The organism is Caballeronia calidae (assembly GCF_900044055.2).
Lineage (GTDB): Bacteria > Pseudomonadota > Gammaproteobacteria > Burkholderiales > Burkholderiaceae > Caballeronia > Caballeronia calidae.
The window spans coordinates 1-49,782 of record NZ_FCOX02000054.1; the positions used below are offsets into that span (position 1 = coordinate 1).

The 49,782-nt window shown below is 61.4% G+C and carries 42 protein-coding genes and 8 pseudogenes; 25 read left to right on the plus strand and 25 right to left on the minus strand.

Going from position 1 to position 49,782, the window contains the following annotated elements:
• Window positions 1-138: 138 nt before the first annotated feature.
• Window positions 139-564 (minus strand): annotated as a pseudogene (locus AWB78_RS32285) (ATP-binding cassette domain-containing protein); the annotation flags it as partial.
• Window positions 565-871: 307 nt separating this feature from the next.
• Window positions 872-1,813: a LysR substrate-binding domain-containing protein gene (locus AWB78_RS32290; RefSeq protein ID WP_062610690.1), complete on the minus strand. Its 942-nt coding sequence runs from the start codon at window positions 1,811-1,813 to the stop codon at window positions 872-874.
• A gap of 197 nt (window positions 1,814-2,010) precedes the next feature.
• Here AWB78_RS32290 and AWB78_RS32295 point away from each other — a divergent pair, with 197 nt between their 5' ends.
• Both AWB78_RS32295 and AWB78_RS32300 read left to right on the plus strand, forming a co-directional pair.
• Window positions 2,011-3,453 carry an N-acyl-D-amino-acid deacylase family protein gene (locus AWB78_RS32295; protein ID WP_062610691.1) on the plus strand — a complete coding sequence of 481 codons (1,443 nt, stop codon included), beginning with the start codon at window positions 2,011-2,013 and terminating at the stop codon, window positions 3,451-3,453.
• 60 nt (window positions 3,454-3,513) lie between these two features.
• Window positions 3,514-4,281 (plus strand): ABC transporter substrate-binding protein, encoded by a 768-nt coding sequence (locus AWB78_RS32300; protein ID WP_062610692.1) that lies wholly within the window; start codon window positions 3,514-3,516, stop codon window positions 4,279-4,281.
• A 171-nt stretch (window positions 4,282-4,452) separates the two neighbouring features.
• Here the strand turns inward: AWB78_RS32300 and AWB78_RS32305 are convergent, their stop codons facing one another.
• The gene (locus tag AWB78_RS32305) at window positions 4,453-5,118 is read right to left on the minus strand and encodes a helix-turn-helix transcriptional regulator (protein WP_232477966.1); all 666 of its coding nucleotides are present in this window, start codon (window positions 5,116-5,118) and stop codon (window positions 4,453-4,455) included.
• Window positions 5,119-5,149: 31 nt separating this feature from the next.
• The gene (locus AWB78_RS32310) at window positions 5,150-6,151 is read right to left on the minus strand and encodes an ornithine cyclodeaminase family protein (RefSeq protein ID WP_062610694.1); all 1,002 of its coding nucleotides are present in this window, start codon (window positions 6,149-6,151) and stop codon (window positions 5,150-5,152) included.
• Window positions 6,152-6,312: 161 nt separating this feature from the next.
• On the opposite strand from AWB78_RS32310, the gene AWB78_RS32315 reads away from it, so the two are divergent.
• Both AWB78_RS32315 and AWB78_RS32320 read left to right on the plus strand, forming a co-directional pair.
• The gene (locus tag AWB78_RS32315; RefSeq protein WP_062610695.1) at window positions 6,313-7,095 is read left to right on the plus strand and encodes an ABC transporter substrate-binding protein; all 783 of its coding nucleotides are present in this window, start codon (window positions 6,313-6,315) and stop codon (window positions 7,093-7,095) included.
• A gap of 21 nt (window positions 7,096-7,116) precedes the next feature.
• Window positions 7,117-8,364, plus strand: coding sequence for an NAD(P)/FAD-dependent oxidoreductase (locus tag AWB78_RS32320; RefSeq protein ID WP_062610696.1), 1,248 nt, complete (start codon window positions 7,117-7,119; stop codon window positions 8,362-8,364).
• A 1,073-nt stretch (window positions 8,365-9,437) separates the two neighbouring features.
• On the opposite strand, the gene AWB78_RS32325 is transcribed toward AWB78_RS32320, so the two are convergent.
• On the minus strand, window positions 9,438-10,349 hold the full coding sequence (locus AWB78_RS32325; protein WP_062610697.1) for a LysR family transcriptional regulator: 912 nt from the start codon (window positions 10,347-10,349) through the stop codon (window positions 9,438-9,440).
• A 65-nt stretch (window positions 10,350-10,414) separates the two neighbouring features.
• Between AWB78_RS32325 and AWB78_RS32330 the strand changes: the two genes are divergently transcribed.
• From AWB78_RS32330 to AWB78_RS32345, 5 genes and pseudogenes are all read left to right on the plus strand, one after another.
• On the plus strand, window positions 10,415-11,716 hold the full coding sequence (locus AWB78_RS32330) for a CaiB/BaiF CoA transferase family protein (protein ID WP_082883503.1): 1,302 nt from the start codon (window positions 10,415-10,417) through the stop codon (window positions 11,714-11,716).
• Window positions 11,709-12,848, plus strand: coding sequence for an acyl-CoA dehydrogenase family protein (locus AWB78_RS32335; protein WP_082883504.1), 1,140 nt, complete (start codon window positions 11,709-11,711; stop codon window positions 12,846-12,848). Before AWB78_RS32330 ends, AWB78_RS32335 begins: the two co-directional genes overlap by 8 nt.
• 129 nt (window positions 12,849-12,977) lie before the next feature.
• A pseudogene (locus AWB78_RS48620) lies at window positions 12,978-13,430 on the plus strand (electron transfer flavoprotein subunit beta/FixA family protein); the annotation flags it as partial.
• A gap of 9 nt (window positions 13,431-13,439) precedes the next feature.
• A pseudogene (locus AWB78_RS44070) lies at window positions 13,440-14,306 on the plus strand (electron transfer flavoprotein subunit alpha/FixB family protein); the annotation flags it as partial.
• Between the two features lie 66 nt (window positions 14,307-14,372).
• Complete coding sequence (locus AWB78_RS32345; protein WP_062610700.1) at window positions 14,373-15,806, plus strand: purine-cytosine permease family protein; 1,434 nt, start codon at window positions 14,373-14,375, stop codon at window positions 15,804-15,806.
• A gap of 162 nt (window positions 15,807-15,968) precedes the next feature.
• Here the strand turns inward: AWB78_RS32345 and AWB78_RS32350 are convergent, their stop codons facing one another.
• The 12 genes and pseudogenes from AWB78_RS32350 to AWB78_RS32400 all read right to left on the minus strand — a co-directional run bounded on the left by AWB78_RS32350 (window position 15,969) and on the right by AWB78_RS32400 (window position 24,786).
• Window positions 15,969-16,295 (minus strand): type II toxin-antitoxin system PemK/MazF family toxin, encoded by a 327-nt coding sequence (locus AWB78_RS32350; RefSeq protein WP_062610701.1) that lies wholly within the window; start codon window positions 16,293-16,295, stop codon window positions 15,969-15,971.
• On the minus strand, window positions 16,292-16,504 hold the full coding sequence (locus AWB78_RS32355) for an antitoxin MazE family protein (RefSeq protein WP_062610702.1): 213 nt from the start codon (window positions 16,502-16,504) through the stop codon (window positions 16,292-16,294). The genes AWB78_RS32350 and AWB78_RS32355 overlap by 4 nt, the downstream gene beginning before the upstream one ends.
• A 162-nt stretch (window positions 16,505-16,666) precedes the next feature.
• Window positions 16,667-16,827 (minus strand): annotated as a pseudogene (locus AWB78_RS50160) (TAXI family TRAP transporter solute-binding subunit); the annotation flags it as partial.
• A 125-nt stretch (window positions 16,828-16,952) separates the two neighbouring features.
• A complete protein-coding gene (locus AWB78_RS32360; protein ID WP_062610703.1) occupies window positions 16,953-17,177 on the minus strand; it encodes a hypothetical protein in 225 nt (74 codons plus the stop codon).
• Between the two features lie 275 nt (window positions 17,178-17,452).
• A complete protein-coding gene (locus AWB78_RS32365) occupies window positions 17,453-18,367 on the minus strand; it encodes a LysR family transcriptional regulator (RefSeq protein WP_062610704.1) in 915 nt (304 codons plus the stop codon).
• Window positions 18,368-18,376: 9 nt separating this feature from the next.
• Window positions 18,377-18,727, minus strand: coding sequence for a ferredoxin (gene fdxA / locus AWB78_RS32370; RefSeq protein WP_445344269.1), 351 nt, complete (start codon window positions 18,725-18,727; stop codon window positions 18,377-18,379).
• Window positions 18,712-19,485, minus strand: a complete 774-nt coding sequence (locus AWB78_RS32375) for an enoyl-CoA hydratase-related protein (protein WP_062610705.1) — start codon at window positions 19,483-19,485, stop codon at window positions 18,712-18,714. The genes fdxA and AWB78_RS32375 overlap by 16 nt, the downstream gene beginning before the upstream one ends.
• Window positions 19,482-20,642: a CaiB/BaiF CoA transferase family protein gene (locus AWB78_RS32380; protein ID WP_062610730.1), complete on the minus strand. Its 1,161-nt coding sequence runs from the start codon at window positions 20,640-20,642 to the stop codon at window positions 19,482-19,484. The genes AWB78_RS32375 and AWB78_RS32380 overlap by 4 nt, the downstream gene beginning before the upstream one ends.
• A gap of 17 nt (window positions 20,643-20,659) precedes the next feature.
• On the minus strand, window positions 20,660-22,045 hold the full coding sequence (locus AWB78_RS32385; RefSeq protein ID WP_062610706.1) for an FAD-dependent oxidoreductase: 1,386 nt from the start codon (window positions 22,043-22,045) through the stop codon (window positions 20,660-20,662).
• 37 nt (window positions 22,046-22,082) lie between these two features.
• Window positions 22,083-22,922 carry an ABC transporter permease gene (locus AWB78_RS32390; RefSeq protein WP_062610707.1) on the minus strand — a complete coding sequence of 280 codons (840 nt, stop codon included), beginning with the start codon at window positions 22,920-22,922 and terminating at the stop codon, window positions 22,083-22,085.
• Window positions 22,922-23,755: an ABC transporter ATP-binding protein gene (locus tag AWB78_RS32395; RefSeq protein WP_062610708.1), complete on the minus strand. Its 834-nt coding sequence runs from the start codon at window positions 23,753-23,755 to the stop codon at window positions 22,922-22,924. Before AWB78_RS32395 ends, AWB78_RS32390 begins: the two co-directional genes overlap by 1 nt.
• 2 nt (window positions 23,756-23,757) lie before the next feature.
• Window positions 23,758-24,786 carry an ABC transporter substrate-binding protein gene (locus AWB78_RS32400; RefSeq protein WP_062610709.1) on the minus strand — a complete coding sequence of 343 codons (1,029 nt, stop codon included), beginning with the start codon at window positions 24,784-24,786 and terminating at the stop codon, window positions 23,758-23,760.
• A 432-nt stretch (window positions 24,787-25,218) separates the two neighbouring features.
• Between AWB78_RS32400 and AWB78_RS32405 the strand changes: the two genes are divergently transcribed.
• On the plus strand, window positions 25,219-26,346 hold the full coding sequence (locus tag AWB78_RS32405) for a porin (RefSeq protein WP_062610710.1): 1,128 nt from the start codon (window positions 25,219-25,221) through the stop codon (window positions 26,344-26,346).
• A 185-nt stretch (window positions 26,347-26,531) separates the two neighbouring features.
• On the opposite strand, the gene AWB78_RS32410 is transcribed toward AWB78_RS32405, so the two are convergent.
• The 4 genes from AWB78_RS32410 to AWB78_RS32425 form a co-directional block, all read right to left on the minus strand.
• Window positions 26,532-27,551, minus strand: a complete 1,020-nt coding sequence (locus AWB78_RS32410) for a zinc-dependent alcohol dehydrogenase family protein (RefSeq protein WP_062610711.1) — start codon at window positions 27,549-27,551, stop codon at window positions 26,532-26,534.
• Window positions 27,552-27,680: 129 nt separating this feature from the next.
• Window positions 27,681-28,112 carry a tautomerase family protein gene (locus tag AWB78_RS32415; RefSeq protein WP_062610712.1) on the minus strand — a complete coding sequence of 144 codons (432 nt, stop codon included), beginning with the start codon at window positions 28,110-28,112 and terminating at the stop codon, window positions 27,681-27,683.
• A 177-nt stretch (window positions 28,113-28,289) separates the two neighbouring features.
• Window positions 28,290-29,174 (minus strand): beta-keto acid cleavage family enzyme, encoded by an 885-nt coding sequence (locus tag AWB78_RS32420; RefSeq protein ID WP_062610713.1) that lies wholly within the window; start codon window positions 29,172-29,174, stop codon window positions 28,290-28,292.
• A 116-nt stretch (window positions 29,175-29,290) separates the two neighbouring features.
• On the minus strand, window positions 29,291-30,697 hold the full coding sequence (locus tag AWB78_RS32425; protein WP_062610714.1) for an NAD-dependent succinate-semialdehyde dehydrogenase: 1,407 nt from the start codon (window positions 30,695-30,697) through the stop codon (window positions 29,291-29,293).
• 161 nt (window positions 30,698-30,858) lie between these two features.
• On the opposite strand from AWB78_RS32425, the gene AWB78_RS32430 reads away from it, so the two are divergent.
• From AWB78_RS32430 to AWB78_RS32455, 6 genes are all read left to right on the plus strand, one after another.
• On the plus strand, window positions 30,859-31,155 hold the full coding sequence (locus AWB78_RS32430) for a DUF1330 domain-containing protein (RefSeq protein ID WP_062610715.1): 297 nt from the start codon (window positions 30,859-30,861) through the stop codon (window positions 31,153-31,155).
• A 184-nt stretch (window positions 31,156-31,339) separates the two neighbouring features.
• Window positions 31,340-32,116: an enoyl-CoA hydratase/isomerase family protein gene (locus AWB78_RS32435; RefSeq protein ID WP_062610716.1), complete on the plus strand. Its 777-nt coding sequence runs from the start codon at window positions 31,340-31,342 to the stop codon at window positions 32,114-32,116.
• Window position 32,117: 1 nt separating this feature from the next.
• On the plus strand, window positions 32,118-33,380 hold the full coding sequence (locus tag AWB78_RS32440; RefSeq protein ID WP_062610717.1) for a CaiB/BaiF CoA transferase family protein: 1,263 nt from the start codon (window positions 32,118-32,120) through the stop codon (window positions 33,378-33,380).
• 63 nt (window positions 33,381-33,443) lie between these two features.
• Complete coding sequence (locus AWB78_RS32445) at window positions 33,444-34,805, plus strand: MFS transporter (RefSeq protein WP_062610718.1); 1,362 nt, start codon at window positions 33,444-33,446, stop codon at window positions 34,803-34,805.
• A 28-nt stretch (window positions 34,806-34,833) separates the two neighbouring features.
• On the plus strand, window positions 34,834-35,622 hold the full coding sequence (locus AWB78_RS32450; RefSeq protein ID WP_232477967.1) for a TetR/AcrR family transcriptional regulator: 789 nt from the start codon (window positions 34,834-34,836) through the stop codon (window positions 35,620-35,622).
• A 205-nt stretch (window positions 35,623-35,827) separates the two neighbouring features.
• The gene (locus tag AWB78_RS32455; RefSeq protein WP_062610720.1) at window positions 35,828-36,997 is read left to right on the plus strand and encodes an MFS transporter; all 1,170 of its coding nucleotides are present in this window, start codon (window positions 35,828-35,830) and stop codon (window positions 36,995-36,997) included.
• Window positions 36,998-37,096: 99 nt separating this feature from the next.
• On the opposite strand, the pseudogene AWB78_RS44075 reads toward AWB78_RS32455, so the two are convergent.
• Window positions 37,097-37,396 (minus strand): annotated as a pseudogene (locus AWB78_RS44075) (helix-turn-helix domain-containing protein); the annotation flags it as partial.
• An 87-nt stretch (window positions 37,397-37,483) separates the two neighbouring features.
• On the opposite strand from AWB78_RS44075, the gene tnpA reads away from it, so the two are divergent.
• From tnpA to tnpC, 3 genes and pseudogenes are all read left to right on the plus strand, one after another.
• Window positions 37,484-37,903 carry an IS66-like element accessory protein TnpA gene (gene tnpA, locus AWB78_RS49410; RefSeq protein ID WP_374729504.1) on the plus strand — a complete coding sequence of 140 codons (420 nt, stop codon included), beginning with the start codon at window positions 37,484-37,486 and terminating at the stop codon, window positions 37,901-37,903.
• Entirely contained in the window at window positions 37,900-38,244 is a 345-nt protein-coding gene (tnpB, locus tag AWB78_RS32465) for an IS66 family insertion sequence element accessory protein TnpB (protein ID WP_053572846.1), read from the plus strand. The genes tnpA and tnpB overlap by 4 nt, the downstream gene beginning before the upstream one ends.
• A 30-nt stretch (window positions 38,245-38,274) precedes the next feature.
• Window positions 38,275-39,865 (plus strand): annotated as a pseudogene (gene tnpC / locus AWB78_RS32470) (IS66 family transposase).
• 75 nt (window positions 39,866-39,940) lie between these two features.
• Here the strand turns inward: tnpC and AWB78_RS32475 are convergent.
• Entirely contained in the window at window positions 39,941-40,648 is a 708-nt protein-coding gene (locus AWB78_RS32475; RefSeq protein WP_082883506.1) for a GlxA family transcriptional regulator, read from the minus strand.
• Window positions 40,649-40,845: 197 nt separating this feature from the next.
• Between AWB78_RS32475 and AWB78_RS32480 the strand changes: the two genes are divergently transcribed.
• Together AWB78_RS32480 and AWB78_RS32485 are read left to right on the plus strand one after the other, a co-directional pair.
• Window positions 40,846-42,129: an epoxide hydrolase family protein gene (locus tag AWB78_RS32480; RefSeq protein WP_062610722.1), complete on the plus strand. Its 1,284-nt coding sequence runs from the start codon at window positions 40,846-40,848 to the stop codon at window positions 42,127-42,129.
• 70 nt (window positions 42,130-42,199) lie between these two features.
• Window positions 42,200-42,712, plus strand: a complete 513-nt coding sequence (locus tag AWB78_RS32485; protein WP_062610723.1) for an alpha/beta fold hydrolase — start codon at window positions 42,200-42,202, stop codon at window positions 42,710-42,712.
• Window positions 42,713-42,944: 232 nt separating this feature from the next.
• Here the strand turns inward: AWB78_RS32485 and AWB78_RS48635 are convergent.
• Window positions 42,945-43,121: pseudogene (locus AWB78_RS48635) on the minus strand (DUF3562 domain-containing protein); the annotation flags it as partial.
• A 1,270-nt stretch (window positions 43,122-44,391) separates the two neighbouring features.
• Here AWB78_RS48635 and AWB78_RS48640 point away from each other — a divergent pair.
• The 4 genes and pseudogenes from AWB78_RS48640 to AWB78_RS48650 all read left to right on the plus strand — a co-directional run.
• Window positions 44,392-44,598 carry a hypothetical protein gene (locus AWB78_RS48640; RefSeq protein WP_074173584.1) on the plus strand — a complete coding sequence of 69 codons (207 nt, stop codon included), beginning with the start codon at window positions 44,392-44,394 and terminating at the stop codon, window positions 44,596-44,598.
• 192 nt (window positions 44,599-44,790) lie between these two features.
• Window positions 44,791-45,012, plus strand: coding sequence for a hypothetical protein (locus AWB78_RS32500; RefSeq protein WP_082883508.1), 222 nt, complete (start codon window positions 44,791-44,793; stop codon window positions 45,010-45,012).
• Window positions 45,013-45,920: 908 nt separating this feature from the next.
• On the plus strand, window positions 45,921-47,462 hold the full coding sequence (locus tag AWB78_RS32505) for a CYTH and CHAD domain-containing protein (protein ID WP_062610732.1): 1,542 nt from the start codon (window positions 45,921-45,923) through the stop codon (window positions 47,460-47,462).
• A 983-nt stretch (window positions 47,463-48,445) separates the two neighbouring features.
• Window positions 48,446-48,644: pseudogene (locus AWB78_RS48650) on the plus strand (epoxide hydrolase); the annotation flags it as partial.
• A gap of 31 nt (window positions 48,645-48,675) precedes the next feature.
• Here AWB78_RS48650 and AWB78_RS32515 read toward each other — a convergent pair.
• The gene (locus AWB78_RS32515; RefSeq protein WP_062610728.1) at window positions 48,676-49,608 is read right to left on the minus strand and encodes a CHAD domain-containing protein; all 933 of its coding nucleotides are present in this window, start codon (window positions 49,606-49,608) and stop codon (window positions 48,676-48,678) included.
• Between the last annotated feature and the right edge of the window lie 174 nt (window positions 49,609-49,782).

The window sequence follows — 49,782 nt, forward strand, 5'->3', positions numbered from 1 at the left end:
CAGCTTGGACTCTTTCACGCCACGAGCGGCGGCGAGGCAGCGCTGGCTGTCCACCACCGGCGTATTGCCATCCGGTCATCGGGCCCGTCTGCAGCGTGATATCGTTGATAATGGCATCCAGTTTTCCTGAGAGACTACCTATTTTCTGATCTGAGCCTGCTCGCGCATGCGACGGGCTTCGTCGCGCAGGAACTCCTGGTAATCGTCCAGATCACCGTCGAAGGGCACGACGCTACCCTTGGTGACGAGCCAAAACTCGTCACATACCGCGCGCAGCAGGGACCGGTCGTGACTGACCAGCATCACGGTGCCTTCGAATTCGTTGAGTGCCATACCCAGCGCTTCGCGTGTGGCCAGGTCAAGGTGGTTGGTAGGTTCGTCGAGCAGGAGCAGGTTGGGTCGCTGCCACACGATCATGCACAACACGAGCCGCGCCTTTTCGCCGCCGCTCATCGTGCCGACCGCCTGGTGGACCATGTCACCACTGAAGTTGAAGCTGCCAAGGAAAGTGCGGAGCGATTGATCGGTGCCACTCTGGCCGGGGGCACGCAGGTGCGCCGGCGTTGGTTGCTTCCGGCTGGAGCGGTTGCCGGGCGGGGCTTGCACCCGCTGGAAAACGCCACCTTTTCACGGCGCACACCCGTTGCCGTCGTTCACGCACACGCGGTTGCATCGACCGGTTGAATCCGCCAGATAAAGCGGTCATCCCTATCTCAGCGGTGCGAGCAAGGTCCTCGGGCGCATTGAATTGCCTCCTACGGGGGTTTTCCCGCTCGTCTTCGCCGGCTGCTCCGACGGTTACTCCAAACCAGCCGCTTCCGGGTTAGGCGAACCATAGTGCGGAGTCAACGACACGACCGCCCGCGACCGGCTACGACTCAGCGCGGCGATTCAAAGAGTCCTCGGCCATTCGATGCTCTATCCGCTGCGATTTACGCATCGTTGAAAACAACCAGTCGCGCAGCAGTACCATCGGCGCGCTGGGTTGAGTGTCAGGCGCCGAGACAAGGTAGTAACCCTTCCCGGTTCTGATGCTCAGATCGCACGGAGCAAGGAGCGTCCCTTCAGCAAGGTCGGACGCCGCGAGTAACGGATCGCTGATCGTCACTCCCATCCCGCGCTTGGCCGCGGCCAATGCCATATAGTCGGTATCGAACTTCTGCGCTCTTCCAGAATCTCGGGGCGCGACTCTGGCGGCCTTCCACCATCGGGGCCAATCACCGCAGTCAGTCGTGGGGTGAATCATCATCATGGAGGCGAGGTCGTCCGGCTTCATCGAGCCACTACCCCCTGGACACAACGCGGGACTGCAAAGCGGCGTCAGCAGCTCCTCATGCAGCAGCTCGGCGTTGAGACCGCAATCTTCGCCATTACCGTACTCGATCGTGTAGTCGTATTCATCCCACCTGGTGATGGGCGATTCGGTCGAGACTGTCGTCAGGCTGACCTTGATACCTGGGTGGACAAGATAAAAGTCACACAGGTGAGGCATGAGCCACAGGAATCCGATTGAAGGATAGGTCTTCATACGGATCTGGTTCTGGTTGGTGTCTCGCATCTGCGCGACCGTTCGAGCGATGACCTCTAGCGCCGCCTGCGCACCAGCGAACAATTCCTCGCCCGCGGTGTTCGGTACTGGCGTGCGCTTGCGACGATCGAGCAGTGAAAAACCGAAAAACTCTTCGAGATTGCTGATCTGATGGCTAACCGCGCTTTGGGTCAGGTTCAGTTCGGCGGCGGCGGCAGTAAAGCTGCGAAGGCGGGTCACCGCCTCGAAAACCCGCAATGCGTGCAACGGCGGCAGTCGGTTCATTTCCATGGTCCGAGAAGACTAGACCGCATTACAGCGAGCCACTTCCGCTTTGTCAAACGACCTTCGTGAGCCGATTGTCATGAAGCAAATCGATTGAGGCATGAGGAAGTTTCATTTCTTCTTGTCTTTCGTCCCGTGCAAGATTCGCCAGACAACGCCGTCTATCGCCTCACCAACGGTCGCTCATACGGGAATTGATGAACACATTTGACACAATTATTCGCGGTGCACGCATCGTCGACGGCACCGGCGCCGAGCCTTATGTGGCGGATCTATGTGTCTGGGACGGAAAAATTGCTGCGATCGAGGCGTGCGCTGACGCCAGCGCGAGCGAAGAAATTCAGGCGCATGGTCTTTTCCTCGCCCCGGGTTTCATCGATGCCCATACACACGATGACCTCCATGTCATCAACCACCCGGCGATGGTGCCGAAGTTATCGCAAGGCGTGACCACCGTGGTGGTCGGCAACTGCGGTATCAGCGGTTCGCCGTTACGACTAAGCGGGGAACCGCCGGATCCCATCAACCTGCTGGGCGACACGCCGGATTTCCAGTATCCGTCATTCACAGACTACGTTGACGCCGTCAATCGCGCGATGCCCGCAGTCAACGTCGCGGCACTGGTCGGCCACACATCGCTGCGCAGCAATCACATGTCCGATCTTCGACGCGCGGCAACCGCAGTCGAAATCGCCGGGATGAAAAAAGAATTGACGGACGCATTGCGTGCGGGTGCGATTGGGCTGAGCACAGGCCTCGCGTATCGCAACGCACATTGCGCACCGACGAGTGAAGTCGAGGCGCTCGCTACGGCATTAGAAGACGTGGGTGGACTGTATGTCAGTCATATCCGCTCGGAAGATGACGAGATTCTCGAAGCGCTCGACGAGGCAGTCGGAATTGGCCAGTCGGCAAACGTCGACGTCGTGATTTCGCATCTGAAATGTGCGGGCCGCCGGAACTGGAGGCGAAGCGGCGAGGTGCTGGAGCGCATCGGCAGCTTGCAAGCCGCACGCGGTCTCGGTTGCGACTGTTATCCCTATGCGGCGAGCTCCACCACGCTGGACCCCAATCTCGTCGACGAAGCGATCGAAATCCGCATTACCTGGTCGACCGCCAGTCCTGAAATGGCGGGGCGCACGTTGGCTGAAATCGCCGACCTTTGGAACGTGCCTCAGGTGGAGGCGGCGCGGCGTCTCGAACCTGCCGGTGCAATCTATCACGAGATGCTGGAATCGGACGTCCAGCGCATCCTTGCTCATCCGGCGACGATGATCGGCTCGGATGGCCTGCCAAACGATCCCCGGCCACACCCAAGACTGTGGGGTACATTCGCACGGGTACTTGGCCACTATAGCCGCGAATTGAATCTGTTCTCCATCCAGGAAGCCGTGCGAAAAATGACTGGCCTGACCGCGCAACGTTTTGGTCTTGAAGGCCGTGGGGAACTCAAGCCCGGCAATTTCGCGGACCTGGTGCTTTTCGACGCACACCGGATCGAGGACCGCGCGACGTTCGAGGCGCCGACGCGCGCCGCCCGCGGTATAGAGGCCGTGTGGGTAAACGGAACGTTATCGTGGCGGGAGAACGCAACCACTGGAAGGCGTGCAGGACGCTTCATCGCTCGCCGCTCTTCATGACGCTGCAAACCACATGCACCTTGCATTCAAGCTGACAATTCAATACCTAGAGGAGCAACGATGAAAAAACTGATGACCACGATCCTGCTAGGTTTGCTAGCGTCGCCGGGGTTTGCCGCCGACACGCTGCGATTCGGCATCGAAGCGGACTATCCCCCATTCGAGTACAAGCTCCCAAGTGGTGAACTGGCCGGCCTGGATATCGATATCGGCAATGCCGTCTGCGCGAAGTTGCAACTCAAATGCACGTGGGTCGAAGGCTCGTTCGACGGGCTTATTCCGGCTCTGGTCGCGCGCAAGTTCGACGCGATCAATTCGGCCATGTGGGCCACGGAGCAACGCGAGAAGGAAATCAACTTCACGTCGCCGATCTACGTTCCACCGATTCGACTGGTCGCGCGAGCCGACAGTCATCTTCTGCCGACCAGCGAGTCGCTCAAGGGTAAGCGAGTTGGCGTGTTGCAAGGCGGAACCCAGCAGTTCTATGCAGAGGCCAAATGGGCGCCGGCCGGTGTCGTGGTCGTCACCTATCCGTCTCAGGGGCAGGTATTCGCAGACTTGGCCGCGGGGCGCCTCGATGCCGCTTTGCAAACGCAGAAAACCGCCGAAGACAGCTTCCTGAATAAACCTGAAGGGAAAGGCTTCGCGCTTGTCGGCGTTCCGCTGCGGGACGAGAAGATCTTTGGAACAGGCGTGGCCTTTGGCGTGCGCAAACAGAATCAGGCGCTGCTGGGCCGCCTCAATGAGGCAATTGCCGCATTGAAGCAGGACGGCACGTTCAACAAGATCGCGCAGAAATATTTTTCTTACCCGATTGTTGCACCTTGAGTTTATCGCCTGCTCGGATCTGCTGCCCCGATCCGGCTACGGTTCTCCTCGATGCTCTGGGCCGGCGAATGCATGGCCCAGACAGCCTCCCCAACGCCTTATGACTGCCTGCTCGCGCACGTCGGTTCGTGCAACGCAGCGCAGGCGACCGAACGTAGCGCGGCGCCCCCGTCAGGCGCCGTCCTTCATCTCGCGCAGATGTTTGTAGACCGTCGCGCGTCCCATGCCGAGCACCTTGGCGACATAGTTGGCCGAACTCTTGCCCTTGAACGCGCCCTGCGCGTGCAGCGCCTCGACGAGTTCGCGCCGGTGATCGCGCGAGAGCGAGTTGAGCGCGATCTGTCGCTCGCGCAGCCAGCCGTGCAGGAAGGTGTTGATGCGCTCTTGCCAGTCGTCCTTGAAAAGCTCGACAGGTTGCGCGACGACACCGGCGCCGCGCAGGAAAAGATCGAGCGTCGAGCGTATATCCTCGAAGGCGGCGATGTTGAAGTTGATGCACATCACGCCTGCGACTTTGCCTGCATCGTCGAAGAGCGCCGTGCTCACGCAGCGCAGGCGGCGTCCGTCCCAGTTGAGCTTCTCGTAGGGACCGACGAGGCGATCGCGCGCGGTCTCCTCGATATCCTCCAGCGCCGAATCGTCGCCGATCTCGCGCTTGGACAGATTGTTCGACAGATACGCGATCGTCTGGTCCGAGAGATCGTGGATCACGACTTCCGCGTACGGAAAAAAGAGCGTCGTGATGCTGTCCGCGATATGCGCATAGCGCTCGCGCAGCGCTTCGCGCGCGGAGTCATCGGGCTTCGGCGTCTTGCGTCGTGGCATGGATATGGACATGGATTCGGAGCGGCGTTGGGCGATGATACCGCTACGCCGAAACGCGCTGTTTCGCGAGATGGACATGCAGCGCGTTCGCGACCGCGATGTCTTCGAGGCCGAGACCGATCGAGCGGAAGAACACCGAACGCGCATGTGAGGGCGCGGCGCACGCGCCGCGCACGAGTTCCGCAAGGTCGCCGCGAATCGCATCGGGCGACCAGCCGTGACGCTCCCGCGCGATCACCATTTCGCCCGCGCTCGACGGCGTCGTCTGCCGATAATCGCAGTAGACATCGAGCGCATTCAGCGCCGCCGGGTCGATCTCGTGCGCGCGCGCGACGTTCGTGCTGATCGACGTGATGAGCGCGGGTTTCGTGAGCGCATCGAGCGCGAGCACGGGCGTGCCTGAGGACGTACACAGCATCACGACATCGGCGTCGCGCACGCACTCGGCCACCGACGCCGCGACGCGCACGCGAGGATCGAGCGCCTGCATGGCGCTCGCGCGCTCGCGCTCACTTGCGAGGCGCGGCGAATGAATGCGGATCTCCGACCATGCGCGCAACGGCGCGACGTGCCGCAGATGCGCGAGTGCGACGCTCCCCGAGCCGATGATCGCGAGACGCTCGCTCGACGCGCGGGCGAGCCGGTCGACCGCGAGCGCCGTCGTGCCCGCGGTGCGCTCGGTGGTGAGCAGCGCGGAATCGCACCACATCAGTGGCGCACCGGTGCGCATCGACATGAGCGCGGTCCACGCGGTGACGATAGGCGCGCCAGGCTGTGCGACATACGGCGAGAGCTTCGCACCGAACACGTCGTGCTTCGCGAGCACGCCGAGGTACGTGATGAAATCGCCCGCGCCGTGCGGAAAGAGCGTGAGCGTCTGCGGCGGCTGCACGGCCTCCGCGCCGCCGAGCGAGACGAACATGTCTTCGAGCGCGCCGCCGATATTGAGCGCGGGCAGCGCTTGCCGCACTTCCTCTTCGTGAACGATGAAAGGCGTCTGGTCGACGCGTGCGCCGTTGCGCGCTTCTTCGGACGAGAAAATCATTCGAAAGCCTCCGATTCGTGACCCGTACACCATGGACATTTTTGTCTATTCTAGACTTTTATTTTATTTCTGGTCTATATTTCGGATGAGCGCGCGGCGACACGCGCGCGCCCGGCGCAAGACGGACGGTGCGGGATCACAAACGACCTTTGGTGACGACAATGAACTGGAAGATCATTTGCTTCGCGGGCGCCGCGGGCCTCGCATTCACATTCGGCGCGGCGCATGCGCAGTCGCAAACCTTGCGATTCGGCGTCGAGGCGTCGTATCCGCCGTTCGAGAGCAAGACGCCGACGGGCCAGCTCGAGGGCTTCGACATCGACATCGGCAACGCCGTGTGCCAGCGCATCAAGATGAAGTGCGTATGGGTGGAGAACAGCTTCGACGGGCTGATCCCCGCGTTGCAGGCGCGCAAGTTCGACGCGATCAATTCGGCGATGAACATCACGGGTAAGCGCAGGCAGGCGATCGACTTCACGCCGCCCATCTATGTGATGCCTATCCAGATGGTCGCGAAACGCGGCTCGAACCTGCAGCCGACACCTGCGAGCCTGAAGGGCAAGTCCGTGGGCGTGCTGCAGGGTTCGACGCAGGAGGACTACGTGCGCAAGCACTGGGCGAGCGCGGGCGTGCAGGTCGTCACGTATCAGAGCCAGGACCAGATCTTCGCGGATCTGTCGGCCGGGCGGCTCGACGGCGCGGTGCAGGAAGTGCAGACCGCGATCGACGGCTTCTTCGCGAAGCCCGAAGGCAAGGACTTCGACTTCGCGGGCGGCGCGCTCACCGACCCTTCGACGCTCGGCGAAGGCACCGGCATCGGCTTGCGCAAGGGCGACGCGGCGTTGAAGGCGAAGGTGGACGCCGCGCTCGATTCACTGAAGAAGGACGGCACACTGAGCCAGTTGTCGCAGAAATACTTCAAACGCGACATCATTGCGAAATAACCACTTCAACGGCATCGGAACATGGCTCAGGACGTGATCGTGCTCGGCGCGGGCATCGTGGGAGTATGCGTTGCGCTGCATCTGCAACAACGCGGATGGCAGGTGACGCTCGTCGACCGACACGCGCCCGGCGAGGCGACGAGCTTCGGCAATGCGGGCCTGATCGAGGCGTCGTCGGTCGTGCCCTATGCGTTTCCGCGCGACTGGCGCACCGTGCTGAAGTTCGCGATGAACCGCTCGACCGCGCTGCGCTACGACCTGCGCTCGCTGCCGGCGTATGCGCCGTGGCTCGCGCGGTTCTGGTGGGAGTCGGCGCCCGAGCGTCTCGCCGCCGCCGCGCGCGACATGCTGCCGCTCATTCGACGCAGCGTCGCGGAGCACGAGGCGCTCATCTCGCGGGCGGGTCTCGACGACCTCGTGCGGCCCACGGGCTGGCTCGAAGCGTATCGCTCGCGCGAACAGTTCGACCATGAGGTGAGCGCCGCCGAACGAATCGCGCGCGAGCACGGGCTCGGCATGAAAGTGCTCGATGCTGGAGCGCTGCATCGGCTGGAGGCATCGCTCGACGGCGCATACGCGGGTGCGATCCACTGGACGGACCCGCGCAGCGTGATCGATCCGGGAGCGCTGACGAAAGGCTATGCTGCGCTGTTCGAGCGCGACGGCGGACGCTTCCTGAACGGAGATGCCGCGACGCTCGAGGCGTCGCGAAGCGGCTGGCGCGTGATGACCGGGAGCGGGCCGGTCGAGGCGCAAGCGGCGGTCGTAGCGCTCGGCTTATGGTCCGGCGATCTCGCGCGCAGGTTCGGATACCGCGTGCCGCTCATGGCCAAGCGCGGCTATCACATGCATTACGAGAGCGATGGACGCGGCGCGCTATCGAGGCCGGTAGTCGACATCGAGAACGGCTATGTGGTGGCGCCGATGCGGCGCGGCCTGCGTCTGACCACCGGCGTCGAGCTCGCCTGCCGTAACAGGCCGCCGAGCCCGGTGCAATTGGAGCGCGCGGAGCGGCTTGCAAGACCCGTGTTCGGCCTCGGGGCCCGGGTCGACGAGGCGCCCTGGCTTGGGCTGCGGCCTTGCACGCCGGACATGCGGCCAGTCATCGGGCCCGCGGACCGCCACCCTGGACTCTGGTTCGCCTTCGGACACGCGCATCACGGGCTTACACTCGGACCGGTCACGGGAAGACTGCTTGGGGAGCTGATGAGCGGGGAAGCGGGTTTCACCGATCCTGTCCCTTATCGAATCGGAAGGTTCTCGCAATAGCTCGACGCTCCACAGCGTCTTCCGGGCTCAGGCTTTCGTCCATGCGGAAGACCGACAGACCTTCCGGCGAGTTGTCAGTTGCCCCGCCCTTCCCCGCTCAGATCTTGTGCACCCGATTACCCTGCAATCGTTTCCTCAGCATGGAGCCAGGCATCTGACTACCTATGCCGTCTGAATCAGATGCAAAATGTCAGACGTCCGATCCGTACGCCCCTGCCACTCGACACCGGCTGCCTCAAAGTCTCTTGTCAAGTGCGGAACTGCCAATCGAACGGCTATCCTTACGATTTCTTGAGTGGTTAAACCTGGCCGAGAGCACGTATCCGCCGAGCGCAGGCCCGATGCTCAGATGCGCCTCTTCCGATAAATTCGCTAATCGTGAGGGTGCGGTGACGTTGCGAAACCGGAAGCGCAAAATCCTCGCTGCTCGCTTCTCTACTCATCCCTGCCCGCCGTTTTGGTCACGGCCATCTGCGAGCGTTCGCTCCCTTCTTCCTGCTGCTAGCGAGAACCGTAGGTGGCGCCTCTTATGTCAGGGAGGCACGGCAAGCCAACGGCATTACTAGCGCGAGGCGATCCGGGCGCGCGGACGGGTTGGTCACTTCTGAAGCCGAGGTCACAGACCACCCCTTGAAATCTGTTCAACGCGCGCGCGGTGCATATGGAGCCCGGTGCTGATGAGCACGAGCAGTCAGCGCACAAATACTGAAGACTCGCGTTTTCAGGAGAATGATCGCGACCAGTTGAGTTGACGTTATCACTATAACTTTGATTTGGATAAGCCAATTGCGATCCTCAACCCATTCCGTCGGGTTGCAGATCGCAATCCTGCTTCTGAGTCCGACAAGCAAAAATGACCCGCCGGCATGACGTTGCGGCAGATCCGCAAGTGCCTAAGCCCCTCCGGCTCGACGGCGAAGGGCCAGCTTCACACAATTCACCCGCCGCGAAAAGCCGGCGGCAGCGGAGAATTCGTTACGCAGAGGGTGGCAGCGGGCAGCGCCCGCCGCTGTTGTCCCCAACCGTGCGGTTAATCGCGAACCTGTTCGGGAGCAAACGTAAAATCTCTTGCGTTAGCCCGCTGCCCGCGCGTGCATCGATTCGGCGACCGCATCGCGCACACATGCCGACATCCATTCGGACGCGCGCATGCGCGCCGCCCGTGCGGGCCTCGCAATCACCAGGGGCTGAATCACCGTCGACTCCTGAATCGGACGCTCGACCAGGAGCGGCGATTGCGTCGCCGCCGGGCTTTGCGTAATCAGCAGCGACACGCCGAGCCCACTCGCGACCATCGCCCGGACCAGCTCAATCGACGCGGCCCGATAGCGGACATTCGGCGACAACCCGCATTGCCAGAACGGCGTTATCAGGAAATCACGGCTCTGCGGCAAGTCGATCAGGATGAACGGTTCCACCGCGAGATCGCGCAGCGACACGGCCCGCTTGCGCTTCGCGAGCCGTGAGCCGGCGGGCACGAGCGCGTACGGCCGCAATTCGGCGAGGCATTCCCGCTCGATGTCGCTCGGCAACCCCACGTCGTACATCAGCGCGAAGTCGATCTGTCTCTTCTGCAGCCATGCCTCGAGCTGCGACAAATCCCCTTCGATGAAGCGAATCGACAGCCGCGGATGACGCTCCTGCGCAAGCTCCAGCGCGCGCGGCAGATATACAGGCGCGATGGTGCGAAAGACGCCGATCTGCACCTCACCGCCCTCTTCATCGCCGACTTCGTCGGTCGCGAACGCCGATGCCGATGCCAGGAGTTGCCGCGCCTCCGCGAGCTTGCGCTCGCCGAAATGCGTAAGCGTCATCCGCGTGCCGACGCCGCGTGTGAACAACGGATCATTGAACAGTGTTTCGAGCTCGCGGATCGCCACGGACATGGACGGCTGCGACACGTTGAGCTGGTTCGCTGCCGCGGTCGTGCTGCCCGATTCCGCTGCGGCGACGAAATAGCGTAGCAGCCTCAGCGACAGAGCCATACGAAAATCCTATAGGTGTTAATTTATTCCGATATTTTATCTAATTGCATGGCGCGACCAGAATCATGACACCGGCCGACTTGGCCCGACCTTCAGGAGACGATGTCGTGACTGTGTCCAGGCTGCCGCTTGACGGCATACGCGTGATTGATTTTTCCCGGGTGCTCGCGGGGCCGCTGTGTTCGGCGCTGCTTGGCGATCTCGGCGCCGATGTGATCAAGATCGAACCACCGGGCGGCGACGACTATCGCGCGATCGGTCCGTTCGCGCAGGGCGAGAGCGGCCTGTTCAGTGCGATGAATCGCAACAAGCGCAGCGTCGTCATCGACCTGAAGACCGCCGACGGGCAAATGCTCGCGCAATCGCTGTGCGCACAGGCGGACGTCGTTGTGGAGAACTTCCGCCCCGGTGTCGCTGAGCGGTTGGGCATCGGATACGAAACGTTGTCGGCACGAAATCCGGCGCTGATCTACGCAAGCGTGTCTGGCTTTGGACAGACGGGTCCCGAGTCGCACCGACCCGCCTATGACATCATTCTGCAGGCGCTTTGCGGGCTGATGGACGCGACCGGCGCGCCCGATGGCGAGCCGACGCTGGTCGGCGATTCCGTCTCCGATGTCGTCAGCGGCATCTTTGCGTCTTGGGGCGTGCTGGCCGCCCTGGTCGCGCGCAATCGCACGGGCAAGGGCACGCATGTCGACGTGTCAATGTTTGACGCCACGCTGAACCTGACCGCAGCGCTCGTCGCCCGCTATGCGACCACGGGCATCGCACAGGCGCGCGTCGGCAATCGCCATCCGACGTCAGCGCCGTTCGGCGCGTACCGAGCATCGGACGGCCATTTCGTCGTCGCGGTGCTCAACAACAAACTGTTCGGCCGGCTTGCCGATGCGATCGGCCACCCCGAGCTCGCCGACGATCCGCGCTTCGCGAGCGACACGTCGCGCTGCGCGCACGAAGCCGAGCTGCGTGCGTGCATTGAGCGATGGGCAGCGCAGCGCTCAGTGGCCGCCGTCAATGCGGCGCTGAGTGTCGCAGGCATTCCCGTCGCCCCCATCCAGAACATCCAGGAGGCGCTCGACAGCGAGCACGCCCGTATGCGCGGCTTGCTCGTCGACACCACCGCGGCCGATGGATCGACCGTGCGCTTGCCAGCCCAGCCGCTCAAGTTTTCGGCTTATCCGATCACACGCACGACGCGAGCGCCGCGGATCGGCGAACACACCCGGACGGTTCTCAAGAACGTACTCGGCCTCGACGCGACCGCGATTGCCGCGCTCGCTGCGTCCGGCGTCGTGCACACCGGTGATGCTGACATGATGCCCGGGCGCTGCCCCGAAATCATCCAGGAGAAAGATCTTGCTTAAGCGACTGGGCGTCAGCGACGCCGACCTCGAAATCGCGGACGCGATTCGCCGTTTCGCGCAGGCCAAACTGGCGCCGCATGCGGCACAAGTCGACCGCGAAGAAATCTCGACGACGCGTTATGTCCGCGCGCTTGCCGAACTCGGCGTGATGGGAATGAACCTGCCCGAGCGTTGGCACGGAATCGGCGCGTCACCGGCTGCCATCATTCTCGCGCTCGCCGAAATTGCCAAGGCGTGCGCGGCCACCTCGTCCATGATCGGCGCGCACTATCTTGCGACCGATTCCATTCTGATCGGCGGCTCGGATGCCTTGCGCGACCGCTATCTGCCGGACGCCGCGACGGGCGTGAAACTTGGCGCATTCGCCCTGACGGAACCGCAGGCAGGTTCCAATCCCGCGGGCATGACGACGCAAGCCCGGCGCGACGGCGACAGCTATCACATTCGTGGCGTCAAGCACTTCATTTCCAATGCCGAGGCCGCGCAGTTCATCGTCGTGTACGCGAAGACCGCGCCCGAACAAGGCGCACGCGGGATCAGCGCATTCGTGGTCGACCGCGACACGCCCGGCGTGACTACATCCCCCGCCGAGAAGTTGATGGGCATCCGCGGCGCACCGGCGCATGAAGTCGCGCTGGACTGTGTCGTGCCCGCCGCGAACCGGCTCGGCGAGGAAGGCAGCGGGTTCCGCACCGCGATGAAGGTGCTTGACAACAGCCGCCTCGACGTCGCGGCGACTAGCCTCGGCATCGCCGAAGCGGCATTCGGCGATGCGGTCGAATGGGCGAAGCAGCGCCATGTCGGCGGCGAACCGCTCGCGAGCAAGCAAGGCCTGCAATGGACGTTCGCCGACATGAAGACGCGCCTCGAAGCGGCCTGGCTTCTGACGCTTCAGGCCGCCGCACGCCGCGCGGCCGGTGAACCGTTCACTGAGTTGGCGTCGATGGCGAAGCTCTACGCATCGGAAATGGTCTCGCACGTTACGGACGCCGCGTTGCAGGTCCACGGCGGTTATGGCTTTACACGCGAGATGAGAATCGAACGCCTCGTGCGCGATGCGCGCATCCTGCGGATCTACGAAGGATCGTCGGAGATTCAGCGCACCGTCATCGCCCGGTCGCTGTTCGCGTGACGACAACAAGCCTTCCGTCCAAGGAGACGAGACTTGAAGATTTTGGTGACAGTTAAACGCGTCGTCGACGCGAACGTGAAAGTGGGCGTGAAGTCCGATCAGTCGAGAGTGGACCTCGCGAACGTCAAGATGTCGATCAATCCGTTCGATGAGATCGCTGTCGAAGGAGCGGTGCGCCTGAAGGAAGCGGGCGTGGCGACCGAAGTAATCGCCGTGTCGTGCGGTGTCGCACAGGCGCAGGACACTTTGCGCACGGCGCTCGCCATCGGCGCGGACCGCGCGATCCTGATCGAATCGAACGCGGACCTGCAGCCGCTCGCCGTCGCAAGGCTACTCAAGGCGTTGGTCGACAGGGAACAGCCGCGACTGGTCATCCTCGGCAAGCAGGCCATCGACGACGATTCCAGTCAGACCGGCCACATGCTGGCCGCGCTTGGCGGCCTGCCGCAAGCGACATTCGCTTCCAACATATTGATCGCCGATGGTCTCGCGACCGTTGCACGCGAAGTCGACGACGGCGCCGACACCCTGTCGCTGAAACTGCCCGCCCTCATCACGACCGACCTTCGCCTGAACGAACCGCGCTATGTGGCAGCGCAAAAGATCGGCGCGGACATTCATGTGCTGATCGTGGGTCATAAAGCGCAAGGCGCAGCGGACAAGGCGGCGAAGATCGCTGGCGTGTCGAAAGTGCTGCTGGCCGATGCACCGCAACTCGAGGTCGGCCTTGCGGAGAACGACGAAGCGACGGTTCTCCCGATCGCAATGAGCTACTCGCACATCCTCGCGCCTGCGACAGCCCTCCGCAAAAACGCGATGCCGCGCATCGCCGCGAAGCTCGACGGCGCGCAGATTAGCGACATTACCGCAGTCGATAGCGCCGATACCTTCGAGCGCCCGATCTACGCGGGCAACGCAATCGCCACGGTGCGATCGGCCGACCCAGTCAAGGTCATCACGGTCCGCGCTACAAGCTTCGATGCAGTTCCGGCAGACGGCGGCAGCAGCGCACCGGTCGAGCAGATAAATGCAGCAGCGGACTGCGGCGTCTCGCGCTTCGTGAGCCGCGAGGCGACCACGCTGAACCGCCCCGAACTCACGACCGCAAAGACCATCGTGTCTGGCGGCCGCGGTCTCGGGAGCGGTGAGAACTGCACGAGGGTGATCATGCCGCTGGCCGACAAGCTCTGGGCCGCGCTGGGCGCATCGCGGGCTGCTGTCGACGCGGTGTTCGTGCCGAACGACTATCAGGTCTGCCAGACCGGCAAGATCGTCGCGCCGCAGTTGTATGTGGCCGTCGGCATTTCCGGAGCGATCCAGCATCTCGCAGGCATGAAGGATTCCAGGGTGATCGTCGCGATCAACAAAGACCCGGAAGCGCCGATCTTCGGCGTGGCCGATTACGGTCTCGTCGGCGATCTGCACGACATCGTTCCCGCGTTCGTCGACGCAGCCTGAATCTCGCAACACGTCAGGATCGTCACATCCCCTTCACGGCAGTTCCTCACCGCTCAGGAGACGAGCATGGAACGTAACACAACGACATCCGTCGCCAACACGACGCTGATCGAGCGCCGCTCGATCGACTATATTCCCGACGCCGAGCGCCACGGCAATCTGTTCAGCCAGTTCACTCTGTGGTTCGGCGCGAATCTCCAGGTCACGGCAGTCGTCGTCGGCGCGCTCGCGGTGGTGCTCGGCGGCGATGTATTCTGGTCGCTGATCGGGCTTCTCATCGGCCAGATTATCGGCGGCGCGGTGATGGCCTTGCACGGCGCGCAGGGCCCGCAGTTGGGCTTGCCGCAGATGATCTCGAGCCGCGTGCAGTTCGGCGTGTACGGCGCGATCATTCCGTTGGTACTCGTCTGTGTGATGTACATCGGCTTTTCCGCCGGTGGCACGGTGCTCGCCGGACAAGCGATCGCCGAGCTATTGCACACGGACCACACCACGTCGATTCTGATCTTCTCGGCGCTGTTGGTGCTGCTCACTGGTCTGGGATATCGCATCATTCACGCGATGGGCCGCGTGTCGAGCGTCGTCGGCACGCTCGCGTTCCTGTATCTGTTCGCGAGCCTGCTCCACGGTCATCCGCTCGATGCCCTGCTCGCGAACCGGCACTACACTGTCGCGTCGTTCCTGCTGGCCATCTCGCTGTCGGCGTCCTGGCAAATCGCGTATGGGCCGTATGTCGCGGACTATTCGCGCTATCTGCCGAAGTCGACCTCCGCACTCAAGACCTTCTTCGCTGTGTTCAGCGGCACGGTGATCGGCGCGCAGGTTTCGATGACCTTCGGCGTACTGGCCGCCGCGCTCGCGAGCGAGCGCTTCTCCGGACACGAGGTAGCGTTCATCGTCGGACTCGGCGCGACCGGCGCAATTGCAGCGGCGCTCTATTTCACGATCGCGCTCGGCAAGCTGACGATCACCACGCTCAATGCATACGGCAGCGTAATGTCGGTGGCGGCGATCTTCACTGGCTTCGGCGGACAGCGCGAGATTTCGGCACGCACGCGGCTCATCTTCGTACTGCTAATCGTCGCGACATCGAGCGGGCTCGCGCTCGCCGGACAGCATTCGTTCCTGAAGGCCTTCTCCTCGTTCCTGCTGTTCCTGCTCGTGTTCTTCACGCCATGGAGCGCGATCAATCTCGTCGATTACTACTGGGTCACGCGCGAACGCTACGACGTGCCCGCCCTGTTCGACGTCAACGGCCGCTACGGCCGGTGGAACGTCGCCGGTATCACGGTCTATGCGATCGGCGTGCTCGTGCAGCTGCCGTTCGTCGCGACCGGGTTCTATACGGGCCCGTGGGTCGATACGCTAGGCGGCGTGGACGTATCGTGGGTCGTGGGCATCGTCGTGTCGGGCATTCTGTATTACGCCGGGTCGCGTCTCGCGAGATCGCATACGCCGGAGCGGCTCATCGTCCCCGATCCGATGACCGACGTGGACTAAGCCAAGACATTCAACTGACTGACGTCATGCACGGCCTGAAACGCTTGACTCTCGCCTCGATCCGACCCGCACGATTCGCGCGCCGTACCGCGCAGAAAAAACGTGAAAAACGTGGATCGTCCAAGCCGCATACCGACCTGCAGCGGCGCATGGCTGGCTTTCTCATGATGCGATCCCGTAGAACACGGCCATTGCTCGATTCACTTCGAGCATCGTGTCCGCGTCGATGCGCCCGAATGGCTCCCCTACTTTCTCGCGTCGCACGGCCTGAATCTTGTCCACCATAACTTGCGAGCGCTTCGTAAGGCCGTTTCCGGGACTCGGCTCGACCGTGATACGGTATAGCGGCATTTCGCGAAGCTCGGTCGTGACCAACAAGAGCACGATAGACGGATGCTCTGCGAAATAGTCCGATTGCACGACAAGTGCGGGGCGCGGCTTCCCATAGTCGCCTTGCAGGGCGATTGTCACGAAGTCGCCGCGCTTCACTCCCAACCCTCCCGGTCTGCTGCCGCGTCAAGGAAATCCATGATTTCCTGTTCGTGTGGGTCATCGCGCAGCATAAGCGATTGGCGGCGGCATTCCTCCGCAAAACCGGGCGCGCTCGTGTCGGGAACCCAGATCTGAATCGGGCGCAAGCCCGCCTTGCGCAAGGCCGCGCGCCGCTTGCTGACGCGCTCCGAGATCGTCATTGCCATGGTGTCTCCCGTAGTTACATGTAACGAGTATAGGGCAAGATTCCAGGTTCGTCACATCGCAAGATTTGTGTTTTCGAACTCTTCCAGCGGCGAACCGAACGGGCCGATGGGATGCGTGAGTAACGCGACGCTGCTGTTCCACACTTCATCTTCCAGTGCCTAGATCTCGCGATACCGGACCACGAGCCGCTTCCTCATCCGCGCTTCGAGCAGGCGCGGCAATGCCTGAACCAAACCCGATCAGGAGCGCCGCGAACGGCACGAGGATCAGCAGCCGTCGTTCGATCAGACTCGAGCCAGAACGGCAGGTTGCGGTACAGGAACGCGATCGCGCATGAAAGCAGGGGTACTTGCGAGCGTTAAACGTCTAACGTACCCATTGTTCGTGCCGTTTCGGCCGGCCAGCCATAAGCATTGAGATCGAAGGCCGGCACGGCAACGAATGCTTTTATTCGTCCCCCGGAGCCGGGCGGCAGTCTATGGTAGCCATGCCGTACGCGAATGCATAACGGACAGCGCCGATTGCGCTGGGAAACTCGCCAAGAATGCCGCTGTAGCTCTGCGTCCCGCTCGGGGCTCGAACCGCGAGCATTCCGGTATAGATGTCGCGTTCAGGCAGCGCGGTTGCGGTGAGGATGTACCCTTTGTAAGTGATGTCGCTTACTTGTGTCATCGTTCTCTCAGGTTCTATTGCCGGGCGGCGCTCGTTCGCGCTGCCTCGTTGCACGGCGAAACCGCGAAGCCCTATCTGGTATCCGATGCGAGCGCGAATCCCAGGCCGCGTCCATCTCTCCGTGACGGACTGTCATTGTTTCTCGCGAGAATGGCGGAGGTAAAACGCACGCAACCGGCTGGACCCGGACTTAATAGCTTGATCCGCGTGGCAGCTTGGAGAGTGCAGAACGTGGCCGCCGCGAGCTGAATGGGGCGCGCCACCGCCGCAAAAGGTCAGAACTCACGCAAATTCAGCTCGACGTGCTTCAGCCTACGCACCATGCGCTCGACGAACTCCTCCGTCACATGCGGTAGCGCACGCTGACTCGGTTTAGTTATTCCGACGGTTAATTCGTTCACGTTCACGTCATCGATCGGCCGCCAAACCACATCGCCACGCGACAGTTCGTCGAGAAACGCGAGTTTGGAAAAGAATGAGATGCCGCGCCCGGACGCAATGAGGCGCTTAAGCAGCGTCGTTGAATTGCAAGTGACGCTCGGCTGCAGCGATTCCCAGAACGCGGGGAATTCGGTACTCGTGACACCCTGTATCGGCGAGCGGCCTTCGAGACGCAGGAACGCGTGGTGGCGGCACTCGTCGAAGGTGACACGCTCCTTCTTCGCGAGCGGATGTGACGACGCCATCACCACGCCCGGCGGCAACGGCACTTCGGTCACGACATCGAGCCCGGCGGGCAGCTTCGCGATATATGTGATGCCGACGTCGTACTCGCCGCTCAGCACGCGCGGCGGGACATCGTGCGGCGGCACGGCTGCGATCGAATACGTGACTGCCGGATACGCATCCGAAAACTCCTCGACGGTCGCCGGCAGAAAATCGACGAAGAGCGAATCCATCGCCACGACGGACACATGGCCCTTGCGCTCGCCTTTCAGCTCATCGAGCTCACTGCGCATCAGATGGAAGTCGTTCAGCGTTTCGCGAATATGCTGCAGCACGCGCTCTCCAGCCGCGTTTATACGAATGCCGTTGGGCAGCCGGTCAAAGAGCTCTGTGCCCATCTCTGATTCGAGCTTGAGGATTTGCCGGTTCACCGCGCTCGACGCGACATAAAGGTTCTGCGCGGCCTTACGGATCGACCCGCACCGCGCTACCTCGACAAAATACTTCAGTACATTCGCGTGCATCGCTTGCCCTCAGACGATCACCCGCAGGGGCCACGACACGACCACGGGATGATCGAAGGCTACCTTGCCGACCTCCGACGCGCCACCCGGCGAACCGAGGGCGCTCACGCTCAGCCCAAAAAAAGCGCGGTTCACTGCCGCGAACGAGGCTTCCTCCTGCGGCAGTTCTTCCTCATGATAGATCGCCTCGGTCGGGCACACTGACACGCACACGCCGCAACTGATGCACTCCTCCGGATGAATGTAGAGCGTGCGCTCGCCTTCGTAGATGCAGTCAACCGGGCAGCACTGCACGCAGGCGCCGTCCTTCACATCGATGCACGGAGATCCGATTACATAGGCCATCAGCGCCCCCTCCATTGCGGCTTGCGTTTCTCCTGGAACGCGCGCACGCCTTCGTGCGCATCCTCGGATTGCAGCGCGCTGACGAGCGCCGGCAGCCGGAGCGCCTGTGCCTCGGTCGCCGAAAGCGTCGACGTGCGCCGCACGACCTGCTTGATCGCCTGCACCGAGAGTGGTGCGCACGCCAGCACGCTGTCGAGCCATCGTTCGACGGCTGCGTCCAGTTCCGCGCGCGGCACAACTTCGTTGACGAGGCCCATCGAAAGGGCCTCGCTTGCCCCGATGCGGCGGCCCGTCATGAGCATGCCCATCGCCTGCCGGTAGGGAATCTGCCGCTGCAACAACGTCATGCCGCCGTCGAGCGGCATGCGCCCGACGAGCGCCTCGGGCAAGCCAAAGCTCGCTTCCTCGCAAGCGATCACGAGATCGCACCCCAGCACCATCTCGAACCCGCCGCCGAGCGCGTAGCCGTTCACGCGCGCGATCACCGGCACATTCAGCGTCTCGCGCAGCGCGATGCCGCCGAAGCCGCCGGGGCGCTGCGCGGCCCAGTATTCGAGGCCGCTCATCGCAGGATTCTTGAGGTCCGCGCCGACGCAGAACGCGCGATCGCCCTCGCCCGTCAGCACGACGACGCGCACGTCGCGGTTATGTTCCAGCTCGGTCCAGATGCGCTGCAACTCGGCTTCGGTATCCAGATCGACCGCGTTGAGCGCCTCGGGACGCGCTAGGGTCACGGTGGCGACGTGCTGATCGATGACAAGACGCACACTCATACGGCCTCCGTCGTCGCGACGCCGCGTAGCGGCTCTAAGATCTCTACAGTATGCTGTCCGAGGCGCGGCGGCGCGCGGCGCAACGCGACAGGGGCGTTCGACAGCTCGATTGGGCTGCCGATCAGCCGGACAGGCTGTCCTTCGCCCTCGCCTTCCAGAACGAGTTGATTGTGCAACGTCTGTGGATCGACGAGCGCCTCGCGCAAATCTCGAACGGGCGCGCACAGCAGATCCTGTTCTTCGAGCCGCGCGAGCCAGTACTCGCGGCTATTGCTCGCAAAGCGCTCACGGAAGGTGCGCTGCAATTCAGCCTTGTGCGCGAATTGCTGATTCAGATTGCAAAAGCGCGGGTCGGCGGACATGTCTTCGATCTGCAAGGCCGCGCAGATATCGCGCAGCGGATTCGATTTGAAAGCGCCGACCAGCACGAGCGGCCCGGTCGTCGTATCGAACACGCCCGAGAGCGGCATCGCGGCCCAGTTCACTTCGGAGTCCGCCATCATGATCATCGCTGCTTCCTGCATCTGCATCGCGAGCATCGAGTTGTAGAGCGACACGTTGACCTTCTGCCCCTCGCCCGTGCGATCGCGATGCAGCAGCGCGAGCAGGATGCCCTGCACCATATGCATGCCGGCCGAATAATCCGCAAGCGCAGTGGGATAGACTGAGACCGGCAGCGCTTCATCCGCGCGACGCGCCATCACACCGCTCATCGCTTGTGCGAGCACGTCCTGGCCACCCTTGTGCGCATACGGTCCGGTCTCGCCGAAGCCCGTGCCGACCGCATAGATGATGCGCGGATTGAGCGTGCGGCAGTCCTCGTAGCCGAGCCCGAGCCGATCCATCACGCCGGCGCGGAAGTTGTTCACGATGACATCGGCTTCCGCGATCAACGCCTTCAGCGCATCCATCTGCGATGCATCGCGCAGATCGAGCGCCACACTGCGCTTGTTGCGATTCAGGCTGCAGAAGATCGGGTTGTCCGCGCCCGCCACCGGTTCGAAGGTCGAGCGGCTCAGATCGCCCGCGCCGTGCCGCTCAACCTTGACGACATCCGCGCCGTAGTCGGCGAGCATCTGCGTGCAGACCGGGCCCATCATCACTTGCGTGAGATCGATCACGCGCACGCCGGTCAAGGGAAGGTCGTGTTTCTTCATTTTGTTCTCCGTGTTGCTCATGCTGCTTCTCTCGTTTGCACATGCACCGCGAGCGGCGGAATGTCCGCGTTGCGTCTGCTTTGATCGCCCGGGTCGGCGCCCTGCGCACGCAGCGTCTTCTGCAATGCGGGCACGTCGACATCGCGCACGGTGACGCCCGCGTTCAGCGCGAGCGCCGCCGCGACGCCCGCAGCCTCGCCCATCGCCATGCACGGCGGGATTTCGCGCGACATCTTCTGCGCCTGCGACGTCGCCGAATAATGGCGGCCCGCGACGAGAAGGTTGTCGATCTCCTTCGGCAGCAGCACGCGATACGGCATGTAGTAATCGCGTCCGCGCGCGATGCTGTCGGTGAAGCGCGTGCGTTGCGCGAGGTCTTCCTTCGTCATCACGTATTCGCCTTGCAGGAGGCGCGTCTGACGCACACCGGTCTGCGGCGCGACATCGATCACATAGCAGTTCTCGAAGCCTGGCAGCTTCTCGCGCACGAAGTCGACGACCGCATGAATGTGCTTGCGTCCCTGCATCTCGGCGCGCGTGAGGTCTTCGGGCTTGAGGCCATCGAGACCCGCCATGTGCGGACAGTTGCACCACACCACGCCCGGCAGCGGCGTCTTCAACCACCAGTAGCCCCACGAGCCGCCGAGAATCCGCTTGATCTGCCGATCGAGTGCCGCAAACGACTCCGGTTCTTCCGCTTCGAAGCGCTCGGCGACCTCCGTATCGACACCGCCGAGGCGGAACACCGTCGTCGTGATGTAGCTGCCGCCGACATGCGGCACGCCCGCGGAGGCCGCGACATCGAGATCACCCGTCGCGTCGATGACGACATCGGCGACAATCGCTTCGCGGCCGCTCTTGGTCTCGCAGATCACGCCCTTTACCTTGCCGTCCTCGACAAGCGTGCGCGAAAACCACGAATGCAGCCGCAGCTTTATACCGAGCGACTCGACCATTTCGAGCGCGACGCGCTTCATCGCGTCGGGATCGAAGGCCGCCGCGAAGCACACCGGATGCGGATTCTTCTGGCTATGAAAATCAAACGTGCCCCAGCGCCCCCATTTCCGATACGCAGCCGGGTCCTCGCCCCATTCGTCCGAGCGCGGGAAGGTCGCCATCTTGCGCGCCGCCATGCGCTCGATGAAGGTCATGCAGGTGCCACGCACTGAAATCTCTTGCAGATGGTTGTCCCACATGTCGTCGAGCACGAGCACCATGCCGCCCGACGCAAGACCGCCGAGATGGTTGTAGCGTTCGAGCAGGATCACTTCCGCACCGTTGCGCGCCGCCGCGATCGCCGCCGACAGCCCTGCCGGCCCGCCGCCGACCACGACGACGTTAGCCTGGGCCGCCACGCGCACATCGCGCACGGGCTCCTGAATCCAGTCGCTGATCATGTTCATTTCGTCTCCTGTGATGAGGGTTCGTGTCGCGTCACGCTCAGCGGATGCCTTCCGGCTGCCACTTGACGAGCCAGCGCTCCAGCGCCGCGATCACGAGGAAAAAGAAGCCCGAGAGGACGGCGCTCATGATGATCGCCGTGTAAAGCAGCGCCGAGTCGAAGGCGTAGGTTGCCTGGATGATCATCGCGCCGATGCCTTCCGTCGCGCCGATCCACTCACCCACGACCGCACCGATCACCGACATCGATGCCGCGATGCGCAGCGCCGAGAAGAGATACGGCAGCGATGCGTAGAGCCGCAGCTTGAAGAAGATCTCCCGCTTGCTGGCGGAGAGCACGTGCATCAGTTCCATCGCCTGCGGATTGACCGCTTCGAGGCCGCGCACCATGTTCACCAGCGTCGGAAAGAAGCACACGATCGCCGCGATCGTTATCTTCGGCTCGAGCCCGTTGCCCATGATGAGCACGAGGATCGGCGCCTTGGCGACGACCGGTATCGAGTTGATCATCACCGCGACCGGATAGAAGATTTCCTGCAGCGTCTTGTTGTGCACGAAGATCGTCGCGAGCACGATGGCCGCGAGATTGCCCAGCACAAAGCCGAGCGATGCCTCGACGGCGGTCGGCACCAGGTTCTGCAGCAGCACGTCGCTCTTCGCGAAGAGCGTCTCGAACACGAGCGCCGGCGACGGCGCGATGAACGGCTTCACATGAAAGCCTGCCACCACCGCCCACCACGCGAAGATGAGGCTCGCGACACCGAGCGCCGGCAGCATGCGGGCACGCCACATCTGCTGGCGACGGCGCGCGCGCCACGCTTGCGATTCCGCGTCCGGCACGCTCGCCGGCACGTTCAGGTTCATTTCGGACGTAGCCATCAGCAGGTCTCCAGTACGCGCCGCAGGTGCGCGGTGAGTTCGACGAATTCGCGCGTCTCGCGGATATCGAGCGTTCGGTCCTCGGGCAGATCGACCGGCACGATCTCCTTCACGCGGCCCGGATTCGCCGCGAGCATGAGCACGCGCTGACCGAGAAACGCGGCTTCATAGATGCTGTGCGTGACGAAGAGCGTCGTGAGGCCGAGTTCTTTCCACACGCGGCGCAGCTCTTCGTTGAGACGGTCGCGCGTGATTTCGTCCAGTGCGCCGAAGGGCTCGTCCATTAGCAGCACTTTGGGGTCGCAGACGAGCGCCCGTGCAATAGCCACACGCTGGCGCATGCCGCCCGACATCTCGTGCGGAAACGCATCCTCGCGGCCCTTGAGACCCACGAGCTCCAGCAGTTCGCGCGGCGTCGCGCGGCCGGCTCGCGCCTTGCCTTGCGCGACTTCGAGCGGCAGCTCGACGTTCTGGATCGCCGTGCGCCACGGCAGGAGCGCTGCGTCCTGAAACACGAACCCGATATCGCGCCGCTCACGCGCGGTCTGCGGCGCCGCGTCGAGCACGCTGATACTGCCGCGGCTCGGCTTCACGAGATCCGCGACGACGCGGAGAAACGTCGACTTGCCGCAGCCCGACGGCCCGAGCAGCGTGAGGAATTCGCCCTGTGCGATATCGAGGCTTACGCCTTCGATCGCGGTGACGCTGCGGCGGTCGGTGAAAAAGCGCACGTTGATGTCGCGGGCGCTGATCGCGCAATCGACGCCGTGCGGCAGCGCGAAGTGCGAGCTCGCCCGCTCCGCGCGCGGCGGATTCAAAGTGGCAGCATGCATGGTTACACCTTCAGGCGAGAGGAATGAGTGGCCTTGAGCACATCGAGCGTCATGACGTCATCGACTTTCGGGAGCGTCGCGCGGAACTGGCCGAGCTGACCGTACATCGCGATCTGCTCTTCCCAGACGCTCGCGTCCATCGCGCCCCAGCCCTGGGTCTGGGTCGTCTGAGTGAATGCGTAGCTCATCAGGGAATCGATCGCGAGGCGCTCGTCCGCGCGGTTCAGGTTCGGATACGCCTTCACGAGCATGTCGATGGCCTGATCGCGATTCTGATTGGCGTACATCCAGCCGCGCGCCGTCGCTCGCAGGAAGCCCGCGACCGTTTCCGGATGTTCCTTCAGCATCGACGTGGTCGCGTAGTACGGCAGCGCGTAGAGGCGCACGCCAGTGTCCCAGAGACGCAGGTCGACACGGTCCGCACCGAGCGGCTTCAGCGCCGTCGTGTTGGTCTGCCAGCCGGTCACCGCATCGACCTGACCGGCGACGAGCGGCATCATGTCCGCGCCGATCGGCACGATCTTTACCTGATTCTCGGGAATCTTGTGTTTCGCGAGCAGCGCGCGCAGCAGCACCATGCCCGTCGACTGAATGCCAATACGCTTGCCGATCATGTCCTGCGGCGAGCGGATCGGCGCCTTCTTCAGCGAGAAGAACGTGTACGGATGCTGCTGCAGCCCGACCGCGATGCACTTGATGGGCAGCCCTTCCGACACGGCCAGCATGATCGACGGGCTCGACGAAATCTCGCCCGCCTGAAAGCGCCCCGACGCAACGATCGCTACGCCGTCGATATTCGGGCCGCCTGGCTGGATATGAAAGTCGATACCCTCCTTCTCGTAGTAGCCGAGTTGCTTCGCGACGACCTCCCCGACCTGATTCCCGCCCGGCACCCAGCCGAGCTGCATATTCACGGTCGCGAGACCGCCCGCAAATGCGCGCACGGACAGCAGCCCGCCGCCCGCCGCCAGTGCGCCGGCGGTGAGGGTGCGTAGTGCGCGCCGCCGTCCCGCGTTTTCGATGATTGGCATCTTTGTCTCCGATGTTTTTCTGCGATGAGATTGCTTTCCGGCGTTTCTTTCGTCTAATGGGTGATGCCGGTTGAACCCATTGTCGGCAGCCAAAAGTGTCCGCGCATAGCATCATTTTTTGCGATGCGTGATGCCGAAATTAGAGCGGTCAAGATCGCGCCCTCATTCGAGTAAAAATGCCCGGGCGCGCTCACTTCGTGGCCCTCCCGTCACCGTCCGCTCTAAAAGTTCGCTCGTAGGTAGCCAAATTCGGTGCTATCCGGCGCCATTTTTGTTCCGCAAGAATTTCGAAACCGGGCGATTCGTCATTGTCGATGCGCGCCTGTTATCAGAAATGGGTTGTCGAAAGCCGGGATCGAAGACGCCATTGCGTACTTCGGGATCCTTACTACTACACGACATTCACGGTCAAACTCAATTGACAGGAAAGCCATGAAACGACGTTTGTTGGTCATCGCCGCAGGCGCGCTGTGCATGCAGAGCGCATTCGCCCAGAGCACCGTCACGCTCTATGGGCTCGTTTCGACCGGCATCGTCTATGCGAACAACCAGCGCGGATCGGACAGGCAGGGGCATTCGACTTGGCAATTCTCCAGCGGCCCGATGCAGACTCCTCGTTGGGGCATGAAGGGCACCGAAGACCTCGGCGGGGGCGTGAAGGCGATTTTCACGCTCGAGAGCGGTTACAACATCGGCAACGGCACGCTGTCGCAAGGAGGGCGTGAGTTCGGACGGCAGGCATTCGTCGGATTGTCGTCGAACACACTGGGCACGCTCACGGTCGGGCGGCAGTATGACGAGGCGGTCACACTCTGCATGTTCGAATCGGCGTGCCAGTTCGCGGCTTACGGGACCCACATCGGCGACAACGACAACGTGTTTGATACCTTCCGCATCAATAACGCGGTTCAGTACAAGACTATCAACTATGGCGGTTTCCAAGCCGAAGCGCTGTACGGCTTCTCGAACAAGGCCGGCGGCTTTTCCGACAACAACGCGTACAGCGCTGCAGTGCAGTACCGCCGAGGGCCGCTGTCGCTGGGGGCGGCCTTCCTCTTGATCAATGAGCCGAATGATCCGAACAACACCAACGGCGCGGTCGTCGGCGATTACGGATTCACTTCGCCATTCGTCACCAATCCGGCGACCGGCTCGGGCGTGCGTCGACAGATGATGTATGGCGCGGGAGGCGCATATGCGATCGGAGCGGCGAACGTGTCGTTCCTCTACACGAATGCGCGCTTCGACTACCTCGATCAGTCGAGACTGACACTGCAAAACTTTGAAGTCTCGCTCACAGACTATGTACGTCCCGATCTGCTGCTGGGCGCGGGCTATATTTACACGACAGGGCAGTACCATCCACAGGATGCGTCGCCCGCATGGCATCAGGTAAATGCGGGGGTGAACTACTTCCTCAGCAAACGGACGGACCTGTTCGTGGTTGGCATCTATCAACATGCGGCGAAGGACGCGCCCTTTGCCCAGATCTACACGCTATCGCCCTCGACGACGAAGAATCAGGTCTCCGCCGTCGCTGGGCTGCGTCATCGGTGGTAGTGCAGCGAGAGAGGACGGCCAGCAATCGGAGCGCCGCGCAGGCCGAATCGCAACGTCTCTCTTCGTCCGTTTTCCAACATGGATCGTACCGGTCGGATAGAGCGGTGCGAGCGTACCTCGCTCGCGAAACAACAGACTTACCGTCTTTTAATCGAGGTTCCTCCGCGGCTGTCGGGCGACGAAACTCAGCGCTCCGCGAACACGAGCAGCGGTTTGGCCTCGTGTGCGGCGCTCTCCGCAGCCGTGAATGCTTCAAGTGCGCAATCGATGCGGTAGCGGCGCGCTGCAGGGGGCCTCAAGGTTCCATCGGCCATGCGATCGAGCAGGCTGCACAGCGTTCGGCTGCCTTCACTCACGCCCTGGCGCGCAAGCCACGAGAAGATGAGCCAGCCGCGCACCTCGGCACTCGAGTAGATCAGTGCGGGCGCGAAAATCGGCATCTCGAAGGCCGCCGGGTCGGACTGACGGTGCGACGATAAGGCTCCGTAGACGAGCAGGCATCCGTTCGGCGCCAGCTGACGCACAAGCGTAGCGCCTGTGCGGCCGGCGACGCAGTCAATCGCTTTCACGATGCCATTTCCGCCAGTAGCTTTCATCAACTCCTCGGGCCAGCTTTCGTCGCCGGTGCATAAGACGACGTCACCGCCAAGATCCTGGATCTCAGCGACCTGCTCTTGACGGCGCACGAGGTTGATGGTCCGGAACCCCTGCGCTTTGGCGATCTGCAGCACAAGGCGACCGACCGTCGAGCCGGCCGCGCTCTGCACGAGCCAGTCGCCGCGGCCGAGCTGATGCTCGGAGATGGTCATTGCCCATGCCGTCATCGGGTTGATGAAGGCCTGTGCGGCGTTCTCGTCGGAAATCGTCGCCGGAACGGATATCGCCCGTTCAGCCGGGCTGATGACCTGCTCTCTCCACGTTCCAGGCACGTTCAGTAAGACGACGCGCTCTCCAATCCGCGTGCGCGACACCTCGTTGCCCACGGCGTCGATGATTCCGACGCCCTCGGACCCGGGCGATGCGGGCAATTCAGGCTGACGCTGACGCGCGAAACGTCCACGGATGACGTGCAGATCGGACGGGTGCACGGGCGTCAGCAGCATCCTCACGCGGACTTCAGTTGGCCCTGGCGCGGGCTCGGGCAAATCGCGCCATTGGACTACCTCCGACGGCTCGCCGTTTTGTTCAATGATCAGGGCCTTCATGTGCGTACTCCTTCACTCGAATTGCGGCGTAGATCATGCCGCCGAGGGCACGACATGCGGCGAAAGCCGGGCTTCGTCGCATGTCAGTCGAGTTCAGCCTAAGAGTCCTTTCAGACGCGGCTGATCGATTCAGCCTTCACTTGGATCAAAGGGCGATGCGCGGTTTTCGAGCTTCCATTTCTTCTCGGCTTCGGTATCAGGCCGAGGTGGTCGAATGCCGTCGATCAACCACAGTTCACGCGGCGTCTCGCCGACATGCAACTCGTAGTGGTAGCCTCGATCCTGGACAAATGGCGCAATTGCAGCGTTCGCCTTGCGAAGCCAGGACTGCGTCCACTCGACGTCCTTCGAAATGTGTCTGGCGAACTGATCCAGTCTGATTCTGACAAAGTCATCCCGCGGCTCCCCTCCCATGTAGAAGGAATCTTTCGGCTGTTCATGAAATAGAACGCCTACATAGAAGCGAGGAATGATATAGATGTCGGCAATTCGCTTTGCCATCTCATGCTTGTCATCTGCCGTGTAGGCGCCGACTGGATGATAGATATTCCACAAGGGCATTTTTGTCTCCATGCATCAATAGATGCCGCGTTTCCTACGTCAGAACATCCATTCTCGTGCAGAGAAAAGATGAATCAGACGTGAGTGCGGCGGCGGTATAGGTAGCCCGGAAACAGGCTACAACTTAGAACCACTGCGCTTCGCAATGCGGCGTGCTTAGGGAAGCCGCGTCCTGACTTATTGGCGACGGGCAAGGCCGAGTATGTCGCGAGCCTCGTCCGGCGTTGCCACTTCTGCGCCGATGCTTTCGATGATACTGACCGCGCGTTTGACCAACGCTGCATTGCCCGGCGCCAGTTTCCCCTTGGCAAGGTAAAGATTGTCTTCGAGGCCGACGCGAACATGTCCCCCGAGAATCACGCTTTGAGCGACGATCGGAAATTGCGCCCGCGAGATGCCAAACGCCGACCATCGGGCATTGTCGGGCAGATAGCGCTTCATCTGCAGAAGGCTCTCGGTGTCGGAGGAGGCTCCCCATGGCACGCCAAGGCATAGCTGGAACAGCGGAGCCTGCAGAATCCCCTGCGTTTCTATCAGGTGGCGCGCGAGCCGGATGTGCCCGAGATCAAATACCTCGATTTCCGGCTTAACGCCTGCTGCCTCGATCAAACTTGCCATTTTGACGAGATGGCCTGGCACGTTCACGAATGCGCGATTGCCGAAGTTCATGGTCGCTACGTCCAGCGTGCAGATCTCCGGACGCAACTCGAGCACATGCCGGACGCGAGCCTCGGGCGTCATCATCGTACTCAAGTCACTTCCCCGGTTCGGGTCTTCGTCGCTGGGAACGAAACGTGCACCTGGGCCCGTCGTCAGATTGATCAATATCGGGCACCCGCTATCGCGAATACGCGAAACGACTTCCCTGTAGAGCGGCAGCTCCGTGCTCGGAGCGCCAGTATCAGGGTCGCGTACGTGAATGTGTGCGATGCTCGCTCCGGCTTCGCATGCCGCAATGGCCTCTTCGGCGATTCGCTTCGGTGTAACGGGTACCGCCGGACTCAGACGCGGGGTGTCGTCGCTTCCAGTGAGTGCACAACTGATAATCGTCTTGCTAGTCATGGTGTTCGTTCAAAGAAATATGAATGAAGTGCCACACTCGCGCGCCCCGCCATGTGGCCGGCTTCATGCGTCCGCGGACGGACATGGCAATGACCGTGCAGCGCGCCGAGCTACGGTCAGGCGGCCCGCGCGGGGCCGATCGGTGCTGCTCCCACCGGCGCAACCTTGATTAGCTTCTTGTTGACGAATTCGTCGAAACCCAGCAAAGACAGTTCTCGCCCAAAACCCGAGCGCTTGACGCCACCGAAGGGCAACTCCGCTGCCGTGCCGAACGGCTGATTGATGAACACCATGCCACTGTCGATGTGCGCGGCGACGCGCTCGCCGCGCTCGGTATCCTCGGTGAATACCGACGCGCCCAGACCGTACGGCGTGCCGTTGGCGAGCGCAATCGCGGCGGCTTCGTCCTCGACGACGTGGAACGCAGCGACGGGGCCAAAGAGTTCTTCGGCGAAGACGGGATTCTGCGGCGAAATGTCGGTCAGGACAGTCGGCTGCAAATAGAATCCCGGGCGCTCGACGCGCCTGCCTCCACACACGACGCGTGCCCCATGCGAAACCGCGCGATCGATCTGCTCGAGCAGCAGCTTCAACGCGCGCTCGGACGAAAGCGGAGCGACTGCGGTTGCCGGATCCATCGGATCGCCCGTCTCGAGGGCCGCCATCCGCTTCGCAAAACCTTCGAGGAAAGCGTCGCCGCGCGCCTTGCCGATCACGACGATGCGCTTGGAGCCAACGCAGCATTGACCCGCATTGAGCATGCGGCCCGCGACCGCGCTTTGGATCGCCCAATCGAGCGGCGCATCCTCGAGAACGATGAAAGGGTCGCTGCCTCCCAGCTCGAGCACGACCTTCTTCAGATTACGGCCGGCACGCTCGGCGACCGCGGCGCCGGCGCGCTCGCTGCCCGTCAAAGTCACGCCCTGGACGCGCGGGTCGTCGATGACGCGGCCGGCCTGATCGATCGATATAAACAAGTTCGTATATACACCTTCAGGCGCACCCGCTTCCTCGAATAAACGAGCGAAAGCCAACGCCGACTGCGGCACACTTTCGGCATGTTTGAGCAACAGGACGTTGCCCACCATCAGTTGCGGACCGGCTACGCGCGCAATCTGATAGTACGGAAAATTCCACGGCTCGACGGCGAAGATTGCGCCGATTGGTTCGATATGAACAGCGGCGCCCGGCGCTTCCTCGAGAGGGCGTGGTTGAAGATATGCATGCGCGTGCTTTGCGTAGTAGTCCAGAATACTTGCCGACGAATCCACTTCCTTGCGCGCTTCACCGCTGCGTTTGCCCATTTCCAGTGTCAGATAGCCTGCGTATTCGTCGGCTCTTTCCCTCAACAATGCAGCCGCGCGCGACACGATGCGTGCCCGGTCGCCGATGGGACGACGTCGCCAGTCGGTTTCGAAAGCGCGCTGCGCGGACGCGAGCTTTTCTTCGAGCAAGTCGTCGGATATGTCGTCGTAGGTGGCGAGCAGTTCACCGGTAGCAGGATTGATGGTCGTGTACGGCATTGAATTTCTCCGCTGAAAAGTTGTATCGGGTCATCGCATGGACTGATGTTAACACCGTTATCACGCCCCCCGACCAGCTTTTTCGGATCAGGAATAACCCTCATTGAAATGAATGTTAACGCCGTTATCATACCCATGTATCACTCAACAGGGGAAGCGAAATGGCAAAGGGATATTGGGTGGCAGCGTATCGGGCGGTCCATGACGCAAGCAAGCTTGCGGCGTACGGCGTCCTCGCGACCCAAGTGGTAAAAGCCGCAGGTGGAAAATTCCTGGTCCGAGGCGGTGAAGTCGTCGCGTTCCAAGAGGGTCTCAAGGAACGGACGGTCGTGGTCGAATTCCCGAGCTTCGAGCAGGCACTCGCGACGTTTCGGAGTGAGCCTTATCAGAAAGCGCTGGCAGTACTCGGAGATGGAGCCGAACGGGACGCGCGAGTGGTCGCGGGCCTCGACGATTGAATACTCGAACCGCGCCTCGAGTCCCGTCGTAGTTTGACTGTCTCTGCTACGGAAGAGAAACGAACCTCAGTTGCTTTTACTTGTTGCCGCCAGAGAGTCCGCAAGTGTCGATATGCTGCCCAAATGTTAGGCATGTTAACACCATGATCGGAAAAACATTTGAACTTGATGAAATGGAGCAGAGATGGACGAAGCAATTGTTCAGAAGGAAATCAAAGGGAATGTGACGGTGCTTACGATGATTCGTCGCCCGCACAACTTGATGGGCCCGACGCTTTATCGCGCACTGCTCGACGAATTCGACGAGGCGGTGCAACGCGGCTCGCGGGCGATTCTGTTGCGCAGCGGTCTTCGGCACTTCTCCGCCGGCGCTGAAGTCTCGCTGTTTCCCGAGCGCATTGCCACGCGAGGAAAAGCGTTGATGGACCCGCTGGAAGTGCTGCGAGGCTTCGAGACGCTCCCTATTCCGATCGTCGTCGCAGTGAACGGCACATGCCTTGGCGGCGGATTCGAAGTAGCGCTCGCCTGTGACTTCAGCGTAGTCGCCGAATCCGCCAAGATCGGTTCGGTCGAGGTTGCACTCGGTTTGCATCCGCTCCTCGGCGGCATACAGCGTCAGGTGATGCGAGCCGGCCCGGCGCGTGCGAAAGAACTGGCGTTGCTTGGTCGCCGTTACGACGCCGCCACGCTCGGACGCTGGGGCCTGATCAATCTCGTTGTGCCCGACGACAAGCTCGACGAAGTCGCGCTGTCGGTTGCGCAAGAACTGGCCGCCGGGCCGACTGTCGCGCATGCCGCCACCAAACGGCTGGTGCGGGTCGCGGTCAACGAGGGGGTAGCTGCTGCCGACGAAGCAATGTTCGAACTGCAAAAGCCGATCTGGGCGTCGCAGGATCTCAAACGTGGACTGGAGGCCTTCGACAAGACCGGCCCGGGTACCGCCATTTTTGAAGGAAACTGACATGGCCGGACCGCTCGAAGGACTCAAAGTCGTAGATTTCTCGCGGGTGCTGGCCGGCCCGCTGTGCGCCCGGACGCTTGCGGATCTCGGCGCAGACGTGATCAAGATCGAGCCGCCGCGGCCGGACGTGTCACGCGCCGCGTTCCCGAATCGCAACGGCATGTCCGGCTACTACGCTCAGCAGAATAGCGGCAAGCGCAACATCAGCATCGATCTGAACGCACCGCGCGCACGCGAGCTCGTGCTGCGCCTGTGCGACGAAGCTGACATCGTCGTGGAAAATTTTCGAGCCGGCACGCTCAAGGGGTTCGGGCTCGACTACGAGACGCTTTCGCTGCGCAATCCAAAACTGGTCTACGTATCGATCACGGGCTATGGGCAGCGCGGTCCCTGGGCGTCGCGCATGGCGTACGCGCCGACCGTGCAGGCCGAAACCGGATTCACGCACAACACGCTGCGCCATTTCGACAGCGCCGGCGACGGCCGCAAGTGGACCGATCCCTTATCGCACGCGGACGTCTATGCAGGCCTTCAAGCAACAATCGCCGTGCTCGCGGCAGTGCGCAAACGTGAAGTTACCGGACGCGGCCAATACATCGACGTGGCGATGGCCGCCGTGATGTTGTCGATCAACGAACGCGCTCACCTCGATCTCGCGGATGTCGATACCGGCGCCGAGCCGGGCATTCTCGGCGCCTCCGATGGCCCGCATTTCGTCGGCCCCGGCGGTGAAGAGTTCGTCGCTGCGCAAAGCATCGTCGGCAGCAACACGTTTCCGAACTACTTGCGCGCCATGCGGCGCATGGACCTTGCCCAGGATCCGCGCTTCAACACAGCCGAGCGCCGCCGGCAGAACTACGACGTACTGCATGCCGTCATCCAGACGTGGATGCGGTCTTTTCGCGATCTCAAGACGCTCGACGCGCAACTCGACGAGGCCAAGATCGCGATAGGCCAGATCCGAACGCTCAAGGAACTGGCCGAGACCGACTGGGCAAAGCAGTGGGGGGCCGTGCATGAGGTTCCGGATCGCCGTGGCGGATCGTATTTCATTCACGGCTATCCTTGGCGCTTTTCCGAAGACGAGCTTGGAATGCGCAGCGCGCCGGCTTTTCGCGGCGAGCATAACGAGCAGGTGTTCCGCGAAGCGGGCCTCACGGATACCGACATCCGCGCTGCAATCGACACGGGCATTCTGGTCGGACCGCCGCCGACCACGAAAGCAATCGATGCCGCTGTACTTTTGGAAGCACGCGCCAGCTAGCCGCAACCGGAAGCTGCGGCGGCATTGCGGGCACACTCTCGACACGACACGTAGGAAAACCGAATGGAACTGATGAATCAAGCCTGTGTACACGAGTCATCGTCAGATGACGCCCTCCTGCGGAAGGCCTACGCTGCGGCGCAATGGCGGATACTGCCGATACTTTTCTGCTTGTGGATGCTCGCGTGGGTCGGTCGTTCCAACGTGGCCTTCGCGAAGTTGCAGATGGTCGTCGACCTGCGATTCAGCGAGACGGTGTACGGGTTGGGCGCCGGACTCTTCTTCGTCGGCTATGTGCTGTTCGGCATGCCTACTACCATGCTGCAGAAGAAGTTCGGCGCACGCGCTGTGCTTGCCGGTGTCGCCGGCGCCTGGGGCGTGACGAGTGTTGCGATGACCTTCGTCAACAGCGCACCGACGTTCTACGCATTGCGTTTCCTGCTCGGCGTATTCGAGGCGGGTTTCTACCCGGGCGTCGTGTTGTACTTCAATGCTTGGTTTCCGGGGAAGAGACGTACCCGCAATTTCAGCATCTTCCATTCGGGAGCGCTCTTCTCCACGGTCACGATCGGTTTGACAGGCGGTTTCGTGCTCGAGAACCTGAATGGACTGGCGGGATTTCACGGCTGGCGATGGATGTTCTTCACTCAGGCTATCCCTACGGTCGTGCTGGCGTGTGTCGCGTTCGCAGTCCTTCCGAACGTGCCCGGTAGCGCGAAGTGGCTTTCCGCGCGACAGCGCGAGCTCGTCGAGAACGATCTCAGGAAGAACGCCGAAACGATGAACGATGTCGGCACAGTTGAGCGCCCCCTGCTACTCAACCCTGCTGTCTGGATTCTCAGCGCCGCGTACTTCTGCCTTCTTGCCGCTACGGCAGCACTGTTTTTCTTCTCTCCGACGATTCTTCGGGAGGCGGGATTCGAAGGCTACAAGGAGATTGGCCGTGCAGTTGCCGGCGCCTGCATTTTCGGGGCACTGGGCAACGTGCTCATCTGCAGCATCGGCGGCGCACCGCATCGACGCCGGAGCTTCTGTGCGCTGGCGTCGGTCTTCACTGCGGCAAGCCTCTCGGGGCTCGTTTTTTCCTGGCATAGTAGTGCCGGTGCGACATTCTTCCTGCTCGTTCTTGGTTTCGCGGGAACGGGTGCTGGTATTTCGCTCTTCTGGCAGATGTCCGTGGGCCTGCTCAGCGGCAAGTCTCTGGTGCTTGGCGTACCGTTGATCAGTTCCGTTGCCAACGTCGCCGGTTTCTTGACGCCCATTCTTATCGGTTATGTTCGCGATGCAACGGGAACCTATGCGAGTGGATTCATCATGGTGGCCTGTGTCCAGGCACTTGGCGTCGGTGTTCTTCTGTTCGGCGTGCAGCGAATCATGAGACCGCGATCGCGCGCTGCTGATATATCCGTTCAAAACGCGGTGTGATTCGTCGGGGCCCACGCAGGCGCGGCAGATGTTATCGTGGGATTCACTTTATTGCGTGCGTCTCCGCGCCGAATTTATAATCGTTGCCTTGTCTTGTCCCTCGAATGAAGGTCACGTGAGTCCCAAGTCATCTATTGCGAAGAGTGCGGAGTATCATCATGGCAATTTGCGCAACGCGCTCATCGAAGCGGGGCGAAGCGCGCTCATGCAGGTATCGGCGCAGGACTTGAGCCTGCGTTACCTCGCGCGCATGGTGGGCGTGTCGGAAGCCGCGCCGTCGCGGCATTTCGCGGGGATCGACGAATTGCTGGCCATGATCGCGGCGAGCGGCTATCGTGACCTCGCTGCGCTACGCGTTGCGATCCGTGACAGCGAGGACACCGCGCTCGGCAAAGCGTACCGGATGATGCGCGCGTATATCGAGTTCGCGCAGCGCCACAACGGGCTGTTCAGTCTGATGATCGGGCCGCGCATCGTGGCGCATCAAGCGTTTCCAGAGCTCGCCGAGGAAAGTAACAGGTCCTTTGGCTTATTCTCCGACACAATCGAGGCGCTGGCTATCGAGAGTGGCTGGTCCCGCTCCGATCTCAAGCTCGTGACGCATACCGCGTGGAGTCTGGAGCATGGTCTCGCCACGCTGATCCTGGCGAACCGCGCTCCGCGCGCGGACACGAAAGTGGCCATTCCAAAGTTGATCGACTTCGTCGTGATGACGCTACTCGGCGCCATCACGGCAGGTCCGGATCAACTTCAGAGCGTGATTCAGCAATGCGCGCACTCCCAGAAGCCAGTGGCTCGCAAGCGCGCCAAAGCGTAGTCATCGTTGCGGTGGATAGCGCGGCACCTGCGACGTGCACTACGGCGCTGCGCAGGCGTGTGAGAATTGGAGATATCAGCACCCGACTTCAGGAAGGCGATTCCAGGCATCGTACGGCAAACTTCTCGCCGTCATGCGATCATGAGCAACGGTTTCGCGTTCATTCACAAACGCGAGCGCTTCTACCACCTCCTGATTGCCTCTCATGCGCCCATTCAGCGCCCTGCTCGTACTGAGCGGCACCCTGCTCACCGCCAGCGGGTATGGCGCGACCTTTCTTCTCTCGATGCACTTCCGGCTTCTCGGCGGAAACGATCTCGACACCGGAGAAGCGCTCGCGGGAGCCATGCTCGGCACGTTCAGCGGCATCTCGCTCGTCGGCTGGTTCGCTCAGCGAGTCGGTGCCGCGCGCATGACGGCGCTATCAGCCTTGTTTATCGCCGTCAGCCTGGCGGGTTTCGGTTTCATCGAGCACGCGAGCCCGCTGAACGTGTTGCCTGGCTTCCTCATGGGTTTCGGCTGGGGCGCCTTCTATCTGGCCGCGCCGATGTCGCTGGCCGAGCGCACGAGCGATGTTGACCGTGGCCGCTGGTTTCTTCGCCTCGGGACGTTTCAAATGACAGGCATGACCGGCGGGCCCGGACTCGCGGCGTTCACGATCGGCTACTGGCATTGGTCCGTCAGCAGCGTGCTCTATCTCACCGGCAGCCTGTGCATCGTCGGCGCAATCATGCTGGAAAGCTTCGGCCGGACGACGCCGATGACGCACATCTCGTCGATCCCGAAACGAAACCTGCGCGATATGCAGGCGATATTTCGCACGCGTGCGGTCTATCCGATCGTCACGATGGCGCTGGGCGCATGCGTGTTCTCGGGTCTCATGACATTCCAGATGTCGCTCATGCAAGGCACGCGCGCGCATGCGGGCACGTTCTTCAGCATTTATGCCGTGACGGTCGCTGTGACGCGCTGGCTCCTCGGGCAATTTGTGATTCGGGCACGCCGCGACCTTGCGACGAAAGTCTTGCTCACGCTCATCGTGCTCGGCATCATGGCGACGTTCGCGGTGCCCTATCACGTGATGTTTCATGCGGCGAGCGCTGTCTTGGTCGGCACCGGATTCGGGCTCGTTTATCCAGTCATCGAGACACAGGTAGTCAACGATTCCGACGCACCTCATCGGCATGCCGCACTGACGTGCTTCGTTGCCTCGTACTTTCTCGGCGTGTTCGGGTTTCCTGCGCTCGGCGGGTGGGTACTCGTCCACTTGGGCACCGGCGTGTTGATGACGCTCATCACTCTATGTGGACTGACGGCGCTCATGCTAGCCATCGTGCGAGACAGGCGTGGCATCGACACGCTCTCGCACGCTTGAACTCACCCAAGGTTCCGGCGCGCCGCTTCAGGCAGTTCAGTAACACGACGCCGTCGAGATAACTGCAGAGCCTTCGTATCAGATCGTTCGTCTGCGCTTTCAGGCCATCACCGAGCGTCCGTTTCTTCGAATGGCCTGAGGCGGCTGTCCAAAGGCTCGTGTGAATGCCTCGCGCATGCGTCGGGCATCGGTGAAACCGGTTTGTTGCGCGATCTGTTCGACGCTATGACGACTTCGTTCGAGCATCAGCCGCGCAGCTTCCAGACGCAACCGCTCGACGGCCTTGGCCGGCGACTGTCCCGTTTCCGCACGAAACGCTCGACTGAACTGTCGTGGACTGAGCCTTGCGACCTCGGCTAACTCCTCGACTGACAACGGCTGCGCCAGATTCTTTTTCGCGGTAAGCGGCTCGCGACGGCCATTCTCGACGGCTGAGCGAACCGGTTGGTAGTTTAGCTCCCACTAAATAATTTGGTGGGAGCTAAAGTGGACGAGACATTGAGTCGGATCGCGAAGTGCAAGCGACCAAACTTTCAGGTGGAAACCAAGCGGCACCTGGTTGAGCAGACCTTTGAAGCAGGGGCTTCGGTTTCGCTGGTTGCTCGCCGTAACGACGTCAACACCAATTTGCTGTTCCGGTGGCGGCGTCAGTATCTGCAAGGAGTGTTCGGCGCGCCATGTCCAGAGCATGCGGCGGCGGCTGCCTCGAAACCTGATGCCAGCTCGACGGTACTTCTTCCAGTGAGCGTTGTCGCGGAACCTTCGGAGGCAACGCCCATGATCGACGATACCAACTCGCCGCCCGATAACGTCTGCGAGATCGAATTTGATCGTGCACGCGTTCGAATCTTCGGTGAGGTCTCGCCGGCGCTGCTGCGGCTTCTCATTCGGGAGCTTGCCCGATGATCGGCCTGCCGGCGGGCACGCGTGTCTGGCTCGTTGCCGGCATCACCGACATGCGCTGCGGCTTCCAAGGGCTGTCCGCAAAGGTGCAGACAGCGCTCAATGAGAATCCACTGGACGGTGACGTCTTCATCTTCCGCGGGCGCCGCGGCGATCTCGCGAAGGTGCTTTGGGCTACTGAGGACGGACTCTGGCTGCTCGCGAGACGGTTGGAGAGAGGGCGTTTCATCTGGCCACAGGCCGATGGCGGCAAGATCCATCTGACGAGCGCACAGTTGTCGATGTTGCTCGAGGGCATTGACTGGCGACAGCCACGACGCACCGCCGCGCTCTCGATGTTGTAAACCGCGAGGAAGGCTCGTAAACTGCGACGCATGTCCGATCAAGCGCCGCTTCCCGATAACGTCGCCGAGCTCCGTGCCATGGTGCTCGCGCAACAGGCATCGCTGCTTGAGCACCAGGTATCGATTGCGAAGATGGTGGAGGAACTCGCCGCGCGAGATGACGAGATCGAGCGCCTGAAGGCGCAGATCGACAAGCTCAGGCGGATGCACTTCGGGCGCAAGTCCGAACAACTCGCCAGGCAGATCGACAAGCTCGAGGCGCAGCTGGAGGACCTGACCGCCGGCCGGGGTGCTGCCGAGGCGCGTAACGAGCGCGACAGGACACCGAATGCGCCGGCCAGCAAGTCGCCTTCGCGAGAGCCGCTCCCGCCGCACCTGCCGCGCGAGGAGATGGTACTCGAGCCTGATCCGCTCTGCCCCAAGTGCGCGACGACCATGCAGCCGCTGGGCGACGACGTCTCCAAACAGCTCGCGCGTAGCCGCCGCATTCAAGGTGATCCGCACGATCCGACGCAAATTGCTTTGCCCCGGCTGTGGCCATATCGAACAACTGCCGATGCCGAGCCTGCCGATCGAGCGCAGCATCGCGAATCCAAGCCTGCTGGCCGATATTGCGGTATCGAAGTTCGCGGATCACCAACCCCTGTATCGCCAGTCGGAGATCGCGGCCCGCGACGGCGTGACACTTGATCGCGCCAGCATGGGCCGCTGGGTCGGCCAGATCGTTGAACTCTGCATGGTGCTGGTCGAGGCGATCCAGCGCTACGTGCTGGCTGCCGGCAAGCTCCATGGCGACGACACGACGGTTCCCGTCCTCACACCGGGCAACCAGAAGACGACAACCGGCCGATTCTGGGTCTATGTGCGCGACGATCGACGCTCGGGCTCGACGGAGCCTGCGGCAGTTTGGTTCACGTACTCGTCGGACCGCAAGGGTGTTCATCCACAAACACACCTCGCCAACTTCAAGGGAATCCTGCAGGCAGATGCCTACGCCGGCTTCGATCAGCTGTACGCAAGCGGCGACGTCTTCGAAGCGGCATGCTGGGATCACGCGAGGAGGTACATATTCGACGTTCACGAGCGTACGCCGACTCCGGATACCCAGAAACTGCTCGAGATGATCGGCGAGCTCTACAGCATCGAAGCTGACATTCGCGGCAAACCTCCCGATGAGCGGTTGCGTGTGCGGCAGGAGAAGAGCAAGCCTCTGCTCAACACGTTCGAATCGACGATCAGGGCCAAGCTTGCGACGCTGTCGAAGAAGTCTACGCTTACGGGCGCGATCAACTACTCGCTGAACCACTGGACGGCGCTCACGTTCTACTGCGAGGACGGACGCGCCGAGATCAGCAATGTGCTTGCAGAAAATGCCCTGCGTTGTGTAGCGTTGGGCAGGAAAAACTATTTGTTCGTTGGCTCCGACAGCGGCGGTGAGCGCGCGGCGGCAATGTACAGTCTCATCGGCACGTGCAAACTCAACGAAATCAACCCACGTGCCTACCTCGAATACGTGCTCACACATATTGCTGACCACAAGGTCAACCGCATCAACGAACTGCTTCCCTGGAACGTGGCCGACAAACTGAAGCCGGCAGCTGCGCCCACGCCCACCGTTTGACTGGGTAGATCCAGATAGATCGTGTCCACAATCATGAAACGATCTCACGCGATCTACAAGGACCTCCACACGCTCTCACATCATGCCCCACGCGCGCGCGGATCGGGGACCGGCCCTGCCGAGCCGCTTACTTTTCGCGTACGTCAACGCGGTTTGAATCCGATCCGACTTCGCATCCATTTCGAGCAGCGCGGAATGCTGTGACTGCCCGCCGGCGCGTCGATGAGAGACGACGAGCGTTTGCGCCACCGATCGTGCGAGATCGGCACCGAGATCGGCTTCGACCAGCGCCAGCGCGAGGTCGATTCCCGCGGTCATTCCGGCCGATGTCCAGACCGGACCATCGACGACATAGATCCGGTCCTCTTCGACGCGCACCTTCGGATAGCGCGCACCCAACGCGCGGGCATAGATCCAGTGCGTGGTAGCTCGACGGCCATCCAGCAAGCCTGCCTCGCCAAGCACGAAGGCGCCCGTGCAAATTGACGCGATCCGCCGGGCCGTCGCCGCGCTGTGGCGCGCGAAGGCGAGCAATGCCGGCGACACGGGCACTTCATTCGGATCCCCTCCGGCGAAGACCACCGTATCGAACGTTCGATTGCCGAAGGGTTCGGTCATCACGGCGGGGCCGCCGGTCGGTTGAACCGGCGCGCCGCTCTCCGACAGCGTCAGCGTCTCATAGAACGGCCGACCGATCCTCCGGTTAGCGAACAGGAAGACCGGCTGCGCGGCAAGCGCCATGGCGTGAAACCCTTCCAGCACGACGAACGCAATGGTCGGCACAGCGGCTCCTGAATGACGTCCCGAAAGCGTAGGTTCTACGTCCTTTACGACATGGACGCGGAATCATATAAAGACGCTATGGATGAACGCAATCCGATTGACCGCTCACGCAGTGTCGTTTGCAGGCGCTCGATCGAGTCATCCAGCTCCAATTCTAGTTCTCGTTCAGCCGTCCCAAAGCTCAGGAAATCGTCATCATGAAAGGGTTGAAGTCCATCGCCGTCGGTGCTGCCCTCGTCGCAACACCGTTTGCCTTTACGACCGCTCCCGCGCTTGCCGCCGAGCCAACCGTACACTCCGTCGCATCGGCCGATGACGTGTCGATTCGTCCGTTCAAGGCGCATGTCTCTGACTCGCAACTCGCCGATCTACGCAAGCGCATCGCCGCGACGCGCTGGCCGGATCCGGAAGCGGTCACGGATCGTTCGCAGGGCGTGCAGCTCGCAAGGTTGCAGGCGCTCGTGAGCTATTGGGGTAACGGCTATGACTGGCGACGCGCGGAGGCGAAGCTGAATGCGTTGCCGCAGTATGTGACCACCATCGACGGCGTCGATATTCATTTCATCTGGGTGCGTTCGAAGAACCCGAACGCCCTGCCCCTCATCATGACCCATGGCTGGCCAGGATCGGTCTTCGAAGAATTGAAGGTGATCGGACCTTTGACGAATCCCGTGGCCTACGGCGGAAGCGCGGAAGATTCGTTTGATCTGGTCCTGCCTTCGATGCCGGGCTACGGCTTCTCCGGCAAACCCAGGACTGCGGACTGGACGCCGGATCACATAGCGCGCGCGTGGGACGAACTGATGCATCGGCTCGGCTATCAGCACTATGTGGCGCAGGGCGGCGACTGGGGCTCGGTCGTTGCCGACAAGATGGCCGCACAGAAACTGCCAGGCTTGCTCGGCATTCACGTCAATATGCCGGCGACTGTGCCCCCGGAAATCGCGAAATCCTTGAAGGCGGGCGACCCGCCGCCGGCCGGGCTCGATGCGAAGGAAATCGCCGCATACAAGTCGCTCGACAATCTCTACACGAGAGGCGGTGGCTACGCCGCCATGATGGTGACGCGTCCGCAGACTGTCGGCTACGCGCTCGCGGACTCACCGGTCGGGCAGGCCGCGTGGATGTATGACAAGTTCGCGGACTGGACCTATAGCGGTGGCAATCCCGAGCGCTCCCTGACGAAAGACGAGATGCTCGACGACATCACGTTGTACTGGCTGACGAACACGTCGACATCGGCGGCGCAGCTCTACTGGACGAACAACGCGAACAACTTCAACGCGGTCGATATTTCGATTCCGGCGGCGGTCACGGTGTTCCCTGGCGAGATCTATCAGGCTCCGCGCAGCTGGACCGAACAGAGCTACCACAAACTGATCTACTTCAACGAAGTCGACAAGGGCGGCCACTTTGCGGCATGGGAGCAGCCTCAACTCTTCTCGGAAGAGATCAAGGCCGCGTTCAAAACCTTGCGTTGAGAAGTCCGTTGCCCGATCCGTCTGTCGCGTATCAGGCTGCTTGCATAGCGGAGGGAGAGAGGAGACTTCGATGTCCAATGAGATCAACAAGCGTCGTCGACGCTTCATGGCAAAAGCTGCAGTCACCGTCGGCACGATGAATCTGCTCCTGAACGGCCGCGCGAATGCACAATCCAGCGATGCAACTCGAAACACAGGTGGTACCGCGGCAGGCACACCTATTAACACGATCAGGCATATCGATGCCGGGGTGAGGAGCATCGGTTACGCCGAAGTCGGTCGAGCCGGTGGCCCATTCGTGATCCTGCTTCACGGCGGGCCGTACGATATCCATAGCTTCGCTGACGTCGCAGCCCGACTCGAATCTACCATTCACGTGTACTTTACGTCGAACGGCGCGCGGCGACATGGAGGCTATGCGGAAGCGACGATGACCAGTGTCACCGGTCAGTCAGCCGTGCCGATCCCGACCATGAGCGGAGCAAGGAAGCAGGACGCCAGCATCGGCGCGATGCATTCGCCTCTTGAACCAAGCTCGCGCTTTGACGTTTGCTCTGCTTCAGTGTTTGTGCACGGAAATTAACCGCGTGCTAAAGCCGCACAAAGCTGACGAACTCATGTACCTCTTCGAGGCACTGGGGACGGATGCAATGCTGCTTGTCATCACTTGGCGTGTCGTTTGGAGTCTGAGGTGGCGGTGCATCGAACTCGTCATCGTGCTTGCGATCAACAAGAGCGCGTTCGTGATCGTCTTTGCCCTTAAAGGGAGGCACAGTGATTTGTTCAATCCCGCCGATGCGCAGCGCCGATTTCCCGTTCCGCAGATCCTCGCGTACACGTTTGATGACCAGAACGGTTAGGTAGTCGAAGATCCGTGCTCCCTCGCTGAACTCGGCCCACGTCGCTTCGAACATCTTCAAAACAACTTCCGAAGGCGTGTTGAAATCCTGGGCGATGGCCTTGACGATTTCGTCAATACTCGGCTGTGCCATAACGCCCCTCCTGGGAAGACGGAATTGCATGTGGGGAGGACATTAGACAGGAGCGATTCCGCGCCCGCCAATTGAATCGCACTATCTTCCGACGTAAAGCAGTCGACGTTTTATTGTCTGATGACACCTCTGCACGACGACGGCCGACGAATGCCGCTTCGCGATCGCTTCATATTGATCCTGCGATTCCAAGCTACCCCGACGATATGGAAACGTGCGCTTCCGCTCTTATCAGCCTCCGCCGGTGGTTCATACTGTCGCGGCACGCTAGGCAAGGAGCGTGCACCCTTATTTGCCCGCCCTTCCCCAAGGACGGGCTTTTGTTTAAAGAGCTCATTTAATACGTTTTCGTCTTGCCTACTAGCCACGGCAGTCAGACCTTTCGGCTGGGCTTCCGTCTGCGCGTGCGTTGCACACCTTTCAGAGCGTCTTCGACTACCCTCGCGGTACGGACTCTTCTTCTTCGACATGTGGTCCGCGCCGTCCCGGCTTGGCGATGACCAGATGCACGATTTCAACGACTTAGACAAGGAACCAGGCTAAGGATGAAAGCCGAAGAATAATCAACGAGCGCGACACAGGTGGGTCGCCAGGCGGCCCATGCTCAGGGTAGTCATATGCATCTCCACGCGATGAATGACGCGCCGTTATAGATATTTGTAATCTGAATTATTAGGGATGGCGCTTCAGCGTTAGCGTCGTACCGGTCGACGAAAAGATTACGTCGAGCCTCCGGCTGAATTGACAGTTGCCGAATCTGGTTCGCTCAGATTCACACTAGGAACAGGAACGGACGGCCTGGAGAAAGAAGAATTGGAAGAACGCCCTTTAGCGCCAATGCTGCCACGAAGCTACTCGTCAACCGGTATGTCGAACTGCGTCAGACAGGTGGGACATTTCAACGACTCCAACATACCTCGCGCCGGAAGTGGCTCCAGCTGCTGCTCCTCGCCGGCCAGAAAGCAGACAGGACACGGAAACGCTTCGTGCGATCGCAGCCGATGCCACCGATCAACAAACCGTTCAATCTCCATAGGCGAGGCGCCTGCACCTTCTAAATAGTCCATCAGGACGTGGAATAGAGCGGGGTTTTGCATCAGCGCCTCCATCGTTTTTTCGGTGCATCGTAGCATTTGGTCTGCGCGACGTTTGCCCTGCGCCGCCGAGGTCTGTGGCTCGTGTGAAAGGGCTTGATCGATACACTGCCCTTTATCTCATCGTGCTGGCAGCAATATGAAGACTTCGAATTTCTTCGCTATTGCATTGAGCGTTGCTTGCCGGCGGCGGCGCTGCATCCGCTGCCGGTTGCCTGAAGGGCGCGGTGGCTGGTGGGGTCGCCGGGCATTACGCCGGCCATCATGCAGTCGTTGGAGCTATCGGCGGCTGCGTCGTCGGTCACCATCTGGCGACGAAACTAGCGCATGAGCAAACTGCGGCCAGACCACCGACGCAAAACCAGGCAGTTGCCAACCAATAAAGTGAACGCTGGTGCATAGGACTGTTTGCAACTGAAAGGGATGAGCGAAACGCTAGCCTTTTTTGAGCAAAAAAACGCCCGGAAGCGAAATCGATTCCTGCCGCTCGACGGTCGGCCGCCCATGAGTCGAACGCAACGGTCGCTGCCATCACGTCATGCTAGGATTCGTCGGCGATTGACATGGAGGCCGCCATGGACGACGAAGTCCACGCAACTCACACGCATATTGCGCGCGTCCGCGTTATTCAGACGGTGAAGGGCCTCTACCGAGGATTCGTCTACCTCCGCGGTATAGGCGCGGATCCTGAGACGGCCGAAAAGCATCAAGCCAAAGACGAATTTGCGCGGGAGACCGAGGCGCGAGAGGCCGCCCGGGCTCTTGCCAGCAAATTGCTGGAAGAGCGCAAGCCCTGAATGCATTTGTCCATCCCATCCCGCGAGCGCGATACTCAACTTCCTCTGGCTGTTGGCGCCGACGCCAAAATGAACCAGTTGCCGAACCGTGGATGATCCGGGCGACGAGCTCGCGAATGCCGCCTGTTCTCCGGTTCACGTGGATCTCGGCATCCGGATCAAAATGAAGTCGGCCCCGACATCATGCGTTCCGTCGCAACGGAGAAGATCGAAGCGGCCGTCAGAAAGAACCCTTCGTGGGCGCTCGGCGCGCCAAACCAGTTCTCGAAAAACCGCTGCGCCGCGATGGTCGCGAGCATTGCCTTCTATTCGGCGCTCTCACTCGCACCGACGCTCGTTATGGTGACCGCCGTAGCCGGTTGGGTTTTCGGGCCGACAGGCGCCACGCGCGAAGCGCCACCACAAGCTCGTCGCGACGGGCAGCAGACGCATACGTCAGCAAGACGTGCCGGCCGCTATCGAGCCAGTTCATGGAGCTCGCATCGTGTGCCACGGCCGGAACGCCGTGCGAACTCTCTCGCGGGAGGGTGACTACGAGAACGCATGGATTGAGTTCGAGCATTTCTGCAAGTACACGCCGGACCGGCGACTGCGTGCATTCAATCGGGGGGTGTCGCGCCATACGACGATCGCGGAAAGCCCTTTGCCCTAGACAAGCCGGCCACCTTCTTATGCTCGGCGTGCGAGTTCCCGTGCAGGTGCGTGCGCGTGAGCGCACAACAATGAATTCAGGCTGGACAGTGGCACATGTGACCAACGTCTGAAGCGGCGCGCCCCTGCCCGCGCGTGACGTCGGCGACTGGCTGGAGCACATCGTCCGAGGCACGAAAGTCGGGCTACATCAGAACCGAGAACATTTAATGCTTACATCGTGAAAGTCTCTTGTGTCCGCGCTCGACGGAGGAATGATGGAAAGCGAACTCAAACTACAGGTTCCGACAGGTAAGGCGAGCCGTGTCCTGCACGCTCCCGCAGTTAGCCGACTGTCGGTTGACTCGACTACGATTCACGAACTCACGAGCACGTACTTCGACACGCCCGACTTACACCTGCATAAGAACGGCGCCTCGCTACGGGTCCGGACTGGCGGCGCCGAGCGCTTACAGACGCTCAAGCTGGACGGCTCCGTCGCAGCGGGATTCTTCGAGCGAGACGAATTCGAAAGTCCGGTGAGCGGTGACTCGCCAGACCTCGCATTACTACGACGGTCGATCGCAGGTCGTAAAAAGGGAACGAAGCTTCTTAAGGATGAGGCGCTTGCATCTCAGATTCAGCCGTTGTTCGTTACCCATATCAAACGATCCACTGCGATGCTTCGTCTGCCGCAGGACACAGAGGTCGAGCTGGCGGCAGATGATGGCGTCATCGAAGCGCAAGCCGGTTCGACGGCGATTCATGGTATCGAGATGGAATTGAAAGCTGGCGCGCCGGAGCAGCTTTACGAACTGGCGCTTTCTCTCCTCGAGGATATTCCTCTTCGCATCGACTACATGAGCAAGGGCGACCGAGGATACGAGTTGCTTGTGCAAGAGCACCGCCCGCCCGTGCGAGCAAATCCGCTCAAGCTCAAGAAGCGCTACACGATCGAAGAGGCGTTTCAACAGATCGCAAAGAACTGCCTTGCACAGGTCCACGGCAATGAACGGGGCGTCGTATCGGGACACGATCCATCGAGTGTGCATCAGATGCGCGTCGGACTGCGTCGATTGCGCTCGGCGCTGGACTTGTTCGCGGCTGTGATTGCCGCTCCATCGGAGTTCGATTCGGAACTCAGATGGATCGCCGGCGAACTCGGCGAGGCGCGCGACTGGGAAGTGCTGTCCGGGGCAACGCTTGATCAGGCGTTCAACTCGCTCAAAGACGGTGCAGACGCGAATGCCACCCAACACGCCGCCAAGGAGCGCGCAGTCCAAAATCGCAAGACGGCCGCGGCCGCAGTTGATTCGGTTCGCTATACCCGGCTCGTGCTCAAGTTCACGCTTTGGATCGAGACAATGGGATGGCGCAATGGACAGACCGCCGACGAGCGCAAGCGGCGTGCAAAGCGAGTCGAGAAGTTCGCCAATGCGACGTTGTCGGCCCGTCACAAGAAGCTCCTCAAGCGTGGCCGCGGTCTCGCTGAACTCGACGACGAGACCCGGCATCGTGCGCGCATTGCAGCAAAGAAAGTCCGATATGCGACGGAGTTTTTCGCGTCGCTGTTTCCGCGTCGGGACGTCAAATCGTATGTCAGCGCGCTCAGCGAGCTTCAGGACGACCTCGGATGGCGTAACGACATCGTCGTCGCGGACGAGTTACTGAAGTCGTTGGCAACGGCAAAGCCCGAAACCGCCTCCGGAGCCGGCTTCGCACGCGGCTATTTCGCGTCGCGCGCCGCCGAGGACCACGATTCGATGAAGATGTTGTGGAGCAGATTCAAAAGGCTATCTCCACCGTCTTCCCGTCGTTAATCGCCGTTGGGGCCACTTACTGCATCCGATGCGTGTCTGGCCCCCGACGTTTATCCCTAGCTCTCGTGGACAAGGATGTAATCACCCGGTCGGACCAGCGTCTAAGCCTTTGGAGCACACGTACTAGCTCGTGCCCCAGGCCCCAATTACGTGACAGTCTTGCGGCGGTGTCCTGCTCCAGTACGTCACGCTTCGCAAGCCTCGACGTTCAACGCGAACTGGCCGATCGGCAACACAAACTAGTTGACTTCGACGCGTCCAAATCTAGAATGAGGCTGCGCTGCGCCGCAGCAAAATAACCAATCGATCGTATGACATACGAAAATTTGCTCCAAAGCAATCAAGCAGTTGTCGTCTTCATATTGGCGTGTCTCGTGACATTCGTTGTTAGCCAGCGAAACGGCGCCTGGGGCCGTTCAGGTACAGTCAGAAGGGCGTCGCAGGTTGAGGAGGCGCGTACGGCGGCCTTGCTCGCACGCCTGCGGTTCGCGCGCGGTCCCGGTCGCGCTCGCAGAGGCGTCAAGTTTTGGAGCGAACTCCTCGCAGAGCTGGAACATGCGAATCGAGAGGACGCCCTTCCATGGGAGGTGGTCCTAGCGGTGACAGAAGCGGCGCAAGCGGAGAGTGGTCGCGCGGCAAAACTCCGTGCAGTGATCATTCACAAACCCGACTCGGGCTTGATAGCACGCGCAAGCGTGCGAATCGCTCCGCGCTCGACGCCTCGACAGCAAAACTTATCACGGTGGAGCGGACGACGAGTGCGCGAGATGCGAATGTCCGCGCATTTGTCACCTACTCGCCCAAGAAATTCGCGCACGGAGGTGCCGCAAACAAGTTTGTCGCGCTTACACGTCGTTCAGAAAAGTGAAGCCACCATTCACAGAGGGACAACAGCAGTCGATGCTCGACTAGCGGGATAGCGCAAGCAGAAGATCGCGCCAACTCGAGGCACTATGTCACGAAGGGGTGAGCTGCAGCTCACAATGTCGCGCGACGACGTGCTCGACGACATCACGCTTTGCTGGCTAACGAACACCGGCGTCTTGTTTGCGCGCTTCTACTGGGCGTCCATTTCAACCTCCTTGCCGCCGCTGATGCATCGGTTCCCGCGATGCCGTGAGCGCTTTTTCGCACGAGAACTATCAGGCGCCGCGAAACTGGACCGAGCGCACTTGTCACAGCTGCTATATTCGGCAATCACGATCCCGCCAGGTTAGCTAGCGATGGCTCGAACCCGCCGTGATGCCGCGCGCATTCTTCGGCCCTTCTGCTTTTCCAGCCACTGTAGTGATTCTTGCACGACCTCGGGCGGAACCTCATTGAACGACGCGCTCCGAATGAGCGTCTCGCTTGCGGCAATGTCGTTAAACTGTCCCAGCATGTTCTGCACGGACATCAGATCCTTGATCGTGCGATCGTGCCCGCCCTTGATGACGGGTTGAAAAAACTCCAGGAGATATCGCAGCTTTTTGCCCGCCTTACGAACGTCGTGTAGATTTTCCTCGTGGGCAGTCTGATTTTCCTCGGAGGCAGTCTCGCTACGTGCTGCGCGCCGGCCTCGCTTTTGAAGCGCCCGCTGAGCAAGACGCACGCGCTCCTCGGCGAACGCCCGAATGGGAAGATCGTTGCAGCTCGACTCCAGCGTCGTTTGCGCGCGAAGCAGGGCATCGTTCAGGAACGTTTCGACCTCGTCGCTTCTGATCATCGTCTGGCTATGCTCTACTGCCTGTGCACGCTTCTCGCGCGCCGCGGCCACGAGCAGCGCGATCGATGCGCGTGACTCCTGGGCGGCTTTCAGTAGGTCCCCTGCAATATCCCAGTCACGCGTTCCGCCCGCCAACGCAGCAAGACGCTTGAATTCCTCGGTGGCTTGCGCGGTTGCTTCCTCGCCGAGGTAGGGCGAGTACGCCCAGTACAAGGCACGAAGCTTTCTGAAGGCAACCCGAAGCTGATGAAACCCTTCGGCATCGCTTTGCGTGGACAGCTCTTTTGCCCTTTGCACTGCGTCGGCCACTACCGGCGCCGCGAGTGATGAGAAGGTGCTGGCGATCGAGCTCGCTTTCGAAAGTGATGAACCGGTCGACCGCCGGTTCATCTTGAAGAGAGTGATTGGCTGCGGCAAGGGCCAGTCAGCATCCATATCCATTGGAGCCTCGCGTCGAACAAAAAAAATCATTCGGCCCAGACCATACCATACGGATCATCGAGCGCTGCGATCTTTGTGACCTTTTGATGAAACGCATTTACTGACCGGTGCACCAAATACTGCCTCGTGCGTTAGAGAAGTATGAATACGAAAACTGATGCGCGAAAACTGGAC

Excerpts from the sequence above, each read along its gene's own strand:
- AWB78_RS32455 (WP_062610720.1), top strand. The coding sequence starts at position 35,828 with ATGCGCCCATTCAGCGCCCTGCTCGTACTGAGCGGCACCCTGCTCACC.
- AWB78_RS32430 (WP_062610715.1), top strand. The coding sequence starts at position 30,859 with ATGGCAAAGGGATATTGGGTGGCAGCGTATCGGGCGGTCCATGACGCA.
- AWB78_RS32385 (WP_062610706.1), bottom strand. The coding sequence starts at position 22,045 with ATGAACATGATCAGCGACTGGATTCAGGAGCCCGTGCGCGATGTGCGC.
- AWB78_RS32480 (WP_062610722.1), top strand. The coding sequence starts at position 40,846 with ATGAAAGGGTTGAAGTCCATCGCCGTCGGTGCTGCCCTCGTCGCAACA.
- AWB78_RS32325 (WP_062610697.1), bottom strand. The coding sequence starts at position 10,349 with ATGGCTCTGTCGCTGAGGCTGCTACGCTATTTCGTCGCCGCAGCGGAA.
- AWB78_RS32405 (WP_062610710.1), top strand. The coding sequence starts at position 25,219 with ATGAAACGACGTTTGTTGGTCATCGCCGCAGGCGCGCTGTGCATGCAG.
- AWB78_RS32380 (WP_062610730.1), bottom strand. The coding sequence starts at position 20,642 with ATGAAGAAACACGACCTTCCCTTGACCGGCGTGCGCGTGATCGATCTC.
- AWB78_RS32400 (WP_062610709.1), bottom strand. The coding sequence starts at position 24,786 with ATGCCAATCATCGAAAACGCGGGACGGCGGCGCGCACTACGCACCCTC.
- AWB78_RS32300 (WP_062610692.1), top strand. The coding sequence starts at position 3,514 with ATGAAAAAACTGATGACCACGATCCTGCTAGGTTTGCTAGCGTCGCCG.
- AWB78_RS32450 (WP_232477967.1), top strand. The coding sequence starts at position 34,834 with ATGTTATCGTGGGATTCACTTTATTGCGTGCGTCTCCGCGCCGAATTT.
- AWB78_RS32290 (WP_062610690.1), bottom strand. The coding sequence starts at position 1,813 with ATGAACCGACTGCCGCCGTTGCACGCATTGCGGGTTTTCGAGGCGGTG.
- AWB78_RS32320 (WP_062610696.1), top strand. The coding sequence starts at position 7,117 with ATGGCTCAGGACGTGATCGTGCTCGGCGCGGGCATCGTGGGAGTATGC.
- AWB78_RS32365 (WP_062610704.1), bottom strand. The coding sequence starts at position 18,367 with ATGCACGCGAATGTACTGAAGTATTTTGTCGAGGTAGCGCGGTGCGGG.
- AWB78_RS32505 (WP_062610732.1), top strand. The coding sequence starts at position 45,921 with ATGGAAAGCGAACTCAAACTACAGGTTCCGACAGGTAAGGCGAGCCGT.
- tnpB (WP_053572846.1), top strand. The coding sequence starts at position 37,900 with ATGATCGGCCTGCCGGCGGGCACGCGTGTCTGGCTCGTTGCCGGCATC.
- AWB78_RS32315 (WP_062610695.1), top strand. The coding sequence starts at position 6,313 with ATGAACTGGAAGATCATTTGCTTCGCGGGCGCCGCGGGCCTCGCATTC.
- AWB78_RS32445 (WP_062610718.1), top strand. The coding sequence starts at position 33,444 with ATGGAACTGATGAATCAAGCCTGTGTACACGAGTCATCGTCAGATGAC.
- AWB78_RS32440 (WP_062610717.1), top strand. The coding sequence starts at position 32,118 with ATGGCCGGACCGCTCGAAGGACTCAAAGTCGTAGATTTCTCGCGGGTG.
- AWB78_RS32485 (WP_062610723.1), top strand. The coding sequence starts at position 42,200 with ATGTCCAATGAGATCAACAAGCGTCGTCGACGCTTCATGGCAAAAGCT.
- AWB78_RS32310 (WP_062610694.1), bottom strand. The coding sequence starts at position 6,151 with ATGATTTTCTCGTCCGAAGAAGCGCGCAACGGCGCACGCGTCGACCAG.
- AWB78_RS32360 (WP_062610703.1), bottom strand. The coding sequence starts at position 17,177 with ATGACACAAGTAAGCGACATCACTTACAAAGGGTACATCCTCACCGCA.
- AWB78_RS32420 (WP_062610713.1), bottom strand. The coding sequence starts at position 29,174 with ATGACTAGCAAGACGATTATCAGTTGTGCACTCACTGGAAGCGACGAC.
- AWB78_RS32330 (WP_082883503.1), top strand. The coding sequence starts at position 10,415 with ATGACACCGGCCGACTTGGCCCGACCTTCAGGAGACGATGTCGTGACT.
- AWB78_RS32500 (WP_082883508.1), top strand. The coding sequence starts at position 44,791 with ATGGACGACGAAGTCCACGCAACTCACACGCATATTGCGCGCGTCCGC.
- AWB78_RS32395 (WP_062610708.1), bottom strand. The coding sequence starts at position 23,755 with ATGCATGCTGCCACTTTGAATCCGCCGCGCGCGGAGCGGGCGAGCTCG.
- AWB78_RS32415 (WP_062610712.1), bottom strand. The coding sequence starts at position 28,112 with ATGCCCTTGTGGAATATCTATCATCCAGTCGGCGCCTACACGGCAGAT.
- AWB78_RS32410 (WP_062610711.1), bottom strand. The coding sequence starts at position 27,551 with ATGAAGGCCCTGATCATTGAACAAAACGGCGAGCCGTCGGAGGTAGTC.
- AWB78_RS32435 (WP_062610716.1), top strand. The coding sequence starts at position 31,340 with ATGGACGAAGCAATTGTTCAGAAGGAAATCAAAGGGAATGTGACGGTG.
- fdxA (WP_445344269.1), bottom strand. The coding sequence starts at position 18,727 with ATGGAGGGGGCGCTGATGGCCTATGTAATCGGATCTCCGTGCATCGAT.
- AWB78_RS32425 (WP_062610714.1), bottom strand. The coding sequence starts at position 30,697 with ATGCCGTACACGACCATCAATCCTGCTACCGGTGAACTGCTCGCCACC.
- AWB78_RS32345 (WP_062610700.1), top strand. The coding sequence starts at position 14,373 with ATGGAACGTAACACAACGACATCCGTCGCCAACACGACGCTGATCGAG.
- AWB78_RS32390 (WP_062610707.1), bottom strand. The coding sequence starts at position 22,922 with ATGGCTACGTCCGAAATGAACCTGAACGTGCCGGCGAGCGTGCCGGAC.
- AWB78_RS32295 (WP_062610691.1), top strand. The coding sequence starts at position 2,011 with ATGAACACATTTGACACAATTATTCGCGGTGCACGCATCGTCGACGGC.
- AWB78_RS32515 (WP_062610728.1), bottom strand. The coding sequence starts at position 49,608 with ATGGATATGGATGCTGACTGGCCCTTGCCGCAGCCAATCACTCTCTTC.
- AWB78_RS32305 (WP_232477966.1), bottom strand. The coding sequence starts at position 5,118 with ATGTCCATATCCATGCCACGACGCAAGACGCCGAAGCCCGATGACTCC.
- AWB78_RS32355 (WP_062610702.1), bottom strand. The coding sequence starts at position 16,504 with ATGGCAATGACGATCTCGGAGCGCGTCAGCAAGCGGCGCGCGGCCTTG.
- AWB78_RS32375 (WP_062610705.1), bottom strand. The coding sequence starts at position 19,485 with ATGAGTGTGCGTCTTGTCATCGATCAGCACGTCGCCACCGTGACCCTA.